Origin of the sequence: Flavobacterium sp. CLA17, from assembly GCF_013112255.2 — a bacterium.
Taxonomy (GTDB): domain Bacteria; phylum Bacteroidota; class Bacteroidia; order Flavobacteriales; family Flavobacteriaceae; genus Flavobacterium; species Flavobacterium circumlabens.
Genome location: NZ_CP068294.1, coordinates 4,605,970 through 4,663,640 on the forward strand (window position 1 = coordinate 4,605,970; position 57,671 = coordinate 4,663,640).

45 protein-coding genes (1 of these 45 running past the window's edge) are annotated in these 57,671 nt (G+C 35.5%); 12 read left to right on the forward strand and 33 right to left on the reverse strand.

Annotated elements, in window-relative coordinates; genetic code table 11:
• The 5 genes from hpf to HAV12_RS18915 all read right to left on the reverse strand — a co-directional run.
• Positions 1 to 23, reverse strand: partial view of a ribosome hibernation-promoting factor, HPF/YfiA family gene (gene hpf / locus HAV12_RS18895; RefSeq protein WP_132038187.1) — the 5' portion only. It extends 280 nt beyond the left edge of the window; 23 of the gene's 303 nt are visible here — the first part of the coding sequence; it begins with the start codon at positions 21 to 23; its stop codon lies off the left edge, out of view.
• A 33-nt stretch (positions 24 to 56) separates the two neighbouring features.
• A complete protein-coding gene (locus HAV12_RS18900; protein WP_171571000.1) occupies positions 57 to 950 on the reverse strand; it encodes a tyrosine-type recombinase/integrase in 894 nt (297 codons plus the stop codon).
• A gap of 166 nt (positions 951 to 1,116) precedes the next feature.
• The gene (gene rpsU / locus HAV12_RS18905; RefSeq protein ID WP_132038185.1) at positions 1,117 to 1,311 is read right to left on the reverse strand and encodes a 30S ribosomal protein S21; all 195 of its coding nucleotides are present in this window, start codon (positions 1,309 to 1,311) and stop codon (positions 1,117 to 1,119) included.
• A 136-nt stretch (positions 1,312 to 1,447) separates the two neighbouring features.
• Positions 1,448 to 2,590 carry an acyl-CoA dehydrogenase family protein gene (locus HAV12_RS18910; RefSeq protein WP_171571001.1) on the reverse strand — a complete coding sequence of 381 codons (1,143 nt, stop codon included), beginning with the start codon at positions 2,588 to 2,590 and terminating at the stop codon, positions 1,448 to 1,450.
• Positions 2,591 to 2,606: 16 nt separating this feature from the next.
• Entirely contained in the window at positions 2,607 to 3,512 is a 906-nt protein-coding gene (locus tag HAV12_RS18915; RefSeq protein ID WP_171571002.1) for a helix-hairpin-helix domain-containing protein, read from the reverse strand.
• 270 nt (positions 3,513 to 3,782) lie between these two features.
• On the opposite strand from HAV12_RS18915, the gene HAV12_RS18920 reads away from it, so the two are divergent.
• Entirely contained in the window at positions 3,783 to 5,249 is a 1,467-nt protein-coding gene (locus HAV12_RS18920) for an APC family permease (RefSeq protein WP_171571003.1), read from the forward strand.
• Positions 5,250 to 5,300: 51 nt separating this feature from the next.
• Here HAV12_RS18920 and HAV12_RS18925 read toward each other — a convergent pair whose 3' ends face one another.
• The 7 genes from HAV12_RS18925 to HAV12_RS18955 all read right to left on the reverse strand — a co-directional run bounded on the left by HAV12_RS18925 (position 5,301) and on the right by HAV12_RS18955 (position 15,753).
• Positions 5,301 to 5,528 (reverse strand): PspC domain-containing protein, encoded by a 228-nt coding sequence (locus tag HAV12_RS18925; RefSeq protein ID WP_171571004.1) that lies wholly within the window; start codon positions 5,526 to 5,528, stop codon positions 5,301 to 5,303.
• A gap of 72 nt (positions 5,529 to 5,600) precedes the next feature.
• Positions 5,601 to 6,872: a DUF2851 family protein gene (locus tag HAV12_RS18930; protein ID WP_171571005.1), complete on the reverse strand. Its 1,272-nt coding sequence runs from the start codon at positions 6,870 to 6,872 to the stop codon at positions 5,601 to 5,603.
• 78 nt (positions 6,873 to 6,950) lie between these two features.
• Positions 6,951 to 7,433 (reverse strand): 3'-5' exonuclease, encoded by a 483-nt coding sequence (locus HAV12_RS18935; protein WP_171571006.1) that lies wholly within the window; start codon positions 7,431 to 7,433, stop codon positions 6,951 to 6,953.
• A gap of 85 nt (positions 7,434 to 7,518) precedes the next feature.
• Positions 7,519 to 8,880, reverse strand: a complete 1,362-nt coding sequence (locus tag HAV12_RS18940; RefSeq protein ID WP_171571007.1) for a pyridoxal-phosphate dependent enzyme — start codon at positions 8,878 to 8,880, stop codon at positions 7,519 to 7,521.
• Positions 8,881 to 8,928: 48 nt separating this feature from the next.
• Positions 8,929 to 10,899 carry a putative porin gene (locus tag HAV12_RS18945; RefSeq protein WP_171571008.1) on the reverse strand — a complete coding sequence of 657 codons (1,971 nt, stop codon included), beginning with the start codon at positions 10,897 to 10,899 and terminating at the stop codon, positions 8,929 to 8,931.
• A 272-nt stretch (positions 10,900 to 11,171) separates the two neighbouring features.
• Positions 11,172 to 12,602, reverse strand: a complete 1,431-nt coding sequence (locus HAV12_RS18950; RefSeq protein ID WP_171571009.1) for a RagB/SusD family nutrient uptake outer membrane protein — start codon at positions 12,600 to 12,602, stop codon at positions 11,172 to 11,174.
• 10 nt (positions 12,603 to 12,612) lie between these two features.
• Positions 12,613 to 15,753, reverse strand: coding sequence for a TonB-dependent receptor (locus HAV12_RS18955; RefSeq protein ID WP_171571010.1), 3,141 nt, complete (start codon positions 15,751 to 15,753; stop codon positions 12,613 to 12,615).
• Between the two features lie 359 nt (positions 15,754 to 16,112).
• On the opposite strand from HAV12_RS18955, the gene HAV12_RS18960 reads away from it, so the two are divergent.
• A complete protein-coding gene (locus HAV12_RS18960; protein ID WP_132038174.1) occupies positions 16,113 to 16,772 on the forward strand; it encodes a ribonuclease HII in 660 nt (219 codons plus the stop codon).
• Between the two features lie 88 nt (positions 16,773 to 16,860).
• On the opposite strand, the gene HAV12_RS18965 is transcribed toward HAV12_RS18960, so the two are convergent.
• The 8 genes from HAV12_RS18965 to HAV12_RS19000 form a co-directional block, all read right to left on the reverse strand.
• Positions 16,861 to 17,712 (reverse strand): nuclear transport factor 2 family protein, encoded by an 852-nt coding sequence (locus tag HAV12_RS18965; protein ID WP_171571011.1) that lies wholly within the window; start codon positions 17,710 to 17,712, stop codon positions 16,861 to 16,863.
• Positions 17,713 to 17,832: 120 nt separating this feature from the next.
• Positions 17,833 to 18,432 (reverse strand): NAD(P)H-dependent oxidoreductase, encoded by a 600-nt coding sequence (locus HAV12_RS18970; protein WP_171571012.1) that lies wholly within the window; start codon positions 18,430 to 18,432, stop codon positions 17,833 to 17,835.
• Between the two features lie 167 nt (positions 18,433 to 18,599).
• Positions 18,600 to 19,439, reverse strand: a complete 840-nt coding sequence (locus HAV12_RS18975) for an SDR family NAD(P)-dependent oxidoreductase (protein ID WP_171571013.1) — start codon at positions 19,437 to 19,439, stop codon at positions 18,600 to 18,602.
• 85 nt (positions 19,440 to 19,524) lie between these two features.
• Positions 19,525 to 20,424, reverse strand: a complete 900-nt coding sequence (locus HAV12_RS18980) for an AraC family transcriptional regulator (protein WP_171571014.1) — start codon at positions 20,422 to 20,424, stop codon at positions 19,525 to 19,527.
• Between the two features lie 27 nt (positions 20,425 to 20,451).
• Positions 20,452 to 21,273, reverse strand: coding sequence for a helix-turn-helix domain-containing protein (locus HAV12_RS18985; protein ID WP_171571015.1), 822 nt, complete (start codon positions 21,271 to 21,273; stop codon positions 20,452 to 20,454).
• Positions 21,274 to 21,291: 18 nt separating this feature from the next.
• The gene (gene lipB, locus HAV12_RS18990; RefSeq protein ID WP_171571016.1) at positions 21,292 to 21,996 is read right to left on the reverse strand and encodes a lipoyl(octanoyl) transferase LipB; all 705 of its coding nucleotides are present in this window, start codon (positions 21,994 to 21,996) and stop codon (positions 21,292 to 21,294) included.
• Between the two features lie 5 nt (positions 21,997 to 22,001).
• Positions 22,002 to 22,760, reverse strand: a complete 759-nt coding sequence (locus HAV12_RS18995; RefSeq protein WP_171571017.1) for a hypothetical protein — start codon at positions 22,758 to 22,760, stop codon at positions 22,002 to 22,004.
• A gap of 54 nt (positions 22,761 to 22,814) precedes the next feature.
• On the reverse strand, positions 22,815 to 23,540 hold the full coding sequence (locus HAV12_RS19000) for a hypothetical protein (protein ID WP_171571018.1): 726 nt from the start codon (positions 23,538 to 23,540) through the stop codon (positions 22,815 to 22,817).
• Between the two features lie 311 nt (positions 23,541 to 23,851).
• On the opposite strand from HAV12_RS19000, the gene lysS reads away from it, so the two are divergent.
• On the forward strand, positions 23,852 to 25,555 hold the full coding sequence (lysS, locus tag HAV12_RS19005; protein WP_171571019.1) for a lysine--tRNA ligase: 1,704 nt from the start codon (positions 23,852 to 23,854) through the stop codon (positions 25,553 to 25,555).
• A gap of 106 nt (positions 25,556 to 25,661) precedes the next feature.
• Here the strand turns inward: lysS and HAV12_RS19010 are convergent, their stop codons facing one another.
• Positions 25,662 to 26,264, reverse strand: coding sequence for a hypothetical protein (locus HAV12_RS19010; protein ID WP_171571020.1), 603 nt, complete (start codon positions 26,262 to 26,264; stop codon positions 25,662 to 25,664).
• A gap of 71 nt (positions 26,265 to 26,335) precedes the next feature.
• The gene (locus tag HAV12_RS19015) at positions 26,336 to 27,358 is read right to left on the reverse strand and encodes a 2-hydroxyacid dehydrogenase (protein ID WP_171571021.1); all 1,023 of its coding nucleotides are present in this window, start codon (positions 27,356 to 27,358) and stop codon (positions 26,336 to 26,338) included.
• Between the two features lie 192 nt (positions 27,359 to 27,550).
• Here HAV12_RS19015 and HAV12_RS19020 point away from each other — a divergent pair, with 192 nt between their 5' ends.
• Positions 27,551 to 27,991, forward strand: coding sequence for a hypothetical protein (locus HAV12_RS19020; protein ID WP_171571022.1), 441 nt, complete (start codon positions 27,551 to 27,553; stop codon positions 27,989 to 27,991).
• A 162-nt stretch (positions 27,992 to 28,153) separates the two neighbouring features.
• Positions 28,154 to 28,888 carry a hypothetical protein gene (locus HAV12_RS22955; protein ID WP_240345192.1) on the forward strand — a complete coding sequence of 245 codons (735 nt, stop codon included), beginning with the start codon at positions 28,154 to 28,156 and terminating at the stop codon, positions 28,886 to 28,888.
• Positions 28,889 to 28,941: 53 nt separating this feature from the next.
• Here the strand turns inward: HAV12_RS22955 and HAV12_RS19030 are convergent, their stop codons facing one another.
• From HAV12_RS19030 to HAV12_RS19050, 5 genes are all read right to left on the reverse strand, one after another.
• Complete coding sequence (locus HAV12_RS19030) at positions 28,942 to 31,416, reverse strand: zinc-dependent metalloprotease (protein ID WP_171571023.1); 2,475 nt, start codon at positions 31,414 to 31,416, stop codon at positions 28,942 to 28,944.
• A gap of 179 nt (positions 31,417 to 31,595) precedes the next feature.
• Positions 31,596 to 32,882, reverse strand: coding sequence for a glutamate-1-semialdehyde 2,1-aminomutase (gene hemL / locus HAV12_RS19035; RefSeq protein ID WP_171571024.1), 1,287 nt, complete (start codon positions 32,880 to 32,882; stop codon positions 31,596 to 31,598).
• 70 nt (positions 32,883 to 32,952) lie between these two features.
• A complete protein-coding gene (locus tag HAV12_RS19040; RefSeq protein WP_171571025.1) occupies positions 32,953 to 33,840 on the reverse strand; it encodes a glucosaminidase domain-containing protein in 888 nt (295 codons plus the stop codon).
• On the reverse strand, positions 33,833 to 34,729 hold the full coding sequence (locus HAV12_RS19045) for a 1-aminocyclopropane-1-carboxylate deaminase/D-cysteine desulfhydrase (protein WP_171571026.1): 897 nt from the start codon (positions 34,727 to 34,729) through the stop codon (positions 33,833 to 33,835). Before HAV12_RS19045 ends, HAV12_RS19040 begins: the two co-directional genes overlap by 8 nt.
• A 3-nt stretch (positions 34,730 to 34,732) precedes the next feature.
• Positions 34,733 to 35,074 (reverse strand): hypothetical protein, encoded by a 342-nt coding sequence (locus HAV12_RS19050; protein ID WP_171571027.1) that lies wholly within the window; start codon positions 35,072 to 35,074, stop codon positions 34,733 to 34,735.
• 114 nt (positions 35,075 to 35,188) lie between these two features.
• On the opposite strand from HAV12_RS19050, the gene HAV12_RS19055 reads away from it, so the two are divergent.
• The 4 genes from HAV12_RS19055 (at position 35,189) to ilvA (ending at position 39,915) form a co-directional block, all read left to right on the forward strand.
• A complete protein-coding gene (locus tag HAV12_RS19055) occupies positions 35,189 to 35,374 on the forward strand; it encodes a DUF5522 domain-containing protein (RefSeq protein WP_171571028.1) in 186 nt (61 codons plus the stop codon).
• Positions 35,375 to 35,682: 308 nt separating this feature from the next.
• On the forward strand, positions 35,683 to 37,659 hold the full coding sequence (locus tag HAV12_RS19060; protein WP_171571029.1) for a urocanate hydratase: 1,977 nt from the start codon (positions 35,683 to 35,685) through the stop codon (positions 37,657 to 37,659).
• A gap of 121 nt (positions 37,660 to 37,780) precedes the next feature.
• The gene (locus HAV12_RS19065; RefSeq protein WP_171571030.1) at positions 37,781 to 38,320 is read left to right on the forward strand and encodes a DUF4136 domain-containing protein; all 540 of its coding nucleotides are present in this window, start codon (positions 37,781 to 37,783) and stop codon (positions 38,318 to 38,320) included.
• A gap of 350 nt (positions 38,321 to 38,670) precedes the next feature.
• The gene (gene ilvA / locus HAV12_RS19070) at positions 38,671 to 39,915 is read left to right on the forward strand and encodes a threonine ammonia-lyase IlvA (RefSeq protein ID WP_171571031.1); all 1,245 of its coding nucleotides are present in this window, start codon (positions 38,671 to 38,673) and stop codon (positions 39,913 to 39,915) included.
• 83 nt (positions 39,916 to 39,998) lie between these two features.
• Here the strand turns inward: ilvA and HAV12_RS19075 are convergent, their stop codons facing one another.
• Positions 39,999 to 42,155, reverse strand: a complete 2,157-nt coding sequence (locus tag HAV12_RS19075) for an RICIN domain-containing protein (RefSeq protein WP_171571032.1) — start codon at positions 42,153 to 42,155, stop codon at positions 39,999 to 40,001.
• 372 nt (positions 42,156 to 42,527) lie between these two features.
• On the opposite strand from HAV12_RS19075, the gene HAV12_RS19080 reads away from it, so the two are divergent.
• Together HAV12_RS19080 and HAV12_RS19085 are read left to right on the forward strand one after the other, a co-directional pair.
• Positions 42,528 to 42,911, forward strand: coding sequence for a group III truncated hemoglobin (locus tag HAV12_RS19080; protein WP_171571033.1), 384 nt, complete (start codon positions 42,528 to 42,530; stop codon positions 42,909 to 42,911).
• Positions 42,912 to 43,067: 156 nt separating this feature from the next.
• Positions 43,068 to 44,825 carry an aromatic amino acid hydroxylase gene (locus HAV12_RS19085; protein ID WP_171571034.1) on the forward strand — a complete coding sequence of 586 codons (1,758 nt, stop codon included), beginning with the start codon at positions 43,068 to 43,070 and terminating at the stop codon, positions 44,823 to 44,825.
• Positions 44,826 to 45,147: 322 nt separating this feature from the next.
• Here the strand turns inward: HAV12_RS19085 and HAV12_RS19090 are convergent, their stop codons facing one another.
• The 5 genes from HAV12_RS19090 to HAV12_RS19110 all read right to left on the reverse strand — a co-directional run bounded on the left by HAV12_RS19090 (position 45,148) and on the right by HAV12_RS19110 (position 54,903).
• Positions 45,148 to 45,777 (reverse strand): DUF4230 domain-containing protein, encoded by a 630-nt coding sequence (locus HAV12_RS19090; protein WP_171571035.1) that lies wholly within the window; start codon positions 45,775 to 45,777, stop codon positions 45,148 to 45,150.
• A 186-nt stretch (positions 45,778 to 45,963) separates the two neighbouring features.
• Positions 45,964 to 48,279, reverse strand: coding sequence for a BamA/TamA family outer membrane protein (locus tag HAV12_RS19095; protein ID WP_171571036.1), 2,316 nt, complete (start codon positions 48,277 to 48,279; stop codon positions 45,964 to 45,966).
• A complete protein-coding gene (locus tag HAV12_RS19100; protein ID WP_171571037.1) occupies positions 48,263 to 53,365 on the reverse strand; it encodes a translocation/assembly module TamB in 5,103 nt (1,700 codons plus the stop codon). Before HAV12_RS19100 ends, HAV12_RS19095 begins: the two co-directional genes overlap by 17 nt.
• A 217-nt stretch (positions 53,366 to 53,582) precedes the next feature.
• Entirely contained in the window at positions 53,583 to 54,542 is a 960-nt protein-coding gene (locus tag HAV12_RS19105) for a GSCFA domain-containing protein (RefSeq protein ID WP_171571038.1), read from the reverse strand.
• A gap of 22 nt (positions 54,543 to 54,564) precedes the next feature.
• The gene (locus HAV12_RS19110; protein ID WP_370528466.1) at positions 54,565 to 54,903 is read right to left on the reverse strand and encodes a GxxExxY protein; all 339 of its coding nucleotides are present in this window, start codon (positions 54,901 to 54,903) and stop codon (positions 54,565 to 54,567) included.
• 921 nt (positions 54,904 to 55,824) lie between these two features.
• Between HAV12_RS19110 and HAV12_RS19115 the strand changes: the two genes are divergently transcribed.
• Positions 55,825 to 57,570 (forward strand): ABC transporter ATP-binding protein, encoded by a 1,746-nt coding sequence (locus HAV12_RS19115; RefSeq protein ID WP_171571039.1) that lies wholly within the window; start codon positions 55,825 to 55,827, stop codon positions 57,568 to 57,570.
• Positions 57,571 to 57,671 lie beyond the last annotated feature (101 nt).

Sequence of the window (57,671 nt, forward strand, 5' to 3'; positions counted from 1 at the left end):
ACTGCATGAACATCTACCTTCATAATATAAATTTTAGGGTTAAACATTAAGAATTACTATTTATTCCTTGGATGCGCCTTACCGTATACTTTTTTAAGCTCTGCCAGACTATTATGAGTATAAACCTGTGTTGACGCCAAGCTGGAATGCCCTAATAATTCTTTAACTGAATTTAAATCTGCTCCGTTATTCAATAAATGAGTCGCAAAAGTATGCCTGAGGACATGAGGACTTTTTTTTACCTTTTCAGAGACTTTACTAAAGTATGAATTTATTAATCGATACACAAAAGATTCACTTAATTTTAATCCTTTTTTAGAAATAAAAAAATAATCCTCATCAACGATTTTTTCAACAGAAACCCTTTCACTTAAATACAATTTAAACTGCTCCGCAATAACCGGAAGAATCGGAATTATACGCTCCTTATTCCTCTTTCCCAAAACCTTAATTACATTCGACGATAAATCAACATTAGAAACCATTAAATGTATCAGCTCCGCTCTTCGTATTCCTGTTGTATAAAACAAATCAACAATTAATTTATTGCGTATTTCCTCAAAACCAACCGGATTGTCAACCGCTTCCATCAAATCAGTAAGTTCTTTTTCAGAAAACGGAATCTGAATAATTTTAGGCGTTTTTAATGCCTTATGCTTTAACATGGGATTTATTTCTATCTGCTTGATTTTTAAAAGAAATCTGTAATATGCCTTTAATGAAGCTATTTTTCTATTTACAGAAACATTAGCAATATCCTGATCAACCAAAGAAACAATCCAACTCCTGACCTGACTGTAATGCGCCTGCTCTATACCTTCCTGTTCAAAATGAGTTTTATTGAACATTTCAAAAAATAAAATATCATTTAAATAAGCATGAACCGTATGAGGCGAATATTTCTTCTCTAATTGAAGATAATCCCGAAATGCTTCTTTATTTGTCTTCATAAGAATCCTGTACTTATATATATTATAAACAAAAACACAACCTTGCTCAACACCGTTTTAAAAACATTAACACCAGAAAAACACTGCCAATTAAGCATAAAAAAACCGTTAGCATCAAAGTTATAACTTTTTGATGACTAACGGTAATTATTTTGAAAGGCTAATACTAACTTTCTAAACCATCTCTCATGTTTTGAATGTAAGCAGCTTTTTGAATTTGAGCTCTTTTGACAACAGAAGGCTTAATAAAAGCAGTACGTGCTCTTAGTTGACGAACAGTTCCTGTTTTATCAAATTTTCTTTTATAGCGCTTTAATGCTCTATCGATATTTTCTCCGTCTTTAATTGGTATAATTAACATAATATAGACACCTCCCTTCGTTAAGGGTGCAAAAGTATATATTAATTTTGAATTATGAGTTATGAATTATGATTTTTTTTAAAGAAAAAAGAACATGGAATACAGAGTATAGATCTTATCGTAAATTCTTTACTCTTTACTCTTTCAGTAAATTTCTGGATATAACTAATTTCTGAATTTCTGTTGTTCCCTCTCCTATGGTACATAATTTAGAATCACGATAAAATTTCTCAACAGGAAAGTCTTTTGTATATCCGTAACCACCATGAATCTGAACCGCTTCATTCGCCACTTTTACACAAACTTCCGAAGCATACATTTTAGCCATTGCCCCCAATGTAGTAACGGGTCTATGTTCTTGTTTCAGGAAAGCAGCTTTATGCAATAACAATTCCGAAGCCTCAATTTCAGTTGCCATATCGGCTAATTTAAATGATATCCCCTGAAAACTACTAATTGGCTGTCCAAACTGATATCTTTCTTTCGAATATTTTAATGCGGCCTCATAAGCTCCTTTTGCAATTCCTAACGATAAAGCTCCAATCGAAATTCGGCCTCCATCCAATACTTTCATTGCCTGAATAAAACCCTGACCCACTTCTCCTAATCTGTTGGCATCCGGCACACGGCAGTTGTCAAAAACCAATTCGGCTGTTTCACTGGCCCGCATTCCCAATTTATTTTCTTTTTTACCAGATGTAAATCCGCTCATTCCTTTTTCAAAAACAAAAGCAGTCATTCCTTTCGAGTCTCCTTTTTCTCCTGTACGAACAATCACCACGGCAACATCACCCGAAATAGCGTGTGTGATAAAATTCTTAGCACCATTTACAACCCAGGAATCACCATCCTTAACGGCGGTAGTATTCATGCCGCCGGCATCAGAACCCGTATTGTGTTCTGTTAAACCCCAGGCACCAATAAATTCTGCAGTTGCTAACTTCGGCAGCCATTTTTTCTTTTGTTCTTCATTTCCAAAAGTCAAAATATGATTTGTACAAAGTGAGTTATGCGCCGCAACGGATAAACCAATAGAAGGATCTACTTTCGAAATTTCTTCAACAACTGTAATGTATTCGTGATATCCTAAACCACTTCCACCATATTCTTCCGGCACTAATACGCCCATAAATCCCATTTCTCCTAATTTTTTAAACAAGGGAACCGGAAAGATCTGAGCTTCGTCCCATTCCATTATATTAGGTCTGATATTTTTTTCTGCAAATTCCTTTATCGATTGTGCAATCATCGACTGTGTTTCGTTATAATCAAAATTCATTGTAGTCAGTTTTTTTTTAGAACTCCAAATATAAACTAATTATTTTTGCTTTATCAACAGGAAAACCTTTAATTTTTGCTAAATCCTCAATATTTTTAAAATCTCCATTCATACTTCTGTACGTAATGATTTGTTTTGCCAATCCGTATTTGAAATAATGGAACTGCGATAATTCTTTTAAAGACGCGTCATTTATTGGTATCTTTTTAAAATTGGGAAGGGAATAAATCCTGAAATTGGTATTTAATTCATATAGAACTTCAGGAGAAAGTCCCCAAACTTCACTAAGCTGTTCCATTGAAACAAAACCTCCCAAAATTTCTTTCTGCTTTAATATTCGTAGTGACAGGGCTTCACCCACTCCAAATATTTTGACCAAATCTTCCTGTGTAGCCTGATTTATATCTTGTAATGCTTTTTTTTCTTTTTTGACGAAAGTCTGACTTTTGTGCTTTTCATATCCTGTATACTCCTTTTTATTACTTACTAAGGTTTTTTTATTCGTCACCCATTCCGGGAATTTAAAAAGGGGCGAAATGACATTTAATAAGGAATCTGAAATTTTTGTGACCTGCTGAAACTCTTCTGCCGAATTTACATATTTGTTTTCTTTGCGAAAAGCCATCAATCTGTCAATCTCATCTACAGACATTCCGAGTTTGTAGCCTTTATAATCTGAAATAAAATTCGGATTGAATAAATAAACTTGTGGTTTGTTTTTATATTTTTCTTTTTTCAGAGCATCGATCTCGCTCTGTACTGCCAGCCATTTCTCTTTTTCAGGAAAATATTTTTCTGCCGAAGTGAAATTAACACAAAAATAAATCGCCTGTAAACCGATAATTATTATAAAAAGTGTAAAAATTCCAATTCGTTGTTGTTTTGTAAACTTAAAATAGATTCCTAAAGATTTAAAACTCATGTATAGATAATTTTCTAACTGTTGTGAGGTCTAAATTAAATCAAAAAAAAGCTGATTTTATTAAGAAAAGTAGTAAAAAATTATTTTTAACACTTTTTTCAGTTAGCAAATAGGAATAAAAGTGATGAATGATTTCGAGCAATAGCTGTTAGTTTTTCCTTATTAAATATAAATCTTAAACATTTTATAACTTAAAATTATATAATTGTTTTTATTTTTTATAAAAAACAATACATTTGGAACTTAATAACAATAAACCACTATTATAGTATGTCAATTATGCGAGTTAAACCAATATCTGCTTTTGAAGCGGATATGAAAAAAAGTGATTTAAAAAGGGTTCTGGGAAAATGGAGCCTAACTGCCATTGGAGTTGGTGCCATTATTGGTGGAGGAATTTTTGTACTTACTGGTACCGGAGCTTATTATCATGCTGGTCCTGCGTTAGCGCTTTCTTTCATTATTGCAGGTATTGCCTGTGTTTTTGCAGCTCTTTGTTATTCTGAGTTTGCCTCTATTCTACCTGTTGAAGGCTCTGCATATGCATATGCTTATGGTACAATTGGAGAAATTTTTGCATGGATTATTGGTTGGGGACTTATTCTTGAGTACGCAATGGGATCCATGACGGTAGCGGTATCCTGGTCAGGGTACTTTAACAAACTACTCAAAATGTTTCATATTCACCTTCCTGAATGGCTTACAACTGACCCTGCCAGTTACTCCGGAGAAGGTTTTTCTATGAATTTACCTGCTTTTTGTATCGTTATTTTAGTGATTTCACTACTTGTAAAAGGAACAAAAAGTGCTGCCAAAGCAAACAACATGATTGTTATTCTTAAAGTTTCTGCAGTAATATTTGTAATTGTTGCCGGTCTGTTCTTTATAGATACTGCGAACTGGCATCCATTTATTCCGGCTGCAACTCAGATTATTGAAAAAGAAACTACACACAATGCTTACGGAATAGGCGGAGTTGTATCGGGAGCTGCTGCAATTTTCTTTGCTTATGTAGGTTTTGATGCTGTTTCTACTCAAGCTGGGGAGGCTATTAATCCTAAAAAAGATGTTCCTTTCGCTATTATCGCCTCTTTACTAATTTGTACTACTTTATATATTCTTGTGTCTTTAGTATTAACAGGAATGATGAATTATAAAGATTTTAATCCACTAGGAAAATATCCTGAAGCTATAAAAGCACCTGTTGCATACGCATTTGATATTGCAGGACAAGGCTGGGCAGGTTTTATTATCACAATTGCTGCAACTATTGGTTTGGTTTCAGTATTAATGGTAATGATTATGGGACAGTCAAGAATTTTCCTTGGAATGTCTAAAGACGGATTAATTCCTGCTGTATTCTCAAAAGTGAATCCGCTTTCAGGAACTCCAAAAACCAACTTAATGATTTTGGGTGGTATTATTGCTGTAGTTGCTTCTTTTACTCCTATTAATAAGCTGGCGGATATGACTAGTTTTGGTACTTTATTTGCCTTTACAATGGTTTGTATTGCGGTTTGGATCTTAAGAGTAAAACAACCTCAGTTAACCCGAACGTTTAAAGTTCCTGCTTTACCAATAATTGCTGTTTGTGGTATTTCAATCAACACCTATTTAATGATTAATTTGAGCTTAGATGCACAATTACTTTCACTTGGATGGTTGGCTATTGGTATCCTTGTTTATTTTGGATACAGCAAAAAAAGATCAAAACTTAACAATCAAGAGACCGAATAGTTCTCTTTAGTACTTCATAAAAAAACTCCAAATTTTCATTTGGAGTTTTTTTTATAAATCAAAAACAGAAGTTCGTTTTGCCCTGATTAAATCTTTTAACCGAATCCAAAAGGCTAAGGTTAAATAAACTCCAAAGCCTAACCCAACGGTTACAAATGAAATGTAGATAAAAAACAATCGTACACTTGTTACACGCATACCCAGTTTATCTGCTAACCTGGAGGATACGTGAAAACCATATTTTTCCAAAAAGAATTTCAACTTTACAACTGCAGACATACTTAATTTAGATATTAGATGTTGGACTTTAAGCAAAAGTACAAATATCTAATTAACTAATTTTCTAATTAACTAATTGTTCTTTAATAATTCCATTCCAATGGCGCATTTTAGACAGGCTTTCTGATTACAATATTCATTTTTGAGCTGTAGTAAAACTTGTGTATCAAAAGCGCTTTTTGATATCAATCTGAAAGATTCAAACTTATCGATAATCGAGTTTTTTTCCGGAGCCACTTCCTTCATAAAATCAATCAAATCTTCGAAAACAAGTTCTCCTCTCTTTTGCGCATAAGCAAATTGAAGCGGAATTACGGTATTGAGAATTATTAGATCTATAAATGCTCTTGATAATACTTTTGGTTTTTTATGGCTTTGTTTATCAAACTGATAATGATTCTGCCAATATAAACCGGCTGAAACGGTAAGCAATTCATAGACTTTTTTAATCGATTTTAATTCCACTATTTTAGAAAATAAATTTTGGTGTTTGTTATATAAAGCGGCCAATTGAGACAGTCTGATCGTTGGAAAATTATCGGGCCGATGTTTAAAAAACTCAAGCGGATCTGCATAGGTTTTCACCAACTGGTATTTATTTAAAAGATAAAAATACCTGATTTTTAAATCTGTAAAGTAAACATCTTCTTTTTCCGCATCTAATAAGCCGGAGCCTCCAAAAAGTAAAGCTTCCAGATTTTCTGTTTCAAAACTTTCTTTTCTGATAATTGAAAACGGGATAGATTGGGCGATTTGAAAAAAAGTATTTCCATTTGTATTTAAACCAAAATTCTTCGCCAGTAAACAAAATAAAACAGCTTCCCAATCCTGATTTGTTTCTTCCAATAAATTAAAAATGAATTTTGATTTGCGTTCTAAGCGTTCAAAAAACAAACGTTCCTGCCAGTTTTTAAAAACAAATGGATTGATTTGAGCAATTTCTTTTTCACAAGATATCCATGATTTTGGCGTCATTAACAAATTATAATTATTAAGTATGTCAGGAGAAATAAAGTCCTTCAAAACCAAAACAGGAATCTCCGTATTGTTTTGCCTGAAAATCTCCGTATCGTGTTCCCAGACTACATGTAAAATTACATTTTCATAAGCCACATCTCTTTCATGACCGTGGATGTACCAATCGGATGATTTTAAATGCATTTCGACATTTCCCGCCCATTTCTGATTTCCAATTATAATCTGAGCATTAAAAAAATCAGGTCCTGAAGACTCTAAATAGTTCCCTGTTTTGATAATTGTGAGGGATTCGTTTTGAGTCGTCTGCAGATTCAGCGTCTCAAACTTCTTAAACTTCCATAAATAATGGAGAAAGTCTTCTTTCATTTTTAAAGTTTTATATTAATTCATAAAAGTTTAAAAATAAATAAAATAATACTAATCTTACAAATATATTTGTCTAAATTATTTCAACAGGTACAATTTAGCACAGGCACGCGCATCAGAAAGCGCTTCGTGGTGGTTCAGTTTAATATTCATTTCGCGGCAGCAATCACTTAGCTTGGTTGGTTTTAATCCCTTTGCTTTGTAAATTTTTACTGTACATTCCCATTTTTCAGCAATATTCAAATCTTCATACTGCAAGCCATGAAGTGCCATTGATTTGATTAAGACATTACGATCAAAGCTTTCGTTGTGGGCGACAACTACTTTATTTCTTAATCTTTTTTCGATCTCCGGATACACCTGCAAAAATGACTTTGCATTTACAGTATCACGCGGGTAAATTCCATGTACGCGAATCGTGAAGGGGTTGTATTCGTTATTTGGTGGTTTTATTAAAGTAACAAACTCATCTGTAATTATTCCGTTTTCTACCGTAACGATTCCAACAGAACAGGGATGGTAGGCGGTTGCCGTTTCAAAATCTATGGCTGTAAAATTCATACTCTTCTCCTTTTTAATCTAAAAAATCCATAAATCTAATTTTCAAAGATTAGATTTATGGATTGCAATTTTATTATCTGTGTTATTATTTTATAGATCCAATAATATCATATTTAGTTATAATATGGTGATTACCGTTTTCTAATTCAATCAGTACAGCGTCATTTTCTTTGGTAAATAATTTGGAAACTTCCTCAATTGGTGTTCCCATTTTAACAATAGGAAAAGGTTTTCCCATTACTTCTTTGATCGGTTTTTCGGCTACATTTTTATCTGCAACATAACTTCTAAACAAATCTGTTTCATCAACAGAACCTACAAATCCATTGATATCTACAACCGGAATTTGTGAAATTTTATACTTACGCATACGCTCAATAGCATGTGAAACCAATTCTTCGGTACGAACAACAATCAGTTCCTTATCGATATGATCTTTGATGACATCTTCTGCTTTTGTTACATTTTCTTCCAAAAAGCCACGCTCACGCATCCAGTCATCATTGAACATTTTACCTACGTAGCGGCTTCCTGAATCGTGAAAAAGAACTACAACTACATCTTCAGGCTTAAAGTGTTCTTTAAGCTGTAATAATCCTTTTATACAGGCTCCGGCAGAATTCCCCACAAAAATAGCTTCTTCAAGTGCAATTTTTCTCGTGTAAACCGCTGCATCTTTATCGGTTACTTTTGTAAAGCCATCTATTAAAGAAAAGTCAACATTTTTAGGCAGGATATCTTCCCCTATTCCTTCGGTGATATACGAGTAAATTTCATTTTCATCAAAAATTCCGGTTTCATGGTATTTTTTAAAGACAGAACCATACGTGTCAATTCCCCAAATTTTAATGTTTGGGTTTTTCTCTTTTAAGTATTTACCTACTCCCGAAATTGTTCCTCCTGTTCCCACTCCTACTACAAAATGAGTAATTTTTCCATCCGTCTGCCTCCAGATTTCAGGTCCCGTCTGCTCATAATGTGCCAAGGAATTGGACATATTATCATATTGATTTACATACCACGAATTAGGTGTTTCTGATGCTAAACGCTTTGAAACGGAGTAATAAGAACGTGGATCGGTAGGCTCAACATCCGTAGGGCAAACTACTACTTTTGCGCCAACAGCACGCAGGATATCCATTTTTTCTTTTGACTGCTTATCTGATATTACACAAATTAGTTTATATCCTTTGATAATGGCTACAAGTGCTAATCCCATTCCTGTATTTCCGGAAGTACCTTCAATAATAGTTCCTCCTGGCTGCAAACGTCCATCAGCCTCAGCATCTTCAATCATCTTTACGGCCATTCTGTCTTTTACAGAATTTCCGGGATTAAAAGTTTCGACTTTTGCTAATACCAACGCATCAATTTCAGCAACAATTTTGTTGAGTTTTACTAATGGCGTATTACCAATTGTTTCTAAAATATTTTTTGAAAAGTCCATTTTATTTGAATTTAATATTTGGTTTAAAATTGAAACAGATGCTGATTTTTATTGGAAGAAATTCCAAACTAAACCAAATCGGATTGTAAAATCACGATAGGGATTATCAGGAGCTGAGTAATAATTATTTTGCGCAAAAGCAGCATTAAAGTGTTCGGCTTTTAAATAGAATCTGGTCTGGCGAATTCGGCCATTTACAAAGAAATCAAAGTTGGCATAATTTCCAATTTTTTTATCGTTCTGGACAAAAAATTCTCCAACAACCGGATTATATGAATTCCCATAATATTCTGTAAAATAATTAAAGGTAATTCCGGTCTGAATGTATAAGGCTTTCTTAAAAAAGTAACTTGAGTAATAGAATGTATTTCTGGTGACAAAATCTGGAACATTTAAAATTAAATCAGACTGATCTACTTTCTGGTATAAAAGTGTATTGTCTAATGCAAATGGTCCAAATTTAAACTCACGGCTGGCTTTTAAAGACAAATAATTGATCGCATTACCATATTGGGCAGGATTTACAATTTGTGTCTGAGCGGCAATTTCTGCAGGATTAGAAACATCTTCAAAATATAAATGATCTTTTAAAACTGAATATTGTACCTCAGCATTTAACCAGGGGGTAAAAACATTAGCACTAATTGAATTTATTTTTTCGTTTTTAAAGTTATTCGACCAATTGTATTTTATAAAACTACTTTGATATAAGTTATAATTATTATTAGGCAGTTTATTAATGTTCTGATATCTAAAATCAAATTTGATTTTATCATTTAAAGTATATCTTAATTTCGCATCTAAATCAGACAGTGACTGATTGGTGATGGATCTTGAATATAAAAATCGACCATTCCATTTGTTTTTCTGATATTCATACTGCCCTCCAACATTATTGATCTGTCTGTAAAGATTATTGGGAATGGCAACAACTCCGTTTGTATCAAGTATCACTCTGTTATATTCATAGTTCGATCTGTAATCGTCTATAAAGAAATTGAATTTTCCTAAAAGTGAATTCTCATAAGCCAGACCCGCTTTGTTGTATAATTTTTCGAAATGCGTCTGATCGTTTATTCCACTTGTCAGATACGAATTTCCAAACCGGTTTACAGACCGGTTATCTACAGTAGAAGTAACAGTGGCCTGATTGTATTCGTAAAATTTATTTTCATAATTAAACTGATGTGTCACATACAAATTATTGTTTCCTTCTTTTGGATTAATTCTGAAGGCATGATCAAAAAATAAACGTCTTCCTTTTAAAAAGGATTTGGCATCTGTTAAATAAACCTGTAATCGCTGACGATTGTTAAAATCCTTATCACCGCTTTCGAAATCTTCGGGTGTTGTGATTCCTCCATTTTCTTCATTTAAAATATCCTGATAGGTGTAATGTGCCTTTAAAACATATCTTCTATCTGTTGTAAAATAACTTGTAGTAAACCTGAAATTTCCTGTACTTGCCAACTGATTGATATAATCTCCCTCTGAACGCAACCCTCTGTAGGCCATAGAAAAATTAAGATTCTTTGAGGTATTTAACGTAATAAACGAATCTACGTTCTGCCCTTTATTGATTGTTGTATTAAAAAACAGTTCTGTAAAAGGAGTTGCTGCAGAATAATACTGAATCTGGTTCGCCTCGAGAAAATTAAAATGTTTACCCTTAAAACCCAGTTCAGGATAAGGTGAGAAATCGGTTAAACTGTATTGTAAGGTATTATAGGTTTGTCCAATATTAGAAAAGGGCAAAAGTCCGAAATTATCTTTTCTGAGATAATTTTGCTTATAAGCACTTTTTAACGTTAATGAGGTATCGGCATAAGTGGTATCATGCTCCAGCGTAATAATCTGATATTGATCTATGGTCGCAATTTTAGCTTTTTTCTTTTTTAGCGTATCCGTAATACTTGAATATTTTGTATTCATATCCAAACTGCTTTTAGGAGTGTTTTTTTCCTGAGAAAACAATACTGCAGGCACTACTAATAGATATAAAAAAAAGAATATTCTCATGTGATCACTTTATAGATAATTATTTCGGCAAAAATTTACTGAGCAAAGGTAAAAGATAAAAACGTATAAAAAAACATATTATAAGTTTGCAACGTAAAGATAGCAGAGAAAAATAAACACTCCTAAAGCAAACGACAGAGAGTGGTGAAATATTTTGAACATATTCCTAAAAATAATTGTTTTACAAGAAATCTAAATCAGATATAGTCTAAAAAAAACTGAGCTTGAAGTAAATCAAGCTCAGCCTTTAAAAATTTTTATGCAATTATTTATTACCTGTTTGCATTTACAGCATCCTCAATAAATGGGTTAGCATCAATTTCAGCCTGTGGAATTTTTAAGAAAAATTTCTTGTCGTCTGCAGTTAAACTACCGGCAGCTCCAATTCTGTGGTTACCAGTTCTGGTAATACCTCTTCTCAAACGTTTCGCATCAAACCACTCTACACCACATTCAGCATAAAGTTCTTTTCTTCTTTCTACCAAAATTTCTTCTATCAAAGCAGCTCCGGTATTAGTCGATTCGATTGCATTTACATCTCTGTTTAACTGTAAGGTATAAAGCAAAGTTTTTGCTCCTCCGTTATCTCCTAATCTTGCTTTTGCCTCAGCTTCAATCAAAATCATTTCAGGAGATCTGATAATTACATTATCTCCTTCAAAAGAGAAAGTAAACTTATTCGTTATCCAATATCTATGATCATTCATATCTGTTATTGAAGCACTCTTTCTTGCGAAATAAGCTCTGACATCCGTAGCAGAAAACAAAGCTACAAAATCTCTATTAACATAAGTTGCATCATAAGGTCCTTTATGATCAATAAAAACGGCTGGTGCATTCCAATAATAATTAGATTGGTCAGGTGTTTGTGCACTACCCCAAATCCATTCAACATTATCAATATCATCAAATCCGGAACGGTAGCTTTCTGCATCTAATACTGCTTCAGGATCACCTCCGTAACAAGCAATTGCAGCATTTTTAGCACCTTCCCAGTTACCCATTACCTGATATACTTGCGCAAGGATTCCATTTGCAACATTTTTATTGATATATGATTTTCCTAATCTGTCTTCGGTTAATCCATCAACAGCAATTGTTAAATCATCTACAATTAACTTATATACTTCACCAACAGTAGACATTGGATTTCCAGTTGAAGAGGTCTCTGTATAAATAGGCGGTGCCGGAAAATTTATATCCGCAGAATAGGTTGGAGCAAATTCCATTACCAATTGATGATAGAAAAACCCTCTTAAGGCATGACCGTATGCAGCTAATTCTTTTTTATCCCCTTCAGATAATGCAGTACTTGCGTTAACACCGTTAATTAAAGTATTTGCCTGATTAATCATGTAGAAACAATAGTTCCAGGTAAACGTCGTTCTCCTGTAGGTTGGTTCACGATTATCATTCGCATAATCAAAACCAAACCAGTTGTCTGTTTCTATTAAGTCATTTCCTTTTACACTTCTTGCAAAGAACATAGAATTCAGACCCGCTGCATCCGTAGAGGTATACTGTCCTCTGAAACGTCTCATTATTCCGGAAATCAAAGCCTCTGTACCTTCTCGAGAGCCAAAAGCAATATCTGCAGAAACGGTATTAGTTGGTTTCGGTTCGTCTAGAAATTCATCACTACAACCCACTAGTATAAACAATGCCGTTATGGCAATGAAAAATTTTGAAATTAAAGTTTTCATATATATATTTTTAAAATTCAATATTAAGACCAAAAGAAATCACCCTAAGATTGTAAGATCTACTATTGGTAGTACCTCCAATATTTTGTTCAGGATCAATTCCTTTATGAGATTGGAACGTCAATAAATTATCTCCCTGGAAATACAATCTCAATTTAGAAAGCTTAGTCTTGTCAAGAACACTTTGTGGAAAATTATATCCAAAATTTAATGCTTTAAGTCTAACGTAATCATTTTTATATAAAAAACGAGTTGACTGACTATTAAAATCATTATTGGAAGCTAAGAACAAAGGAACATTTGTAACATCCCCGGGCTTCTGCCAACGACCTTCAAGATCCTGACTACCCGCTCTACCAGGAGATTTGAAACCTTCCATTAAACCAGCATAACTACTATCATAAATATATGATCCAACACTAAAGTTGAACAAAATGTTCATATCAAGATTTTTATATCTGAAATAGTTGGTAAAACCTCCTGTCACGTCTGGTAAAGATGATTTACCAACATAATATCTTGTAGCCTGAGCATAAGTTTTGGTAGTTACTCTTTCCCCTGTTGGTTTTCCATCAGTTCCTAGTACATCTCTGTACCACATTCCATAACCGGTTGCCGGATCTACACCTGCCCAATCCTGTATGTAAAACTCATACAATGAACGACCAACTTCATATCTTTTTGTACCAACAATAATACTTGCCTGAGGCTGTTCTGTAATTTCATTTTTCTCAGTAGAAAAATTCAATCCAGTATTCCATACAAAGTTAGGTGTTTGAACATTTTTACTATTTAATGAAAATTCCCATCCTGAATTTTTAAGTGATCCTAAGTTCGTAATAATATTAGTATTTCCTGTTGAACCTGGTGTAGGCTTGTTGTTAATTAAATCAATACTCTTTTTAGAATAATAATCTACTGTACCTGTTATTCTATTATTAAATAAACCAAAATCTACTCCAAAATCTATCGTAGCTGTTGTTTCCCACGTAAGTAGTTTATCAACCGCACCTCCTAGTACAATCCCTGTATTAGTTAATTCATTCCAACCTGTTTCATAAGCTTGTTGTCCCGGAAAATAATTAGCATTACCAGTAGCAGTATATAGAGTTTTCTGATTTCCTAATTCTCCATAAGATGCTCTTAATTTTAATTCACTAAGAATTGTATTGTCTTTCAAAAAGCTTTCTTCTGATACTAACCAAGATCCTCCAACAGAATAAAAATCACCCCATCTAACATCCCTGTTAAATCTTGTAGAGCCATCTTTTCTATAAGAACCTTCAACGAAATATTTCTCTTTATAGTTATAAGCTAAACGTGCCAAATAACTAGATATTCTTTCTTCAGAAATAGATCCGGACACATTTGTTGGTGTTGTACTACCATCTAAAACTTGTACACCAGGTAAATATCCTTCTCCCTGAGCTCCCAAAGCATCTATTTTAAACTGATATGCTTCCTGGATTAAATCTGCTGACAAATTATGATCTCCAAACGATTTTTTATAGTTCAGACCATTAAAGAAATTGACAGAAGTGGTAATATCTCTATTCTGAGTAACTCTTCCTCCTACACTTGCAGCATTACCAAATTCGTTACTGGAATATTCAAAATTGTCATATAAATATTTATCATAAGCTAAATTCGTTTTAAAAGTCAAATCTTTGGCTAATGTAAATTCTAAATATGCATTTGCAGTATAATTATCACGCTTATATCCTATTTTGTAATTATATAGCGCCCCAAGAGCATTTTCAGTACTTAATTGAGGTCTGGTAGCATTTAATAATTGACCTGTTGCTCCTGATCCATAATCATATATAGTATTACCCTTGTCATCAGTTACTAAATCACCAGCACCATCTCTTCTGAAAGCCGGGTATATAGATGGAATTGTATAAATCCACTGTACTGCGCTTTGAAAACTTGAACCGCTTTGTGTTGGGAAATTCTGATCCGATGTTGAATAAAACATTGTTACACCAGCTTTAAGCCACTCATTAACCTTCGTATCAATACTTAAACGAGTGGTCATACGTTCAAATTTTGAAGTCTTAACATTTCCTTCCTGAGACAAATAATTGGATGTAAAGAAATATCTTGTGTTATCACTACCTCCTGAAAGAGATAACGTATGCTCTTTTCTTACAGCAGCATCGTTCAATAATAAATCCTCCCAATTAGTATCCCATTTTTTATTGGTAGTAACTAAATTTCCATTGGCATCCACAGGTTGAGCAACTGTGTACGGATTATAACCTAATCTGGAAACTAAAGAGTTTGATGCATTTGTACCCGCAAGTGCCGGAGCTTGAAGATTAACATATTGGTTAGTATTTCTGATACCTTCCCATGTATATTTCATATAATCATCAGAGCCTAACAGCTCATGTAACTTAACTGCATTGTCAGCAAATCCAACTTGTGTGGTAAAACTAACTCTAGGTGCAGAATTCAATTTTCCTCTTTTAGTTGTAATAAGAATTACTCCATTTGATCCTCTTGAACCATATAAAGCTGTTGAAGACGCATCTTTTAAAACACTGATTGTTTCAATTTGATCCGCACTTATTGCGTTTAAATTTCCACCAAAAGGAGCCCCATCCAAAACAACTAAAGGAGAAGTCGAAGCATTGATAGAACCAGTACCTCTAATACGAATTACAGGATTCTCACCCGGCTGTCCACCTGCAGCAATTACGCTTACCCCCGCAACACTACCCTGCAAAGCTGACAAAACACTTGTTGCTTGTTGAGTCTGAAGTACGTCTGAACCTATTGTAGCAATCGAACCAACAATTGCTTTTGCTTTTTGTTTACCATAAGCAACAACTACCACTTCATCTAACGTTTTTTGCGATTCATTTAATGTAACGCTTAATGTAGATGCCGTTCCAACTGTAGCAGTTAAATCTAACATACCTACATAAGAGAACACAAGAACGTCCCCTGTTTTTGCTTTAATAGAATAACTTCCGTCAAAATCTGTTTGAGCACTGGTTTTTGCTCCTTTTACAACAACGTTTACTCCTGGAATAACTCCTGCATCACCAGAAACAACTCCGGTAATAACTCGTTCTTGTGCAAAAGAAAACTGCACAGACAACACTACTAAGAGTGTATAGATCCATTGTAATTTTAATTTCATTTGAATTTATTTTGAATTAGTATCTAGCAAACTTCTTAATTATTTCTTAAAATAACAAACATTTTCGACCCTTAAAGTTATTTTTTTTTAATGTAAGCTTAACACTTGATTAATAATTACTGCCTTTCCCTCCCTAAACATGTGTTATTCATAAAAAAATACCCAAAAAAATATATTCTTCACACTAAAGAATTTAACACATTTTAACACTTAAGTCACTTAATTATTTATGACAAAAAAAAAGAAACTACATTTTGTAAAAAACTCAAAATACAGGCGCCATTTTAAAATATTGACAAAAACAACACTGTTTTGAAAAGTATTCTGATATTTGCCCTCGTAATCACTCCATCAAAGTTATGCTTGAAAGAAATTTCTCAGGATTTGTTTTTGAAACTGGTACAGATGAAGCCGGAAGAGGCTGTTTGGCAGGCCCCGTAACCGCCGCGGCCGTCATTTTACCTCCTGATTTCAGCAATGAATTTTTAAATGACAGTAAACAATTGTCCGAAAAGGTCAGAGAAAAATTAAAACCAATTATAGAACATCATGCCGTTTGTTTTGCCGTTACGCATTTGCATCCGAATGAAATTGATGAAATCAATATCCTAAACGCGTCCATGAAGGGAATGCACGAATGTATCCTGAAATTAAATCAGATTCCTGAATTTATTATTGTTGATGGCAATCGTGCTATAAATGCCAAACTGGGCCTGAAAAATACTTTTGGAAAACAATTTTCTGCAATAGAGATAGAATTATTAAAGTCTATTCCGAGTCAGAGTATCATAAAAGGGGATTCTAAATTCCTGAGTATTGCCGCGGCTTCTGTTTTAGCAAAAACCTATCGCGACGAATACATGGATCAAATTCACGAAGAATTCCCGATGTACAATTGGAAAAAGAACAAAGGTTATCCGACCAAAGAACATCGTGAAGCCATTAAAAAATATGGCCCTACCAAATACCATCGAATGAGTTTCAGGCTGCTTCCCGAGCAACTGAGCTTAGACCTTTAAAAAACAAAAAGACTTATCGAAGGCATAAGTCTTTTTGTTTGGTAACAATGGGAAAGTACATCCAGCTGTGAATGCTTTAACTGCTTTATTATCTTTTACTTTTCAGGAATTCAGCAAATTGTTTTGTATCGAAATAAAAGGATCTGATTCCCGTAATTTTTCCGTTTTTCAAATCAAAATGTTCCGAAATCGGCATTGAAAGTGTTTTTCCTGATTTTTTTGATTTGCACTTCAGGGTACAATAAATAATTATTTCATTTTTGGAAGCATCGCTAAAATAAACAGGCTCCTTCTCTATTTGCATCTCAAAAAATTCAGCCGATTTGGCATACATTTTAGTCCATTCCTCAAAACCTGTATACGTTCCTCCATAAGGAAGTCCTTCCGCCTGGTTATAAATAGCACCTTGTTCAATTAAGGTTGCCATTGCTGTAAAATCCCTGGTTTTAAAGAGACATTCGTAATATTTTTCGACAACTTTCAAATTATCAGTCTCAAGATTTTTTAAAATATCCGATTCCGATAAAGTGGCTTCCGGATTCCAAAAACCAATTATTTTACTCACCTGACCTTTACCATTTAAACGAGCAAAATCACGACCGGACATTATAAGTTTATTTTTTGAATCCAGAATTTTCCAGTCCCAGCTTACATAATTGTCTTTTACAACTTTTACACCTGATGTTACTACAGCATCCGGGAATTTTTTATAAAATTCATTTATCACATTATTCAATGCAACTGCCCCTTTTATAGAAGCCGAAGGATCCTCAAAAGTACTGTCGTCCAGCCAGACTGTTTTGATTAATTTTAACCTCGCATCGCTATTGCGCTCTTGCCACGCTTTTTCATAAACCACAATCGGATTTAATTTATCTTTCTTTTGAGCAAAAAGACTATTAAGCATAAAAAGAAAATAAAGGAAGTAGATTTTTCTCATAAGTCATCAGTTTATTTAGTTAAGCTTGAATTAAAGTACCAACCCAAATTTAACATAAAAAAACTACTCAGAGCCCTGCCTCCAAACAATTCATCTTATATTTTTTTTCAAAATATTATTTCATCCAAAAACAGAGACCTGATCATTGAATTTAAAAGCCACTTCAATCTGATCTTTCCAATCTTCAATAGACTCAGCAGAAGCTCTGTCTGCTTTATCGAAATAAAAATGCTGTTGAATTTCTAAGCCGCAATACTTAAAAATACCGGTATCTGAAGTCAAAGCCAAAGCTTTATCCATTCCGGTCGCTTCATATTCTGCATTAGATTTTCCGTGGGAGTTTACAATGATTGCTTTTTTTCCTGTCAGTAAACCCTTTTGAATTCCTTGATCGTATCGGTATGCAAATCCGTAACTAAAAACGCGGTCGATATAACCTTTCATAATAGCCGGCATTCCGGTCCACCAAATCGGATAAACAAAAATAATCCGGTCTGCCCAGGCAATAAAATCCTGTTCTGTTTTTACTTCATCAGCCACTTTCCCTATTCGTTGTCCACTCATGTCATTTAAAGAAAGAACCGGATTAAAATTGATCTGATATAAATCACGAACCTCAATTTCCTGATTCGATTCCTGAAGACTTTCCACAATAGTTTGTTTAAAAAAATGATTTAAACTAGCTGAATTCGGGTGCGCATAAATGATTAAATTTTTCATGTTTTTATGTTTTTATGTTTTTATGTTTTTATGTTTTAAAGATTAACAGGACAAATGTAAAACACAGGTTTGAGGCACAATTGTAAGAAAACGAAATACCGAAATCAGCCCCAAACAAAAAAATCCCTGTCGAAATGATCAGGGATTTTTTTTGAAATTCTAATTTATTAAAAATTTGTTGCAATTGTCATCGCTTTCCACGCTTCCAGTTCAGCTTCAACTTCTTCAATTTTAGCATTTGCCATATTGTAGGCATCTTCACCTAAGAACAAATGCAGTGGCGGATTTTTTTCTTTGCTGATCTGAATTAAAGCCGCAACCGCTTTCTCAGGATCTCCCGGCTGATTTCCATTAATTTCATTTTGATGCGTTAATACAGACTGACGTGCTTCTTCATAATCCGCAATCGGATTTTTAGGCAATCCCATAGAATCCGAAGACAGGAAACTGGTTCTGAAATAACCCGGATAAACCAACGTTACCTTTACTCCGAAAGCTTTTGCCTCTGCTTTTAAACCTTCCGTCAGACCGGAAACGGCAAATTTAGTAGAACAGTAAATTCCCCAACCCGGAAAACCTCCGTGATATCCTCCAATAGAAGAGATATTGAAGAAATGACCTGATCTGTTGGCTCTGAAATGAGGCATTGTGTTGCGGATAACATTTAGCAAACCGAAAACATTAACATCAAAATTTTGTCTTGCTTCTTCATCAGAAAGTTCTTCCAATGTACCGATCTGTCCATAACCTGCGTTGTTTACCACAACGTCTATTGTTTTAAAATGACTAATTGTTCTGGCAACCGCCGCGTGAACACTGCTTTCTGTAACCAGATCCATTTCTAAAGGCAAAAACTGTTCTGATGCTGCGCTAACTTCTTTAATTAATGAATTGATATCTCTTGAAGTTGCAGCGACTCTAAAACCTTCTCTTAATAATTTCTGAACCAAGATTAAACCCAAACCTTTTGAGGCTCCTGTTACAAACCATACTTTTTTAGTTTCCATAATTTATATTGTTTTAATTACAAGGCAAAATTAGGCCGGAAGTACAGGTCAGGGATAACGAAATTCAAACCATTACTTACAAAATTCAAACAGTACGGAATTGTCGGGGTGTAAGCTGAATATTCTTTTTGAAAAAATTATTAAAATGCGTAGGCTCTTCAAATCCTAAGCTATAGGCAATTTCAGCAATATTCCAATCGGTGTGTTTCAAAAGAATTTTGGCTTCCTGTAAAAGACGTTCCGCAATAACTTCTGAAGTGGTTTTTTGAGTGGTTTCTTTTAAAGCCCGATTTAAATGATTCACATGAATCGTTAACTGATTGGCAAAATCTGCTGCAGAACGCAATGTAAAACGCTGTCTTGAATTTTCGATCGGAAACTGTCTTTCCAATAATTCCAGAAACAAAGATGAAATCCTGCTTGAAGCGTTAGAATGCTGATTTACCGAAAGATTGGCAGGCTGCATTTTCATCGCACTGTGAATCAATTCAAAAACCAGGTTGCGAAGCAAATCATATTTATACGCATAATCAGAATTAATTTCTTCCATCATCTGCCTGTAAATCAATTTGATTTTCTCTGTTTGTTCAGTGTCGATCGAATAAATAAAACTCCCGTTTGGTTTAAAAACCGGATATTCTTTCAAATTCCCGAACTGATGGAAAAAAGCTTCCGTAAACACACAGAAAAAACCGGTCTGGTGTTCTTCTAACTGTTCCCAATTATACGGAATCTGCGGGTTGGCAAAGAACAAGGCCTGTTCGTCGATCTCAACAATCTTATCGGCATAATGAACTCTGTTTTTACCAATAATCAAACTGATTTTAAAATAATCCTTACGGCTGTACGGAATTGGTTTTGCACTGCAGCCCATAAAATCATCCAACACAAATACATTAAAATGTCCGATTTCTTTTTTAAGGTTATCAGGCATAAAATTGAGTTTGCTGCGATAAAAATCTTCTATAGTTTCTGTCTTCTCCATTTCGCAAAGTTACGAAATTCAAACAAACTAAAAATCATTAGCGCTACAGATATCTTGTTGAAATTTCAGGAATTTTGTCGGAGACAAATTCATGTAGTGTTTAAAATCATGTATCAGCTGGCTCTGGTCGTAATACCCACAATCGGCTACAATAGCCAGCCAGTCTGTTTTTGCATCGGTCTGCGTATTTTTCTGGATTTGCTCAACCGCTTTTAAAAAGCGCTCATAACGACTGATTTCTTTAACGGTATAACCGAAAAATTTCTTCTGGTTCAGCTGAATATTCCTTTCTGTCTGGTTGGTTCTGGAAGCAATCGCTTTGATGGGATTTAAACTTTCATCCTTAAAATCAGCCAGAAGTGCCGTTATGGTATTTTGTTCTCGCAGATAAGGTTTACAAAAATCCAGGATATAATTTACGCGATCCCGGGTGTCCGGAATTAATTTTAATTCTTCCCATAAGGCACTGAAACAATTTTCAGCAATTAAAGCATCCGGATGAATCGGCAAAGAATGTGTTAAAAGGGCGTTTCCAAAAAATCTGTAAAAAGCATCTTCCTTAAAATTAGCCACCAGAATTTCAGAACCTGGCTCTAAAGTATAATCAAAAGCCTGTTTTATTGGGCCTAAAACAAGGCATTTTTCAGCTTCAAGTGTAGTATTGTGTTGTGATTTTAAAGATACGTTTACTCCAAAACTAAAAACCAGTATTGTCTGGAAATTGGGCAGCAGCGTTTTTATCACGGGGAAATCCGTTTTATTTTCAGCAAAATAGAAATGAGAAAAAACAGATTCAAATTCTGAAGGAACAGCAATTCTGTAATTGTTATTTTCTTCAGAATCTTTCATTCTTTTTCTTTTAAATAATTATTCCTGAATAAATTCAGCTTCAAATAAACGGGTAAGGTGTTTCATAATTTTGGCTTTCACTTCTTCTTCATCCACTTTTTCCACACCTAATTCTACTTGCAAAGAGGTAACCGCTTTTCCACGAATTCCACAGGGTATGATATTATCAAAATAACCTAAATCTACGTTGACATTTAAGGCAAATCCATGCATGGTTACCCAGCGTGAAGCACGCACACCAAGTGCACAAATTTTTCTCGCAAATGGAGTTCCAACCCCTAGCCACACTCCGGTTTCTCCTTCGCTTCGGCCACATTCCAAACCATATTCCTTCAATGTCAGAATAATAGCTTCTTCCAGAAAACGCAAATATTTATGAATATCGGTAAAGAAGTTTTCCAAATCTAAAATCGGATACCCTACAATTTGCCCGGGGCCGTGATACGTAATGTCACCACCGCGATTGATTTTATAAAAAGTAGCCCCTTTGGCTTCGAGTTGTTTTTCGTTTAAAAGCAGGTTTTCCAAATCACCGCTTTTACCTAAAGTGTAAACATGAGGATGCTCTACAAACAGCAAATAATTGGGTGTTGGCAAATCGAGCTCTTCTCTTCTGTTTTTTATTTTTAAGTCGACAATATCCTTAAAAAGTTCCTCCTGATATTCCCAGGTCGATTTATAATCTTTATTTCCTAAATCCTGAAGTTGAATTTTTTTATTCATTTTTATTATTTTTCAAACTCTACTTCAAAGTTGAGTTTGTCGGGATTCTCCATATAATCCGTAAAAGGGTATTGAATTGTAATTGTTTTTCGGTCTTCACTAAACAAAGCGTCCGGATTAGATACCTTTTTAATCTTTTTCGGGAAATGATATTTTAGAATATAATTAGACGAGGAAAAAATCATTTTAGACATATCCGCTGTCGTATCTTTTGCTTTTTCAGCCCCTTTTTGCTGGTCAATTACTGCTGTACGGGTAAATTTCTTTCCGTTGTAGGTATAACTTAGCTTGCTGTTATTATTGCCGAAATTACTTCCAAAAGGACTTGCAGCAGCACTTGCGCCCTGCTCTAATTTCTGAAAAGTACTTAGTGTCTGCAAGATATCCTGCAATTCATTTACGTTTTTAAAATCTGTAGAAAGTGTCATTAAAAACTCTTTCTTTTCACTGCTCATTTTAGTGTGAACTACAAAGTTTTCTATTTTTTTAAGTTCCTTTTGGGCTTCCGGGGAAAGCTTTGCGATACTGTCTTTTTTTGCTGCAAATAGTTGTTTGAAGGTAAACGTAGAATCAATATCCTTTTTTGCTTCAGCTCCCATTTGACTTCCAATTTGGTCACCGGCCATTGCCATTAGAGAAGAACCGTCCATATCTACAGAGAATTTCCCGGCTCCGTTATCGTTTACATAAATATTTTCTGTGAAAGTACAGCTTGTAAGTGCAGCTAGTAAAAAAGAAAAAGCAAGTAATTTATATAATTTCATCGTGGTTTATTTTTGCTCAAATATACGAAGAGTAATTTTAATTGTTCAGCTACTTTATTCCAAAACTACTTCCAGACTTGTACTTTCCGGATTTTGCAGACAGTCTGAAAGCACGAACTCTATTGTAACTGATTTTTTATCTGAACTTATTACTCCTTTTGGATTTGAAACTGATTTTATTTTTCCGGAAAAATGATACTTTAACGTATAAAGCTGCGTGAGTTTTAACGAAGCATATTTGGGATCAATCTTTTTAAATTCCTCTTTTGCTTTTTGTAATTCAGTTTCATTTGTAATAGAGACCAGACGTTTAAAAACTTTTCCGTCAAAAGCATAAGCAACTTTATAATAATGATTTTCTGCTGTTAAAGCATAGTTGTATTTGATATCATCAGCATAATTCTCGGTTTTATACAAATCAGGAACTTCTGAAATTTTACTAAAGTTCAGCGAAAACACGTCCCGAAATTCTTTTTCGAATGAACTCTTCTTAAGATGCACTTTCACATTGGAATATTGCTGAAATAACTTCTGTTCTTCGGGCGTATATTTTAAAAATGTTTCGTTGTATTTTTTGATATACGCACTAAAAACATAAGTGGTATCCTGAAATTCTTCTTCTCTGGAATAATTTTCACCTGCCAGCTGCATATAACTGTTTTCGTCCCGAAAAGTAACGACTTCAATAGTTCCGCTTCCGTCTGCATTTAAGTGAATGGTTTCTGTAATCCGGCAACTCGTTAGCAGAATTACTAGTATTAATATTGAAATGTATTTCATTTTTTTTCTAAAAGCTTCTGAGGTTTTGAATGGCTAAGATAATGAGGTTTTGCTTAATTCCTTACAGCTAATTTTCAAATACAGTGTTGATAACCGTCCCAGCCAAAACGTCTTTTAAAAAACTAAAATTTCTACCCTAGCCCCGATAGAAGCGGTATCCTTTTTTGCTTTTTCTGCAAAAAAAGATTTAGTGGATAGCGGGACAAAAGGCGATTGAAATACGATAAAATACTGCTGCAAAAAATCTGAAATCTGCATTCTGAAATCTACATTCTTTTGTTTATCTTTGCACACTTAAAAAACAGTATATAATGGCCTTATCTGAACAAGAAATCATTCGAAGAGAGAAACTTCAAAACTTACGCAACTTAGGAATCAATCCTTATCCGGCTAATCTTTTTCCTGTAAATCATACTTCTAAGCAAATTAAGGAGTCTTTCGAAGAAGGTAAGAAGGTGATCGTTGCCGGACGTTTGATGAGTGTGAGAGATCAGGGAAAAGCCTGTTTTGCTGAATTACAGGATAGCGAAGGCCGTATTCAATTGTACGTGAATCGTGATGTTTTGTGTGAAGGTGACGACAAAACTTTATACAATCAGGTTTTTAAAAAATTAACCGATTTAGGCGACTTTATTGGTATTGAAGGTGAATTGTTTACTACGAAAGTTGGTGCACAATGTATTCGCGTGGACGGATTTACTTTTTTAAGCAAAACGTTACGCCCGCTTCCTTTACCAAAAGTAGATGAGGACGGAAATATACACGATGCCTTTAACGATCCTGAGTTACGCTACAGAATGCGCTATGTAGATTTAACGGTTAATCCACAAGTAAAGGAAAACTTCATCAAACGTACGAAGTTGTACACCGCTATGCGTGGCTATTTTAATGATGCCGGATACCTTGAAGTGGAAACTCCGGTTTTACAGTCAATTCCCGGTGGAGCTGCGGCGAGACCTTTTATCACGCATCATAATTCGCTTGATATTCCGCTTTACATGCGTATTGCGAACGAATTGTATTTAAAAAGATTAATTGTTGGTGGTTTTGAAGGTGTTTATGAGTTCTCTAAAAACTTTAGAAATGAAGGAATGGACAGAACGCATAATCCTGAATTTACCGCCATGGAAATATACGTAGCCTACAAAGACTACAACTGGATGATGGAATTTGCAGAAGGTTTGCTTGAACATTGTGCTATTGCCGTAAACGGAACCAGCGAAGCTACTTTTGGTGAGCATCAAATCAACTTTAAAGCACCTTATGCCCGCGTAACAATGACGGATTCTATTAAACATTTTACCGGATTTGATATTTCGGGTAAAACAGAAGAGGAATTGTTTGACGCAGCAAGAGGAATGGGAATTGACGTTGATAAAACAATGGGGAAAGGAAAATTGATTGATGAAATTTTTGGTGCGAAATGCGAAGGAAATTATATTCAGCCTACTTTCATTACCGATTACCCTAAAGAAATGTCACCGTTATGTAAAGAACACCGCGATAATCCGGAGCTTACAGAGCGTTTTGAATTAATGGTTTGTGGAAAAGAAATCGCAAATGCGTATTCTGAACTGAACGACCCGATTGATCAGCGTGAGCGTTTTGAAGACCAGATGCGTCTGGCTGAAAAAGGTGATGATGAAGCAAATGGTATAATCGACGAAGATTTCCTGAGAGCACTTGAATATGGGATGCCGCCAACTTCCGGAATGGGAATTGGAATGGACCGTCTGATTATGTATTTAACCAATAACGCTTCTATTCAGGAAGTTTTATTGTTCCCGCAAATGCGTCCGGAGAAAAAACAAGCTCAGATTGAATTGTCTGATGAAGAAAAATTTATTGTAGATTTATTGAAAGGAAATGAAAATAAAATGGATCTTCAGCAATTAAAAATTACTGCTAATTTAAGCGGTAAAAAATGGGATGCATCAATGAAAAATTTATCTAAACATGGTTTAACAAAAGTGGCTGTTGAAGGTGAGTTTAAATTTGTGGAACTTACAGAGTAATTTTAAAATTCCAATTTTAGAAATACCAAATTCAAAAATTGGGATTTAACAATATCAAACCCGACAGGTTTTATCCCGAAGCTTCGGGACTGTCGGGTTTATTATTTTAAAACGAATACTTCTCCAATTTCTTTCCCTGAATATCCAAAACCTTTGTACTCTCTTTTGGTACATCACCTTTTACTTTTTCCTGAACGGATGGATTTGATGGATATTTACCATTCTTCATTTTTAATTGATGAAATTTTCCTCCAGTCTCAAATATAAGATCGTAGAATTTTTCCGTTGATGAAGTTGTTACAACAATTGGAAAATCGGTTACGGTAAAGGAATTGATTACACTTCCGTCATTGTTTAGAATATAACCGGAACAGCCTCCGCTTCCGCAGAAATAGGGATTTGAAAAACCAACGAAATATTCATTTTTCTTATCGTTGTTTAAATCGAAAGCATCGTAATAAAAAAAGCGATTGTCTTTTGTCATTGCCGGAAGCTCTTTCTTCAACAGGATATTTAGTTGTTTGCGAATCAGTTCGACTGCTTTATCATTTTTTGGAGAAGCCTTACTGACATCAGCAGTTCCGGCAACTGTTTTAGACAAGGTGTCTTCGGCAATTGTTTTAATGATACTTTTTGATTCGGTTTTGTCTTTGTTCTGACAGGAATATAGTGCCAGAATTGCAAATGCTATTACAATTTTACTTTTCATAATTATTATCTTTTATATGTTTAAAACCTAAATAATATTCGACTGATAAACCTGACAGGTTTGCCATTAAATTAAACCAGCAAAGCTGCTTTATTTTCAATATCATGTTCTGTCAGCAATGCTTTTATGTTATTGAAGGTGACCAAAGCAATCTGCGTTAAAGCTTCATTGGTAAAGAAAGCCTGATGTGCCGTAACCAAAACATTCGGAAAACTCATCAGACGCTGAATGGCATCATCCTGAATAATGTCTGCTGAAAGATCTCTGAAGAACAGTTTTTCTTCCTGCTCGTACACATCAATTCCGAGATAACCAATTTTGCCTTCTTTTAATCCTTCAATTACAGCAGCCGTTTCGATCAGTCCTCCTCTGCTGGTATTGATAATCATAACGTGGTCTTTCATCAAAGCAATTGATTCTTCCTTAATTACATGCTTCGTTTGTTCGTTTAACGGACAATGCAGTGAGATGATATCGCTTTCTTTGAAAACATTATTTAAGGTAGTAAAAACAACACCGTCTTTTTCCATTTCAAGATTGGTTACAATGTCATACGCCAATACTTTGCATCCAAAACCTAAAGCTATTTTAGCAAAAGCTTTTCCGATATTGCCTGTTCCGATGATTCCGATTGTTTTTCCGTATAAATCAAAGCCCAATAATCCGTTTAACGAAAAGTTCTGTTCCCGGACTCTGTTATAGGCTTTATGCGTTTTTCTGTTTAAGGTCAAAATCATGGCCATAGCATGTTCTGCAACTGCCTGAGGCGAATAGGCGGGAACACGGCAAACTTTAAGATTGTATTTTTTAGCAGCTTCTAAATCAACATTATTAAAACCGGCACAACGCAAAGCTATAATCTTTACGTTTTTTTCGGCCAATTGTTTGATTACAGCTTCGTTGACAATATCGTTTACAAAAACGCATACAATACTAGACTCCTGAATTAAAGTGACAGTCTGCGGATTGAGCTGTGTTTCGAAAAAGTCCAATTCGAAACCAAACTCATTGTATTGGTTAAAAAAAGTTTTATCGTAAGGCTGTGTTGAAAAAAAAGCAATTTTATTTTCATTTAATGATGCTGCTGAATTCATATATTGTCAGTTTTTATTTGCATTTATAATTTCTTAAATTTAAGAATTAATTCTGAATCTTATCCTAACAAAAATCAGTTAATCTCTTAATTAATGATTTTCAGTGCGTTAAAAATTTCACAAATACGACTAATCGATTAAACCTAAGGGATTTTACAAAGTCTAACTGACATAAACTTAAAAAACAAAATCATGAAAAAATTATTTATCGCAGCTATGCTATTCGTTGGACTAGCAAGTTTTGCACAAGACATGGATCAAAAACCTGCCCGCGATCAAAAAGAGAGAATGACTCCGGAGCAGCGTAATGAAAAGCATTTAAAGAAAATGACCTCTGAATTAAATCTGGATGCCAATCAGCAAACTCAGATCAAACAATTGTTAGCCGAAAGGAGTGCAAAGGTGGAAAGTCTTAAAGAAGCCCGTAAAGCAAAAAAAGAGAGTAATGTAAAACCTACTGCTGAAGAAAAAGCGGCTTTCAAAAAACAAATGGACGAAGAAGTTCCTTCAAATGATGCCAAAATGAAAGCCATCCTGAACGCTGACCAATATAAAAAATGGACCTCTCTTCAGGAAGAAAAAAGAGATAAGGTCAGAGAAAAAATGAGAGAACGCAAAGATAAAAACAACTAATTATAGTGTACAAAAAGAGGCTTCAATCGTCTCTTTTTTATTTTCGAACTGCATTATGCTTTCCTTAATACTTTCTGTTAATTAAAAGATAAATCTCACAATCTGATTAAACTTAGCAAACTTCTTGAAGTCTAATCAATATAAATCTTTAAAAAACGAATTATGAAAAAATTATTTATCGCAGCTTTATTATTCGTTGGAATAGTAAGTTTTGCACAGGACATCAATCAGAAACCGGCACGTGATCAAAAAGAAAGATTAACTCCGGAACAGCGTAATGAAAAACATTTACAAAAATTAACTGCTGAATTGAATTTAGATAAAAAACAACAGGATCAGGTAAAACAACTACTGGCAGAAAGAAGTGCTAAAGCAGAAAAATTCAGAGATGCTAAAAAAGACAGTAAAGTAAAACCTACTGCTGAAGAAAAGGAAGCGTTTAAAAAACAAATGGAAACTGAAAAAGCCGCAAACGATGCTAAAATGAAAGCGATTTTAAATACCGATCAGTACACCAAATGGACGGCTCTAAAAAAAGAACACAAAGGCGGTCATAAAGGCAAAAGAGATATGAAATCTCCACAGGAACGCGATCAGGCACATTTGCAAAAATTAACAACGGAGCTAAACCTGAATGCCGATCAGCAAAAACAAGTAGGCGAACTTCTATCTGACAGAAGTACCAAAATGGCCATGCTGAAAAAGAGCCGAAAAGATGCCGGTGCAGAACCAACTGCTGCGGAAAAAGAAGCTATGAAAAAACAAATGAAAGAAGATCGCAAAGCAACAGATGTCAAAATGAAAGCTATTCTGAATGCTGAGCAATATAAAGAATGGGCGGTTATTCAAAAAGCACATCAGGACAAAATGAAAGATCACCGAAAAGATAAAATGTAATTGAGATCAAAAAAAAGAGGCTTTAAAAGCCTCTTTTTTGTTTTTTATATTTCCTATTTTGGATTAAGTATTAAATCAATTCTTTTCATACAATCTTCATAATGGTATTTTGTTTCAGTGTTTACAGGTCTTGCTTTTGCTGCTGCAAGCGTACTTCTTAATGCGCCTAATTCCCCACGAACCAAAGCCCTTACATCAGACTGTGCTACATTGTAATAGATCACTGATCGGTCTGTTGGCTTAATTTCTTCAGTCATCAAAGCGCCCATTCTGTCGATATAACCGCGTTGCAAATTTCTTCTGTATATGGTTACATTCGTTGGCGTTACGGCTTCTTTCCAGATTCCTCTTCGGGTGTCTTTTAATAAATCCAGGGCTTTGTAAGTATCTGCACCCAGAATTTCATTATCCATTAATCGGCCAATGCGACCAATACTTAGTAAACTATTCAAATGTCGCACCTGCAAGCTTCTAAACCTTTCTGAATAACCCGCAAAATCGGTATTTTTTAAGGTATTAACATTTACAATCCACGTTGGCGAAGCAAAAGCATTTGTTTGAAGCCAGTTCATCGCTTCTGTTTGTTTTGCTTTCGGCACTACTTCGTAAACACTTCCCGCCTGATTTGGTTTTTTGGTATTTTCATAAACACCGCCCACATTGGTGACAACGTGACCTACATACCTGCTCCATACTTCCAGCATTTCCTTGTACAGCTCATCGAGATCTTCATAATTATTGGTTACAGTACTCGTCCATTCATTCAAATGTCCGGCTACATATTCCAGGTTTTTCATTCCGTAAGCGCTTGCTTTCATAGAATTATTTCCAATATCCTCTGTTTGGGAAGTCGGGTCAAAAGCACTGCTTTGTTTTCCGAATTTATATAATGGATTTCCGGCTTTCTCCAGAATCCATTTATCTAAAGTTGCTGCTTCATCCTGAGGAGATTTGGCATTCGGGATCACTCTGTATCCCCAATTTACTGCATACTGATCATAAGCACCCATTTTACGAATAAAACGAATGTTTTTGTCACCGGGTTGTGCGATATAATTAAAACGGGCATAATCCATGATACTTGCCGAGATTCCGTTTTGTTGTGTAAAATCTCCATTTCTGTAACTCTCCACATCATAAGCACAGCTCGCGCCCATATTATGCGGGAATCCCAAAGCATGTCCTACTTCATGAGCGATTACCATTTGCATCATTTCTCCCATTTCCTGATCACTGGTTTGTAATGTTCTCGCGGACGGATTTGCAGCTCCGGTTTCTAACAAATAGCGGTTTCTGTAAGAACGCAAATGGTTATGATACCAGATTACGTCGCTTTCAATAATTTCTCCGGTTCTGGGATCTGAAACACTTGGTCCAACTGCATTTCGGGTGGTACTTGCTACATAGCGAATCACAGAATAACGAACATCTTCAGGACTAAAGTCCGGATCTTCTTCTTTGGTTGGCGCATCTTTGGCAATAATGGCATTTTTAAATCCGGCAGCTTCAAATGGTTTTTGCCATTCTTCGATTCCCTGCCTGATGTATTTTCTCAACTTCTCAGGCGTTGCAGGATCTAAATAATAAACAATTGGCTTAATCGGTTCAACCAATTCTCCTCGGTTGTACGCTTCAGGATCTTTTGGTTCTAATCTCCAGCGGCGAATGTACGTTTTAAGGTCAGATTTCAATTCATTACTTCCGTAGTCGTATTGACTTACGGTGAACCAGCCTACTCTGGGATCTGCTAATCTCGGTTTCATCGGGACTTCCGGTAACAAAACCATGGACTGATTCATCTGAATACTGATTGATTCTGTATCTTCCAGCACGGATGGTTTTGAAGCATTGTAAGTCATATCCTGAATGACTTCGATATTCATCGGAAAACTTTTAATCGTATTGATAAAACTTCTCGAATCATCCAGTCCTTTTACTTTATACGTTTCACGCATTTCGGCTGATATTCCGCTGATTGCTTTTACGTCAGTACTGTAAAACTTCGTTACGTCAATAACCGTATTTGCGGAATCTTTGCTAAAAGCGACAATATCAAAAGCAAATAAGGTTGGTTCGTAATTGTTAGATTTTACCGAAATGCTAATCGGCAAAGTATCATTGGCAACCGCATTATATGATTTTGATTTGATTAGGATTTTATCCTGAAAACGCTGCCAGACTATTAATTGCTCATTGGTTTCTGAACCTGCGTTTACATATCCGCCTCCCAGATTAGAAGGCAATTTAGAAAGTCTGCTCACTAAAAGCATATCCTTGTTTAAATAATTATTGGGAATCTCGAAATAATACTTTTTCTCGACTTTATGAACCGTGAAAAGCCCCGGATCAGAAACAGCATCTTTCGTAATTACTTTACTGTATTCCTTAATTGTAGCTTCTGATTTTTTCTCCGGTGGCGCAACGACAGCTTCGTCTTTTTTAGATTTCTTTTTGTTGGATTGGGCAAATTGGTTAGTAGAAAACAGCATAAAAACTGCCATTGTAGTAAAAATGAAAAATTTCTTCATTTATTCTCGGTTTAGTGGTTATTTGATAAACAAAAATAATTTTTATTCTAAATACATAGCAAAAAACCTATTTATTAACTTTTCATTAACTAATACCATTCGAAATTTATATTGCATAAAAAAAGGTTCTGCTTTATTAAAAAAGCGGAACCTTAAATTGAAAAAATATATTTTAATTTTTAGAATCTCTTTGAAACCTTATCAATGGCATTAATCGTAAAATCTAAATCTTCATAGGTTAATACATCTGTAATAAACCAGGTCTCATAAGCAGATGGCGCAATATAAATACCTTCCTGCAATAAACCGTGGAAGAACTTCTTAAATGTTTCGTTATCTCCTTTTGCAGCGGTTTGAAAATCCGTAACCGGATTGGCATCAAAATGTACGGAAATCATCGAACCTACTCTGTTAATAGTGAAGACAACATTATTTGCTTTCAAAACCTTATCAATTCCTGCTTCTAAATAGGCTGTTTTTTCTTCTAAACGGGTAAAAATAGCACGATCATTATCTAACGATTGTAGCATCGCTAATCCTGCCGCCATTGCCAAAGGATTCCCTGATAACGTTCCGGCCTGATACACCGGACCAAGTGGTGCCAGATGATTCATAATTTCTTCGCGTGCTGCAAAAGCGCCAACCGGCAATCCTCCGCCAATTACTTTTCCGAAAGTTACGATATCAGCAGTGATATTATACAATTCCTGAACACCGCCGCGAGCCAGACGGAAACCCGTCATCACCTCATCAAAAATTAATAAAATTCCGTTTGCAGTACACAAATCTCTCAATCCCTGCAAGAATCCTTTTTGAGGGGGAATACATCCCATATTTCCGGCAACAGGTTCAATGATAATAGCTGCAATTTCGTTTTTGTTGGCTTCAATTAAAGTCTTTACATTCTCTAAATCATTGTATTTCGCCAGCAATGTATCTTTTGCGGTTCCTTCTGTAACCCCTGGACTATTTGGAGATCCGAAAGTTACGGCACCACTTCCTGCCTGAATCAAAAAGGAATCCGAATGTCCGTGGTAGCAACCTGCAAATTTGATTATTTTATCTCTTTTTGTAAATCCGCGAGCCAGACGAATCGCACTCATACAAGCTTCTGTACCTGAATTTACAAACCGTATTTTATCGATATTCGGAACCATCGAAACCGCCAAAGCTGCGATTTGAGTTTCCAGTTCTGTCGGCATCCCGAATGAAGTTCCTAATTTGGCTTTTTCGATTACAGCATCAACCACCGGCTGATAAGCATGACCCAAAACCATTGGCCCCCATGAATTGATATAATCAATTAATTTATTTCCGTCTTCATCATACAAATAAGCACCTTTGGCACTTTTTACAAAAATAGGAGTTCCGCCAACGGCTTTAAATGCTCGTACTGGCGAATTTACTCCTCCCGGGATTACTTTTTCTGCTTCCGCAAAAAGCTCACTACTTCTTTTATATATCATTTTTGACTTTATATTTTAGAGTTCTGATTTTAGATTATTTACGATTTCACTGAGACTGAGACTAAAAAAACTACATCACCTTCAACTTCTGTCCAACAGAAAGAGCATTGTCTGAAAGATTGTTTTTTCGTTTTAAATCATCAACCAATACATTGAATTTTTTTGAAATTGAATATAAGGTATCTCCTTTTTGAACTTCGTATAGATTGGGATCATTTGAAGCTGGCTCCGAATTTGTTTTTGTATTTGAGGTTCTTGTCGGAGCCGATTTATTAATTGCCGTATAGTTCTTTCCGGTAACCAGACAATCGTACTGATGCAGATTATAACTTTCTATGTAACTAATTAACTTATCCGGATAGTTAGGATCAGTGGCATAACCCGCAGCGCGTAACCCTTTTGCCCACGCTTTGTAATCATCCTTTTCGTAAGTAAATAATGTTGCATATCTGTTCTTGCCTACCAAAAACAAAGCATGATCGCGATAGGAATCTGAAGCTTCTGTATATTTTCGAAAACATTCCTGAGCGGAATCGTCATCATGGCGAACACTTTCGCCCAGCCAGTCCTTATGACATTTTATTCCGAAATGATTATTGGCTTCCAAAGCCAGATCTCCCCTTCCTGCACCGGATTCCAAAATTCCCTGTGCCAGGATAATGCTTGCCGGAATGCCATATTTCTGCATATTTCCCATTGCAATATCTTTAAACTGCAAAACATAATTATTGATCAAATCACTTGTAACAACAGTTTTTGAAGTAGACTGAATGACCTCAGTCGTATTATTTGTGGTGGGATATTTGCCTATAGGTTTGGAATAGGTCCCTTTTTTAGTCGAAGCTACTCTGGGTTTCTGAATCGCCGCCTGTTTTTTAGTTGTGGCAATAGCAGGCTTACTGGAAGAACAGCCAGCCAATGCTGCGATTATGAAGAGTAGTATTATTTTTTTAAACATTCGTTTTTAGTATTGGTAATTTCTTCTGCATTAACTTTAAATTCATTCCGTCAATTCCCTGCAATCCGCCGGTATGAATGAGCAAAATTTTTGAATGCGCAGGGAAATAGTTTTTATGGATTAAATCTATAACGCCAAAAACCATCTTTCCCGTATAAATTGGGTCTAAAGGCACTTTATTTTCATCAAAAAAAGCGTTGATAAATTCAATTAATTCTAAATTTATCTTTCCGTATCCTCCAAAATGATAGTCAGAAATTAAATCCCAGTTATCTTTTTTTGCAAAAATACGAATTTCATCCTTTAGAAAATCACCTTTTAACGCCGGAAATCCTAAAATTTTCTGATCCGGACCAGCACTATTTATCAATCCCGAAATAGTTCCGCCGGTTCCGACAGCACAGCAAACGTAATTGAAAACAGCATCTTCTGCAGTCAGAATCTCTTCGCAGCCTTTTACCGCCAGCTCATTTGTCCCTCCTTCGGGTACCAGATAAAAGTCGCCGAATTGCTGCTTTAAATTTTCTAAAAAAGAAATTTCATTTTTAAGCCGATAGTCTTCCCTGGAAACAAATTCAAATTGCATTCCGTTTTCCCGAGCAAATTTCAACGTTGGATTTTCTTCAATTTTACCAAAGAGTTCTTCTCCGCGAATCACTCCGATGGTTTTAAATCCGTATTCTTTTCCGGCAAATGCCACTGCTGCAATATGGTTAGAAAAAGCACCGCCAAAAGTCAATACCGTTTCCTGATTTTCCGCTTTCGCCTGAACCAGATTGTATTTTAGTTTCCGGAATTTATTCCCCGAAATAAAGGGATGGATTAAATCTTCCCGCTTTATGGTCAAAGAAATATTGTTCTGAAAATCGATATGAATTTCCTGGTTCAAAATCTATTTTTGTTTTAAAGTTAAGTAATTCCGGAATTTAAAAAACGGGCGTATTTTCAAATAATCATAATCGGTTTCGTTGGCATAGGCTTCTCTTTCAAAACTAATATTCTGATAAGCCAACGCTGTATTTTTATATTGAATTAACCGAATCAGATATTCTAAAAAATACCAGATAAAAAAAGGAAGGATCAGCATTTCCAGTTGTTGCCGCAAATGAATTTTTTCATGATTGACAAATGTCTGATTTGTTTTATCGCTGCTGTATTTCATCAGAACAAACGGAAACACGGCCATTCCACGATATCCATTCGGAATTAAATATTTAGCAACAATTAGAAACATTGACTGTAAAATTTATAAATTTGTAGAGGCAAAATTGTTTGTTTTCATTAAAATAATAATCAAAATTTGTTGATTTGATTTCAAAAACAAATAAATAGTGCACCAATAAGGATTATGAAAGAGCAAAGTAATGAAAATAAATTAACCGAGGGCGAAGATTTTTATTATACGCCCGAAGGTTACAAATGCTTTACCGAGAAACACCATTTAAAACGCGGGTATTGCTGTAAAAGCGGCTGTCGTCACTGTCCGTATGGATTCGACAAACGAACCGGGGAAATTAAGAAGAAGACTAATTAGAAAATGAGGCAATTTGAAAATTGGATAATTTCTCTAGCTTAACAATCAAAATCTAAACTCAACACTCTAAAATTATATGGATATTCTCTTGAGAAAATTTAGGATTAAAATCCACAAATCCTATCACAGGTCGGATATTCGTTATCCCTAGTTTTAATTAGAAAATGTGTCAATTTGAAAATGAGATAATTTCTGTCAGATTGAATTATAATAAACTAACTAAACCTTAAATAAATTAGATGGCTTAATTATTCAGCTTAAAAAAATCTAAGCAGTCTAACAATCCAATCATCTTACAATCTAAAAAAATGACTTTTAAAGAACAAATACAACAGGGAATCCCTTCTATATTACCACCAAAAGCAACATACGATTTAGCGATTAACCATGCGCCAAAACGAAAAGAAATTCTTTCTGCGGAAGAAAAAAAACTGGCTTTAAAAAATGCGTTGCGTTATTTTGACTCCAAACACCATGCTGAATTAATTACTGATTTTTCAGAAGAATTAGAAAAATACGGTCGTATTTATATGTACCGCCTGCGTCCGGATTACAAGATGTATGCGAGACCCATTGACGAATATCCTGGAAAATCGATTCAGGCAAAAGCCATTATGCACATGATTCAGAACAACCTGGATTATGCCGTAGCACAACATCCGCATGAGTTAATTACCTATGGCGGCAACGGAGCTGTTTTTCAGAACTGGGCGCAATATTTACTGACCATGCAATATTTGTCTGAAATGACAGATGAGCAAACGCTGACCATGTATTCAGGACATCCGATGGGATTATTCCCTTCGCATACAGAAGCACCAAGAGTGGTAGTGACCAACGGAATGGTAATTCCCAACTACTCCAAACCGGACGACTGGGAAAAGATGAATGCCCTTGGAGTGTCACAATACGGACAAATGACTGCCGGAAGTTATATGTATATCGGCCCGCAGGGAATTGTACACGGAACAACCATCACCGTTTTGAATGGTTTCAGAAAAATAAAACAAAATCCGGAAGGAAGTTTATTCGTCACTTCAGGATTAGGCGGAATGAGCGGTGCACAGCCAAAAGCAGGAAATATTGCCGGCTGCGTTACCGTTTGTGCCGAGGTAAATCCTAAAATTACCAAAATTCGCCACGAACAAGGCTGGATTAATGAAATTGTAACTTCGACTGAAGAACTGGTGAAAAGAGTGACTTCGGCGAAAGCCAATAAAGAAGTGGTTTCGATTGCATACTTAGGGAATGTCGTTGATGTCTGGGAATGTTTCGATAAAGAAAATATCAAAATCGATTTGGGTTCCGACCAGACATCGCTTCACAATCCGTGGGCTGGCGGTTATTATCCGGTTGGCATCTCTTTTGAAGAAGCTAACGAAATGATGGCCAATAATCCTGAATTATTCAAAGAAAAAGTACAGGAAACACTACGCCGACATGCGGATGCGATTAACAAACATACCGCAAAAGGGACTTACTTTTTCGATTACGGAAATGCTTTTTTACTGGAAGCTTCCCGCGCCGGTGCAGCTGTAATGGCCGAAAACAATATCGATTTTAAATACCCAAGTTACGTTCAGGACATTATGGGACCAATGTGTTTTGATTACGGATTCGGGCCTTTCAGATGGGTTTGTACTTCCGGAAAACCAGAAGATTTGCAAAAGACAGATACCATTGCTTCCCAGGTTTTAGAAGAAATGGCAAAGACGGCTCCAAATGAAATTCAGCAGCAAATGCAGGACAATATCAAATGGATCAAAGGCGCTCAGGAAAACAAAATGGTTGTTGGGTCTCAGGCCCGAATATTATATGCAGATGCCGAAGGGCGTATTAAAATTGCAGAAGCTTTTAACCAGGCAATTGCAAGAGACGAAATTGGAACGGTTGTTTTGGGCCGTGATCATCATGACGTTTCCGGAACAGATTCGCCTTACCGCGAAACCTCCAATATCTATGATGGTTCCCGTTTTACAGCCGATATGGCGATTCAGAATGTGATTGGAGACAGTTTTAGGGGTGCCACCTGGGTTTCTATTCACAATGGCGGCGGAGTTGGCTGGGGAGAGGTTATAAACGGTGGCTTTGGTATGGTTCTTGATGGTTCTAAAGAGGCTTCAAAACGTTTAGCATCAATGCTTTTTTGGGATGTTAACAACGGAATTTCAAGACGAAGCTGGGCACGAAATGACGAAGCTATTTTTGCTATAAAAAGAGCAATGAAAGTTCAGCCTTTACTAAAAGTAACTTTACCTAATATTGTGGATGAAAGTTTATTTTAGTATACAGTGTCATCCTGAGCGAAGTTGAAGGACATCCTGAGCAAAGTCGAAGGCTAATAAAAAAAGGGCTTCGACTTCGCTCAGCGTGACAAAGGAACAAGAACATTAAATTTTTATAAATATGAAAACATTCAAATTACTACCGATTTTTCTGCTTTTAATACTGACTTCCTGCAGTACAGTTAGTGTTTATTCCGATTACGACAAAAGTGTCGACTTTACGCCTTATAAAACATATGCTTTCTTTAAGCCAGGTATTGATAAGGTAGAGATTTCTGATTTGGATAAAAGACGTATTCTGCATGCTATTGAAGCACAAATGCAGGCAAAAGGTTTTACAAAAAGTGAAAATCCTGATATGCTGATTAACATTTTTACCAAATCAAGAGAGCAGGTAGATGTCAACCAATTTAGCGCCGGATGGGGCTATGGTTGGGGATGGGGATGGAATCCTTACATGATGTATGGAGGAGGACAAACTACGGTTTCTACTTCTACACAAGGAACTTTGTTTATTGATTTTATCGATGCGAAAAAGAAAGAAATGATCTGGCAGGGCGAAGGAATCGGAACGCTGACTAAAAACGCTGATAAGAAAGATGAAAAAGTAAACGAGTTTGTAACTAAAATTTTAGCGCAATACCCGCCTGTTAAAAAGTAGTTTTCAGTCTCAGTTTTTCAGTCTCTCCGGATGATAGACTATTGGGATCCGTTTTTTGTAAAACAAGAAAGACTTCTCCGGATACTTTACAAAATAATTAATACATTTGTTTTTCAAACAACAAAAAATGTCAAACTTAAATAACATTATTATCGTGATTAACATTATTGCAATTCAGCAGTAATGGCGAGGTGTTATATAAAGAAGTAAACAAATACAATTTATCAAACCTCCCATAATCGGGAGGTTTTTTTTATTTAGAAAATTTTGTCACAGATTTCACAGATTCTCACAGATTAAAACCTTTTAAAATCAATTAATCTGTGGCAAAAAAAAAAACTTAAACTATCATGAACTTATTTAACGAAGTACTGAATGCTAAAAAGCAGCTCGAAAATGTAGTTGCCGCTACTCCACTCACACAAAACCTGAATCTTTCAGACGAATTTAAAGCTACAATTTTATTAAAAAGAGAAGATTTACAAATTGTCCGGTCGTATAAGATCAGGGGTGCTTATAATAAGATTTCTTCGTTAAACGAAAGTGAGAAAGCAACCGGAATTGTGTGTGCAAGTGCTGGAAATCACGCCCAGGGAGTTGCATATTCCTGTAATTTACTCCATATACAAGGCAAAATCTATATGCCGAAAACAACTCCAAAGCAAAAAGTAAAACAGGTACAACTGTTCGGAAAATCATTTGTTGAAATTATTCTTACCGGAGATACTTTTGATGATGCTTATGCGTCAGCGACAGCAGATGCCATCAAAAACCATAAAATTTTCATTCATCCTTTCGATGATATAAAAGTCATGGCCGGTCAGGGAACTGTTGGATTGGAAATCCTTGATAGCTTTAAAGAATCTATAGATTACGTTTTCGTTCCAATTGGCGGCGGCGGACTGGCTTCCGGTTTGTCTGAAGTTTTTAAACAACTGAGTCCGGACACCAAAATTATCGGTGTAGAACCAAAAGGCGCGCCTTCGATGAAAAATTCCATTCAGGAAAACAAAAATACAGCCCTTACAGCTATCGATAAATTTGTTGATGGAGCTGCCGTAAAACAAGTGGGTGACATGACTTTTGAAATTTGCCGCAAAAACCTGGACGATATTATTCTGGTTCCTGAAGGAAAAGTCTGCACTACAATTTTAAGATTGTACAACGAAGAAGCTATGGTTGTCGAGCCGGCAGGAGCTTTAACGATTGCCGCATTAGATTTTTATAAGGATAAAATCAAAGGCAAAAATGTAGTCTGCGTGGTGAGCGGGAGTAATAATGATATCGAAAGAACTGCTGAAATAAAAGAACGTTCTCTCCTGTACGAAGGATTGATGCATTACTTTATGATTCAGTTTCCTCAGCGTCCCGGTGCGTTAAAGGAATTTGTAAACAATATTCTAGGCCCGGATGATGATATCACTTATTTTCAGTTTGCGAAGAAAAACAGCCGCGAAGTAGGCTCTGTTGTGGTTGGTCTGGAATTGAAAAACAAAAAGGATATTCTTGCGATTAAAATGAACATGACCAAAAATGGTTTTGAATTCCAATACCTGAATGACAATCAGGATTTGTTTACGCAGTTAATAGGTTAATTGAATGAAAATAAAAAAGGCTGTCTGATACCAGACAGCCTTTCAAATCAAATAAAAATTACTAACTAATTATAGATTTGAATTTATTGTTTCAGTACTTTTTTAGAATACGTGCCTTTATTGTCATTAATCTTAACAATATAAAGTCCTTTTGGTAATTTTGAAATTTCGATTTCAGATGGATTTCCTTTCACAAAACTTAGCGGTTTGCTCAATACACTCTGTCCTGAAATAGTAAATACTTCTACTGATCCTTCACCCTCATGATTGGTGCCAATTTTTAAGTAATCGTTCGTTTCATTAATAAAAATGGTTCTTTCATTACCTTCCGTTTCTGTAGCAACATCTTTTGTTATACCGTTTTTGGCGGTGGATTCGATCTGTACAAATTGCCATTGCTGGTTTAAACCTCCTGTGTAAGACCAAACCTGAATGTTGGCTCCATTGGCTGTTGAAACATTTTCCACGTCAAGAGATTTTCCACTGTTTACATTGATTATTTTGTAATAGCCGCCTCCCAGACTGGTAACCGTCCATTTGAATTCATTTGTAGCGGCGAAACTTTTTTGCACCACTTTTACGCCATCTCCGGTACCGTTATTTTCGGTGGTCAGGTACATTTGAGTTGATTTCACAATAATATAAAAATTGCCACTTCCCGCCGACACAAATTTCCAGCGCTGATTATTTCCTCCGCCGTTTGTAATATCATATTGCTGAATTCTGCTTCCACTTGTTGTAGCATTATCGGCTACATCTAATCCCTTGTTACTATTTCTGGAAATAATATTGTAATAGCCCGGAAAACCAGTTGGCGGCAGCGTTCCGGCGCCCCAGGTAAATGTCACTGCCGAAGCCGCAGGAACCGCATAATCAAAAGCAGATGATCCTGAAACGATTCTGATTGTATTGGATGATCCGCCTGAATTATAAACCACAAGCGCAATTGATCCGTCGGGGTTTTTGAATCCTGCGGAAATAATACTTCCATTTGTACTTGAAGAGGAAACCCTTAAAGCTCCCGGTTTTACAAATTTTGAAATCTGACCGATAATATAATACGCTACATTTTTAGTGTAACTTGTACTGTTATTCACTGTAATGGCCCCTAAACAAGTGGTGCATCCGCCAGGAGTACGTGGTCCTAAACTCGTATTATTTGCCGCGTTCCATTCCAAAACCGTTTTTGCCCAGTTATTGGTACTTCCGATCACCACATTTTGCATGTGCCAGCCAAAATCTCCGCTAAAACTCCCGCCCGATCCGGTGTATTGTTCTGTAAAATAAACGTTTTTATTGGTTGCATTTCGTACTGTTGACATCGCCGAAATATTTCCTAAATACAAATGAAATGCTGCGCCATCAACATAACTGCTGTTGTTTAAAACATCAATCGGATAAGCTGTATTGTCGCAATTATGATCAAAAGCTATGATTTTTACATTTCCATAACCTGCTGCTGCCATTTGAGGGCCAAGCTGGGTATTAATGAAATTCTTTTGTTCCGTAGCATTCATTAACATACTCGGTTCGTTATGTGGATTTTCAGGTTCATTTTGAGGTGTAATTCCCCAAATCGAAATTCCCTGTGCCTGCATGGCGGCAAAATATTTTACAAAATACCGGGCATAAGCAGCATAATATTGGGTCTGCAAACTTCCGCCGATCCATGAATTATTGGTTTTCATCCAGCGCGGTGCTGACCATGGAGTTGCCAGTATTTTTATGTTTGGATTAATGAGCAGAATCTTTTTTATAATCGGAATTAAATACGTCAGATCCGGTCCGTTAAGGCTAAAATTATTCATATTGACATCGCCCGAAGTTTCATTGTAGCTGTAAGAAGAGCTGCTTAAATCAGATGCTCCGATACTAATTCTCACCACACTGGCATTTAAACCCGTTGTCGTATTGTACAAATCATTTAATAATTGATTTTGCTGAGTGGCTGCCATTCCGCTAATCACCTCACAACTTCCTTCGGTAAGGGTATAACCAAATCCGTCCATGGTCTGGTAAGTCGTTGCCGCGTTAATGGTTACCGTTGAAGGATTACTTCCGGAATTGGTGCCAAAATTTACCGTAGATTGCTGCTGCAATAATTTGGACTGATCTCCTGTTGTCATCCATGGAATAACGGTCTGAGCGTTTGTTTTACCATTAAAAAGAAGTAACATAACGAGAGGGATCATTATAATACACTTCATTCGGCTTTTAGTTTTTGGGGTAGTTTTGTTCATTTTTTTTACGTTTTTAATAATTTAATTTTTCTTTATTTTTAAGATTAATTCTATTAATTACATTCAAAATTATGTTAATTTTTATTAAAACAATAATTTACAAACTTAACAAAAACACATCAAAAAAGACATAAAACCTTACAAAAGCATATCTTTTTTAAAAACAAAACATTGATTATCAATAATTTAAATTAAAATAATAATACTTTTGGAAAGCGGATTTTGCGTCAAATTCAATTTTAAACAAAAAGAGTGAAAATCCACCATTTTAGAGAGAATATAAAATCAAAAAATGCTGTTAAATGATAAATATCAGAAAGTAAACCCTTTGTTATATTGTATTTTTGTAATTGAATTTTACTCTTATAAAAAATGGCAACTCAGGATATTTCAAGCTTAGGCGATATTAAACTTTTAGTGAATACTTTTTATGCAAAAGTGCAGGAAGATGATTTAATCGGTCCGATTTTTAATGAAAAAATGTTAGGAAGATGGCCCGAACATCTGGAAAAGATGTATCGTTTCTGGCAGACTATTTTGCTGGAAGAGCATACGTATTCAGGAAGTCCTTTTCCTCCACACAAACATTTACCGGTAAATCAAACTCATTTTGATCGCTGGATGGAGATATTTAATTCGACTGTAGATTTTTTATTTGTGGGTAAATTAGCGGAAGAAGCTAAAATCCGTGCGGCAAATATGGCCTATATGTTCAATTATAAAATTGAATATTTCAGGAGTGCCGAAAATCTCTAGCCTGATAAGCAGGACAAAAAAGCTCTTTGCGATCTGATGGAGTGAACTCACGAAAAATGCAATAAAAAATCATTTCGAACAAAAAAATTGCAATGAATAGCAAAAAATAGCGGGCTAAATTCGTAATTTTACATTCTAATCTACAACGTTTTCGAAATGAATGCCAATATTGAAACAAATCCATTATTAGAAAGATTGCCTAAACATTTAAAGCAATTTATCAAACCTCAGGATTATAGCGATTACACTCCTGTTAATCAGGCCGTTTGGCGTTATGTGATGCGTAAAAATGTAGATTATTTATCTAAAGTAGCCCATCATTCTTATCTGGATGGTTTACGAAAAACGGGAATTGAAATTGATTCTATTCCCAGTATGTATGGTATGAACCGCATTCTGACTGAAATTGGCTGGGCTGCCGTTGCTGTTGACGGATTTATTCCGCCCAATGCTTTTATGGAATTTCAGGCATACAACGTTTTGGTTATCGCTTCAGATATCAGACAATTAGAACATATCGAATACACTCCTGCACCGGACATTATTCATGAAGGTGCCGGCCACGCTCCAATTATTGCCAATCCTGAATATGCGGAATATTTGCGTCGTTTTGGAGAAATTGGCTGTAAAGCTATTTCATCTCATAAAGATTATCAAATGTACGAAGCGATTCGCCTGCTTTCTATTTTGAAAGAAGCGGAAGATACGCCACAGGAAAAAATCGATGAAGCCGAAAAAGCAGTTGCTGATTTACAGAATAATATGGGCGAATTATCTGAAATGGCCCAAATCAGGAACCTGCATTGGTGGACTGTTGAATACGGCCTGATCGGAACTGTTGAAGATCCGAAAATTTACGGTGCCGGATTGCTTTCGTCTATTGGAGAAAGTGCCTGGTGCATGACGGATAACGTGAAGAAAATCCCTTATGATATCTCAGCAGCGAATCAGAATTTTGATATTACGCAATTACAGCCACAATTGTATGTAACGCCAAATTTCTCTTATCTAAGTTTGATTTTAGAGGAATTTGCCCATAAAATGGCTCTGCGTACCGGAGGTATTTCCGGTATTAATAAATTGATTCATTCGAATGCTTTAGGGACAATTGAATTGAGTACAGGTTTACAGGTTTCCGGTGTTTTTACCAATGTAATTGAAGACGAAGGAAAACCTGTTTATATTCAGACTACCGGAAAAACAGCTTTGGCCTACCGCGAAAAAGAGTTAGTAGGTCATGGAACTTTAACACATCCTGAAGGATTCGGAAGTCCGATTGGGAAACTGAAAGGCTTTAATTTAGCGATTGAAGATATGAGTCCAAAGGATTTACAGGCGTATAATATTGTTGAAAATGAAGCTGTAAAACTGGAATTTGAAGGTAATATTATTGTTGAAGGTGAAATCATCACGGGTTCCAGAAATCTCCATGGAGAAATTATTCTGATAAGTTTCAGAAATTGCACCGTAAAACATGGAGAAAAGACACTGTTCCAGCCTGAATGGGGAAATTATGACATGGCAATTGGCAAAAAAGTCGTTTCGGCCTTTTCAGGACCAGCTGATGTCAATAGTTTTGACCTGATTAATACTGTTCCGACAACCACAACCATTAAGGCAAAACATACTGACGAACGTGATGAATTAGAAAATTTGTATCAGTCTATTCGTCTGATCAGAGAAAATAAAAATTCCGTTTCAGAAGTAAAATCTATATTCGAAAAACTTAAAAATAAACATTCTAACGATTGGCTTCTTTCTGTAGAAATTGCTGAACTTCTTAAGGATTCAGATGAAAATCAATTATTTCAGGAAGTTTTAGTTTACCTGGATCAATTGAAAGTAAAACGTCCCGAAGTAGCACATTTGATTTCCGGCGGATTGGATTTGATTTTTGACAAGAAAGCGGTTTAATTTTTTTTACGAAGACGGAAGCTTTATACTGCTGAATTTTGTCCGCTGATTTAACGGATTTAAACTGGTTTCCACAGATTTTTTTCCCGCAGATTTGGCAGATTGAGCAGATTTTAATTTTTGACTTGCAAAGTTTTTGTCATTTCTACGGAGGAGACCCGAGCGAGAGCGAACAGACGAAGTAAATCACATGCGGTATTCGACAAAGATTTTGGAATTTCTAATGTAATTTCTCCTTCTTCGTCGAAATGACAAGAGTGTGGATTTATCTGTGACAAAAAACCTTAGAACCTTTGTCACTATGAACCTTTGAACCTTTTCCCTACAATTTCAAATCCTCGTTAAAATCAGCATCAGATTCAATGGTTTTTCCTTTGTATTGTAATTTCCAGCCCATTGAATTTGTTAAGATCAGAATCTTAGACAACTCACTGATTAATCGGTTTTGAGCGTTTGATTTAAGGGAAGATTTTTCGATTTTCTTAGCCAGATTGGCTTTGACTGATTTATTGATTTTATTGTAATCGTCTCCCGTAAATGGATTCAGTTTACTTTGTTCGACGTCATAAAACTGAATATCGGGATTGATTGTTATTTCTTCTTTTGGAATATTAAGAATGGTAATTGTTTTATTTTTTTCGTCAATATCGTATTTCATTTTATGCAAATCATAGGCTACCGTTACGTTTGCGTTTACGACTACCAGGGCTTTCTTCTCAAAAGAAACCATGTCCATCAGATATTTTTGTTGATTTTTATAGGTGATCACTTCTGAAAAATGTCCTTCAGTCACCACTAATTTTCCAACATTTACGATTTGCTGCTGAATCAGATTGGTGTTATAGTCGATTGTAGAATCATCTTCCTTTTTGAATTGGCAATATTTGAAAGCCAAAATCACAAGAACTACAATTACAGCTACGGATAAAATTCTTTTAAGTAAGTTTTGCATTCTATTTATTTATTAGACCAATTTACTTCTTTTTTTCAAAAGGCTTCCTGTAAGTTTTATTTTTTTGCACGAATTACACGAATTTTCACTAATCTATGCTTTTTGTTGATTGATAAATTTCAACAGTTGAAATTCGTGTTAATTTGTGTAATTCGTGGCGAAAAAAAATTCGTAGCGAAAAAAACTTTAAAAAGGATATCCAATCGCAATATTCAGAATCAGATTGTCTTTTCTCCAGGGGCCGCTTCCGAAGTTAATATCATCAATCACCCATCGCTGTCCTTCAGGCAGGTATGGAATTCTTAACGGAAAAGCCAAATCTGTTCTTAAAACCAGGAAAGACAGATCAAAACGCAATCCCGCTCCTGCTCCAACCGCAATCTGTTTCATGAAATCTTTGGTAATTTCCGCACCTTGCCTGTTTGGATCATTATGTAAGAGCCAGATATTTCCCGCATCGATAAAGACAGCACCTCTTACAATACTAAAAAGTTTGGCGCGGTATTCGGTATTGAACTCCAGTTTTAAATCGGCAGACTGATCCGGCACGTAATCATTTGAAGTTACTTCTGCTTTATAACTTCCCGGCCCCAGTGATCTTGCCCTGAAGGCACGAATACTGTTGGTTCCTCCAACTACAAATTGTTTGGATGTCGGAAGCGAATTTGAATTTCCGTACGCATATCCAACGCCAAGAATAACCCTGCTCGCCAATTCACTTTCTTTTCCTAATTTTAAATAATGCCTTAAATCCGTTTTTACTTTCACATATTGGCTAAACGGAACATCAAATATGTTTTTGACATTGTCTTTTTTAATGTTGGCACCTGTTACCAATCCGGTAATATTACCAGCCAAATCTACTTCACCATTAAAATAGAACGTATTTTTTTTACGCTTTTGCATCGTATTGGTGTAGGTATACGAATAGGTGGGGCCGAAAATCAATTGTTTTTCAATTACTTTTCCCAATGCCTGATCATCTTCTATATCTGCCAAATATTCGTCTGTTACATGATTTGGACTTACATAGGTGATATCGATAACATTTAGCTGATGTTCTTTACGAATGTTTTCTTTCCACAGATATCCGAACGAAGTATTAAACGAATTCAAAGCATACAACTGCGTTCTGTTTTGATATTCATATCGGATTGTAGCTTTGGTTCTCGGGACAAATTCGCTGTTTCCTTCAATGTTAAAGGGCGTTACAAATCTTGGCCAGGTCAGACTTGTTTCTGCTCCGAGTTTAAATATATTTTTACCACTGTTCTTTCCTGAAAGCTGAAAATCGGCCCCGCCAAATACAGAGACCGTAAACAATTCAGCCCCGCGAAAGAAGTTTCTGTTGTTCCAGTTGACATTGATTTCTGTTCCGGTATAACTCGCCGAATTGGTTTTTCCCAAAACCTCAACACGAATAAACTTTTTAGGCAAAAGCGTTAGGTAATAATAGGAATCTAAAGTATTCGGAATACTATCTGATTCCTTGAATTCGTTTTTCACGAAATTAAAAGTTCCAAGATTTACAAAACGGTTTAGGGTCAGATTGTGGTCTTTTCTGTTATACAAATCTCCTTTTTTAAAATAGATCGTTCTGTCAAAAACTCTTGGTTTAAAAGTATCTGCGGTATCTATAATCGTAAAATCATTGTACTGTTTGATATCTCTTTTTCGGTATACAGCACTGTCATTCGACAAGGAATAATTCGGATAAACAAATATATTACCAATCTTATACGCTGTCAATGCTTTTGACGGGGCTTCGTCTTTTATGACCAGTCTGATTTTAACTTCATGATCGCCTTTGCTGCTGTCTACTTTGGCCAGAATATAATCGGGATTAAAATAGTAATACCCTTTTTCTTTTAGGCGCGCATCAATTCGCTCTCTTTCGGCTTTAATAAGATCCAGATCGTAAGGTTTGCCAACTTTGAGCAGACTTCTTCTGGAAGATCTGGCAATAATTTTGGACATTTTCAGAGAATCGTCCGGAAAAGTCACGCTTTTTATAATGTATTGTTTTTTAGGCGTAACGGTATATTCTGCTGTTACCCTTTTATTTCTGACGGTAGAATCTGCACTTACCCTGGTTTTGAAATAACCACGATTTTCAGAGAAATTTCGTAAAACGGACGCATTATAGTCCAGATCGACTTTACTGAAAAGTACAGGTGGTTCACCAACTTTAGTTCTAAGCCAATATCGGATTCCTTTTTGTTTTTTAGGTTCTCCGGCGATATTATAAATCCAAAGTTTAGGTTTTAATCCTAATATCTGTTTATTCGGTTTAGGACGAAGTAAGCCTTCCAGTTCTTTCTCCAGTGCTTTTCTTTCTTTCTTTTTAATAATGGAATCTTTTACGGTTACAGAACCTCCTGTATACAGCAAATCACCTTCCGGTAAGTATTTCGTATTACTGCATCCAAAAACAAAAAATAAGGTCAGCCCTATAAAATACCGGATACATCGTGTTTCTATATTGCTATGTTTTTTGCTCATTTCCTTCAATTTGATTTTCCGGTTGGTTTTCTTTCTTTTCCTTTTCTTCTTTCTCTTTCTGTTTTCTTTTCTCCTTACGGACTTTTTCTTCTTTTATCAGTTGTCTTTCGGCTTCAGTGCGATGAAAGAGTTCGCGGAATTTATTGTAACTCATCGTGATTATAAAAGCGACTCCGGTTTCTACCACCTGACCCTCAACTGCTACCTGATATTGATTTTTTCGATACGCCCGAACCATATAGCGACCGTCTTTTGTAAGCTGATAATCTAAAGCAACGTCTCCCGCAATATTAGTACTTTCTTCGTTGGCGCGTTCCTGGCCTTCTACTCCGAAACTGCTTCCTACGGTAACTTTTAATCTATCGTCGAGTAATTTTTTAGAAACCGCCACATTCAGATCGGTTCTGTTTTCCATGGTTCCGGTCGTATAATCCTCTGTCGATTCCAGATCAAATTCTAACTGAACTCCTGTAATCAATTCTCCCGCAAGATCATTAAGTTGCTGGGATAAAATTTTGCTCACACTTTGTCTGGCCAGTGTTGCTGCACTTGTACCGCCACTTTCGCTCTCAAACGGATTTTCACCCACAAATCGATTCAGTAATAAAAGGGCAAAAACCTGTTTATTTAATTCGTTCGGATCTTGTTCTAACTGTTTCAGTTTGGTCTGCGTCAGTTCTACCACATTGGAGGCCACATCATAACTTCCGTCCGGCAAAGTGATTCCAAATGAAATTTCCGGTTTCAGTAATTCGCCATTCATCTTTAATAAAGTCTGAAAGGGAAGTTTTTGTTTGAACGTATTTTTTACGGCCGGATCCATACCTGACAATTGGTTGCCAAGCAAATCAATTGGGGCTGTGTTCACTTTATAAATGGCTGTAATATTTAAGGTTGCCATTGTCGGTTCGCCATTCCAGACGATATAACTTCCTTTCTGGATATCAAATTTTCTTCGGATTGCGTTGAAATTCATTTCGTAAGCTCCATCCGTAAATTCATATTTACCGGTTAGGGTTGTTTTTCCAGATTTGTCAATACCGCCAACCAGCTGTGCTTCTCCTTTCAAATTTAAATAATCACCATTTCCTTTGTCAATTACCAAAGTAAGTTCTGCTTCTTTATCGATCGTAATGGCCACATTGACATCCATGCCTTTTAATTCGGCCTGATCGAGTTTATTTTTCATGTCAACCGTTTGTTTCAGATACATATTATCTTCATTCACAAACTCAACAATTCCTTCTCTGTCTGCAAGTGAAGGATCAGACTGTGGTAAAACAACACTGAATTTTGTTTCTTTATTTATTTTGATTGTTCCGTCAATAACCGGACTTTCAAGGTTTCCTTTTATATTTAATTTAGTATCTAAAAATAAATCTCCGTAAAACAAATCATTATCCGGAGCTTTTGAATGAATCGCCCTGAAATCTTCTGCCTGAACGACTAATGCAAAATTAAAATTTCTGAAATCTGCCGACTGAATGTTTCCGTCAACAAATAATTCATTGTCATTTTCATCCAAAAGAGAGAATTTATCAAATGAAATGGTTTCGTTATTGAACGTGATTTTCTCGTTATTGGTTTTAAAATAAGAATTCAGTTGTGTAATTCTGAAACCGGTTTCATTAAAGTTTAATTCACCCGCAATTTTTGGCGCTGATGTATTTCCTGCAATTTTGAAATTCCCGGACAAAAACCCGGTCCCTTCCGTAACATTCCCCATTGTAAAACCCTGAATGCTTTTGATATTCAATTTATCAATAGACACATTAAAATCTAAATCTCCATCACTGATTCTGTAATTTCCGGTAAGGTTTACATCGTTTCCTTCACCACTCAAAACTACATTGGCTGCGAGTGTATTGGCCGTTTTATTATCTACTTTTATGGCAATATCTCCAACAGGTTCGGCCTTAAAAGCAAAATCATCTATTTTTAAATCTGAAGTAAAAACTGGAGATGTCATCACGTTTTCTACTACTGCCTTTCCGTTGATTAAACCCTGCATGAGCAGTTTGTCTTTTTTGACAATATTCAGAATAGTTTCAATTTTGAAGTTTACAAAATCAACTTCAACCGGTGCATTAACCTGATTGTTTTTAGACTGTATTTTAAGTTCGTTTCCGGAATTCGACAGAAAAAATTTATGGATGTAAAGTCGTTTATCGCCAAACTCAATTGCATTTTCAGGATCGATAGCCCATTTATCATAATTCAGTACAAAATTTTCAGGATTGATTTTCAGGATATTCTTAGCATCCTGACGCAGAAATTCTCCGGCAATAACATACTGCTCTTTGTCTTTCGTGTCTTTTACCTGCAACGCATAGGTGAGAATATTGTTCTCGACTTTGCCTGACAAACTGGTAAACGGAACTTTCAATTCACCGCTTTCAATGGTTGCTACGGAAATCTGATATTCCAGCGCGTTTTCTTTGCCTTCGATATTTATTTTTCCATCGGAGATGGTATTATTCGCGTACACAATTCGCGGAATCGTTCCCTTTATTTCCAAAGAATCGGTCACGTTGTTGTATTTCCCTATAATTTTAATCGGCTCCAGGCCTGTTAGTTTCGGAACGAGCTTAAATAATATGGGATCGTTATCCACGGTCAGTGTAAAAGCCAGGCGCTGTTCGTCTGATTCGCCGTTTACTTTCGGATTTTTCAAATCCATGTATTTGGAAAGCGATTTTTTTATAGCCGCTGTTAAGGTCGTCAGCTTGTACTTTCCGTCTACTTCAGCTTTTAAAAACTGCGAGCTTATTTTGATATTGTTTCTGGTATTATCAGAAAAAGCAATGATCCGAACCGAATCCAAAACAATTGGTTCTGCATCCTGCAAGATCTGAATATTCGAAAGAAATACTTTTCCGTTTAAAAAATCCGGGTTACTGTTGGCGATATCTGCATCAACATTACCACGCAATTTCATCGGGCCGGCATGAAGATTCAGTTTTTCGAGATCGGCAATATCAAGGTTTAATTTTAATTTTACCGATGGATATTTGTCTTTCGTATCGCCACTGGCTACCAGGTCAAAATTCAGATTCGGGTCTTTCATTCCTGATTTCACAGCAAAAGATCCGTTTTCGATATTTCCTTTTAAAGCCAGGTTTCTGTACGTGTATCTGTTGAATACTGCTTTCTGAACAATTCCGTCCAATTCCGCCTGAGCCGTTTTAGGATCTAATCCTTTTCCTTTAACTTTTGCTTTCAGCGTAATTTTCCCAATGGAATCATTTTTGATTAATCGTCCTAAATTAAAATCAAGCAAATAAACCGTTGCATCGTACTTTTCTCTTTTTTTGACACGCTGATCAAATAAGGCATCTACTTTTGCATTTCCGAAACTACTATTGAGCGCCAGATTGGTTTTAAAATTCTGAATGGAACCTTTAAATTTCCCCAATACATTAAACTGCGATGGCAATTGAATATTCTTTGGAATTGTTCCTGCCGGGACAAAAGCGTACACGTCTTTAGAAGTACTGGACAGTTTTTTGATATCCAGATCATAATAGGCTTTTTGAGCATCCGGCAATCCTTTGATTTTGCCCGAAAGAGAAACTCTTGTGGTTCCGATTCCGCTCATTTCGAACTGTGGAATATTCAGATCTTTGATTTTTCCGCTTAAACGGGTATTCAGATATAAAACGGCATTAGGGTTACTTTTAAAAGGATTGGACTTTCGTAAATCCGGAGCAAAAAGCAAAATATCTTTGAAACCAATTTTGGATTGATTCAGACTGGCATCCAGAGTCAGGTTTCCGAGCTCTTTTTTAAGTGCTGCAATTGACGTATAGCCGACCTGAATTTTATTTTGCAAAAGGGTTTGCGGCGTTCTCAGATACAAATCATTCAAATACGCTTTTTTAGGACCGTAAAAGAAATCTGTTTTTAACGACTGAATGTCTAAACCGCTTTTTTCCTTTACGGCAAGTGTTTGTATATTTCCGGAAATCGTATCATTTCCATAGTATATTTTTGCTGCTTTCAGATTGAATTTATCCAGATCCAAATGGCTGTAGTCAATTCCTTTTGCATTTGGTTTTGACTGCATATCATCAAACTGAAACGCTATATTCTGAATCGTAACCTCTTTCAGTTTTACTTTCCATCCCGACTGGCGAATTGCTGTTGAATCTAAATTCGGAGTTTTTATTTGTTTGTCTTTTGCCCCCAGACGTAAATTTCCTTTCAGATCTTTTAATTCGAAAGAATCAAAATCCAATAGCTGCTTATTTAAATCGACTTTATTAACAGCAAGTTCTAAATTTCCTAAACGTATTCCCGAATCCAGTTTAGAATCTTTATTATCATATGAAATATCAATTTTCGAAAGTTTGATTTTACCTAATTTCAATTTAAAATCTTTTCTCTTTGAAATGGTGTCCACCGTTTTTACCGAAACTTCCGTAATCTGCTCTACCACATCCTGATTTAACACTAATTTCAAACCGTTTAATTCGATGTTGGGAATATCAAAATCCATTTTGTCCAAATCGAATTTTTTGAATTTTGTGTCAAAATGGGTAAGGTTTACGCGAATGTCATTTTTAGAAAAATCATCTTTAAAATTAAATTTCACATGATCGAGATTGACATCTACCACTGCTATTTTAAAAGGTTTACTATCGGGATCTTTGGGTTTATCTTCTTTTGATTCGAATGCTTTAATGATGTAATCGAAGTTGAATACACCATCTTTATTTCGGGAGATATTGGCTTTTACATTTTCGAGCGAAACCGAATTGATTTCTAGTTCGCTGCTTATCAGTTTAAATAAATCGACATCGACTTCTAAACGTTTACCTGCCAATAAGGTGTCTTTGTTCTGATCTTCAAAATAAAAACCTTCCAGCACTACATCCTTAGGGAATTTTATGGAAATATGATCTAATGAAACTTTGGTTTTTATCTTGTTGTGAAGGTAGGTTACGGCTTTGTCCTTGACATAATTCTGCACCGACGGTACCTGAATTAAAATAATAAGAAGTAATAAAAGTGCAACAATAGAGCCTACGCACCAAAGCAGTATGCGTAGTGTTTTTTTAAGAAAATGAACTGATTTCTTATTCATATGTCAATAAAACACTTTTAGATTAGAATTGCGTTAGTATAAAGGCTGTTTTATACAGCCTACAAAATTGTAAATTTTAAACTTTAACAATTTACATAATTACAGGCAATTATTCTAAAATTTCACTGCCAAATAGTTAATTTCTTACTTTTATTTTTACCATGAAAGCGCTAAGAAGCAACCATTTTTTTCTTTATATGGTAATTTTATTTGATTTTTAAAATCTAATGTGTGGTAATTTTTCTCCCAGAAGATTCATTCTTTGTTGCAGTTTGGCTAAGAATTTCTGATGTTGTTCAGATTCGGGATTGAAACTTCTGTGACGCAGGCTTTTTTGTATTTCTTCTACTTCCTGCATTGTTGAAATACTGTTTTCTGAAATATAATTTTCGCCAAATCTCTTCCAGATATAATCAATTGCGACCTGGTTGGGATGCAGCATATCTTCACCATAAAAACGATAATCGCGAAGCTCATCCAGCATGATTTCATAAGAAGGGAAATAATTATGAGTGATGAATTGTGAGTTATGAGTTTTTAAAACCTGATGAAGTGCTGTAAACAGATGTGATTTACTTAGCTGGTTTTCTGCAAAACCGTCTTTGATATGTCTGACTGGCGAAATGGTAAAAATGAAATTAATATTTGGATTTAAAGTCTGAGTTAAATCAATAGTATTTTGGATGCATTTCTGAATGGTCTCAACGGATAATAATTCTTTTGAGAATTGCTTTTGAGGTACTTTGTGGCAGTTGGCTACGATTTCGCTGCTTTCTGTATTTCGATAAATCCAGGAAGTTCCGTAGGTGATTATGACATGCGTTGCGTTGCTTAGCTGCTGAACCAGTGTTTTTGTAATCTGATTTAAGTTCTCTAACAATTCTTGTTTATCGGAATTACTCCAATCGGAATGTATGTCAAAACAATGCCAGCGCTCGTTATGAAAGAACACGTCTTTTTCGGTAAATAATTCCTGCTTGAACACCCTTTTTATTATTTTCTCAATTGAAACCGGATTGAAGATAATCCCAAACGGATTGGTATGGTTTTCAAACTTAAAATAGTCCAGTTTCTCGGCCATATTTACAGCAAAACAGGAACCTAAAGATATTACTTTCGAATTATAATCTATTGGATTATTGGTTTTAGAAATGGGCACCTGTGTTCTGAATTGCATGTTTTTTTACTTTTAAACAAAGTTAAAGATTACTAACGACTCTTTTAATGCCTAATTTGATAATTGGCACATTAAAATTAATTAACAGACCTAATTTCATTTTTGTAATCTTAAGATAGGTCAAAACTTGTTTACCATGAATTTCACCAATTTTTTCAACTGATTTGATTTCTAAAAGCACTTTATTTTCTACGATCAAATCTGCCCTAAAACCAATATCTAACTTTATTGTATTCCATGTGACGGGCAACGGCTTTTGTCTTTCAATTTGTAATCCTTTCCGGGTTGGCTCGTAGTATAAAATCGCTTCATAAACAGATTCTAACAGTCCGGGCCCTAGTTTAAATGTATTCTGTAGCAAGTATCGACCACTATAGCTGCAATTTCATTTTCTGTCATTTTATTTTTTCTTACAAAATTAAAGAAAAAACTTACTAAAAACTAAATTTCATGCAAAATTAATTATTTAAAAAATTACTTAAAGTCGCAAAGACACAAAGTTTTTATAAAGCTTTATTCTTAAAGCTGCTTTCTTTCTTTGCGACTTCGCGACTTTGCGTGATTAAATTATGCCCAACAAAAACAAAAACTTCGCTCTTGGAAACGTATGGATTTCACGCGAAGTCGCAAAGATGCAAAGTTTTTACAAAGCTTTATCTCAAAACTAACTTCTGTTACTTTGCGACTTCGCGACTTTGCGTGATTAAACTATGCCCAACAAAAACAAAAACTTCGCTCTGGAAGCGTATGGAATTTCACGCGAAGGCGCAAAGACGCAAAGTTTTGGTAAAGCTCTATCTCAAACTAACTTTTTTTACTTTGTGACTTCGTGACTTTACGTGATTAAAATATGCCCCAACAAAAATAGAATCTTCGCTCTGGAAGCGTATGCAATTTTACGCGAAGGCGTAAAGACGCAAAGTTTTGGTAAAGCTCTATCTCAAACTAACTTTTTTACTTTGCGACTTCGCGACTTTGCGTGATTAAAATATGCACCAACAAAAATAAAAACTTCGCTCTTGGAAACGTATGGATCTCACTCTAAGTCGCAAAGACGCAAAGTTTTTAAAAAGATCTATCTCAAACTAACTTCTTTTAATTTTCGACTTTGCGACTTTGCATAAAATAATTAAAACAGACTCTGCGTGAAATAAAATTAAAACAGGCTTAATTAAGAATTTCAAATTTCAAAATATAAAATTTAGTTTTTAATAACTAAAAGCAACTTTACAAAGACAAACAATTCACTACTTTTGCATCTCCAATAAATTTAAATTCACTTATGAAATTACTATATTCTTATATAATCAAACACAAAATGCTGTTGCTTTTTGCTTTGATTATGGCTACTATTAATATCTGTTTCAGCTTATCAGATTCAATCATCACCGGTAAATTAATGCAGGACTGCGGGGTTGGACTGGCGAAATACAAAGGAAATGAAATGGGTTTTATCAGGTCTTTAGCCTTCTGGCTGGGACTTTCCCTTGGTGCTGCCATGATTTCAAGAATCACCAAAAATTTTCAGGATTACTTTACCAATATTGTCATTCAGAGAACCGGGGCCCAGATGTATACGGACGGGATTAAAAAATCCCTGGATTTACCGTATGCTGAATTTGAAGATCAGCGAAGTGGTGAAACACTGAGCAAATTAACCAAAGTACGTTCTGATTCTGAAAAATTAATTACACTTTCGATCTCACTAATTTTTCAGACTATTATTGGGTTTGTCTTTGTAATTCTTTACGTTTCCCGAATTGATTATCGTATCTCTGTAATCTTTTTAATTACCGCACCAATTATTGCTTTGGTGAGTTCTTATCTGGGCAAGAAGATTAAAATTGTTTCCAAAAAAATTGTGAATCAAACCAATGCTTTGGCTGGTTCTACAACAGAAAGCTTAAGAAACATTGAACTTGTAAAAAGTCTCGGGTTAACCTATCAGGAAGAAAAACGTCTGAATTTAAACACCTTTAAAATTCTTCAGCTTGAATTGCAAAAAATCCGTTTCATCAGAAGTTTAAGTTTTATTCAGGGAACAACCGTTCATTTTTTAAGAACGTGTGTTGTTTTTACGTTGTATTATTTCTTATTTGGAGGGAAAATTATCGTGGGAGATTTACTGACCATGGTATTTTTTACTTTCTTTATTTTTGGCCCCCTTCAGGAGTTAGGGAATTTTATTATAGCCCTTAACGAGACTAAAGTTTCAATGGAAAACTTCAGGGTTCTTCTAAATGCTCCGAAAGAATTTCGCCCGAAAAGTCCAAAACATGTTGGAGCAATTCAGTCTTTGCTTTTTTCTAATGTAAGTTTCAAGCATAAAACTGCGAAATTTAAAGCTGTAGAAAATATTAATTTTGAAATAAAACAAGGCCAGACTGTGGCTTTCGTTGGCCCATCCGGATCCGGAAAAACTACTTTGGTGAAATTATTGGTAGGATTGTATGTTCCGGCAGAAGGGCAGGTACTTTATAATGATATTGATTCAACTGAAATTGATTTACTGGATTTACGAAAACAATTAGGTTTTGTTACTCAGGATGCACAATTATTTTCCGGAACGATTCGGGAGAATTTATTGTTTGTAAAACCAAATGCGACTGACGAAGATTTGTATGATGCCCTGAAAAGAGCAAGTTGTGAAAAATTGCTGAAACGTGCCGAAGATGGCTTAAATACGACAATTGGCGAGGGAGGAATTAAAGTTTCCGGCGGAGAGAAACAGCGTTTGTCTATTGCCCGCGCTATTTTAAGAAACCCGAACTTATTGATTTTTGATGAAGCAACTTCTGCGCTGGATTCCATAACGGAAGAAGAAATTAATGCAACCATCCGAAACATTTCAGATAAAAACAGAATTACGGTTTTAATCGCCCACAGGTTGTCTACCGTTATGCATGCTGACAGGATTTTTGTCTTAGAGCAGGGTAAAATTATAGAACAGGGTAAACACGAAGATCTAATCGTTGAAAGAGGTTTGTATTACGCAATGTGGCGTCAGCAGATTGGGGAAAGAAAGTAAAATTTTAAGGTGCTGAGTCACTAAGGTGCTAAGTTGCTGAGCTTTTTTAGGCTTGAAATACAAAACCCGACAGATTTTTAAAATCTGTCGGGTTTTTGAAT

Bases quoted from the DNA above. Each gene is read 5' to 3' on its own strand.
- HAV12_RS18910 (WP_171571001.1), bottom strand. From the start codon at position 2,590: ATGAATTTTGATTATAACGAAACACAGTCGATGATTGCACAATCGATA.
- lysS (WP_171571019.1), top strand. From the start codon at position 23,852: ATGGCCTTATCTGAACAAGAAATCATTCGAAGAGAGAAACTTCAAAAC.
- ilvA (WP_171571031.1), top strand. From the start codon at position 38,671: ATGAACTTATTTAACGAAGTACTGAATGCTAAAAAGCAGCTCGAAAAT.
- HAV12_RS19010 (WP_171571020.1), bottom strand. From the start codon at position 26,264: ATGAAAAGTAAAATTGTAATAGCATTTGCAATTCTGGCACTATATTCC.
- HAV12_RS18945 (WP_171571008.1), bottom strand. From the start codon at position 10,899: ATGAGAATATTCTTTTTTTTATATCTATTAGTAGTGCCTGCAGTATTG.
- HAV12_RS19015 (WP_171571021.1), bottom strand. From the start codon at position 27,358: ATGAATTCAGCAGCATCATTAAATGAAAATAAAATTGCTTTTTTTTCA.
- HAV12_RS18995 (WP_171571017.1), bottom strand. From the start codon at position 22,760: ATGAAATTATATAAATTACTTGCTTTTTCTTTTTTACTAGCTGCACTT.
- HAV12_RS19085 (WP_171571034.1), top strand. From the start codon at position 43,068: ATGAATGCCAATATTGAAACAAATCCATTATTAGAAAGATTGCCTAAA.
- HAV12_RS19100 (WP_171571037.1), bottom strand. From the start codon at position 53,365: ATGAATAAGAAATCAGTTCATTTTCTTAAAAAAACACTACGCATACTG.
- HAV12_RS18980 (WP_171571014.1), bottom strand. From the start codon at position 20,424: ATGGAGAAGACAGAAACTATAGAAGATTTTTATCGCAGCAAACTCAAT.
- HAV12_RS18925 (WP_171571004.1), bottom strand. From the start codon at position 5,528: ATGTCTGCAGTTGTAAAGTTGAAATTCTTTTTGGAAAAATATGGTTTT.
- HAV12_RS18985 (WP_171571015.1), bottom strand. From the start codon at position 21,273: ATGAAAGATTCTGAAGAAAATAACAATTACAGAATTGCTGTTCCTTCA.
- HAV12_RS22955 (WP_240345192.1), top strand. From the start codon at position 28,154: ATGAAAAAATTATTTATCGCAGCTTTATTATTCGTTGGAATAGTAAGT.
- HAV12_RS18960 (WP_132038174.1), top strand. From the start codon at position 16,113: ATGCTTGAAAGAAATTTCTCAGGATTTGTTTTTGAAACTGGTACAGAT.
- HAV12_RS18975 (WP_171571013.1), bottom strand. From the start codon at position 19,439: ATGGAAACTAAAAAAGTATGGTTTGTAACAGGAGCCTCAAAAGGTTTG.
- HAV12_RS19055 (WP_171571028.1), top strand. From the start codon at position 35,189: ATGAAAGAGCAAAGTAATGAAAATAAATTAACCGAGGGCGAAGATTTT.
- HAV12_RS18935 (WP_171571006.1), bottom strand. From the start codon at position 7,433: ATGAATTTTACAGCCATAGATTTTGAAACGGCAACCGCCTACCATCCC.
- HAV12_RS18920 (WP_171571003.1), top strand. From the start codon at position 3,783: ATGTCAATTATGCGAGTTAAACCAATATCTGCTTTTGAAGCGGATATG.
- HAV12_RS19050 (WP_171571027.1), bottom strand. From the start codon at position 35,074: ATGTTTCTAATTGTTGCTAAATATTTAATTCCGAATGGATATCGTGGA.
- rpsU (WP_132038185.1), bottom strand. From the start codon at position 1,311: ATGTTAATTATACCAATTAAAGACGGAGAAAATATCGATAGAGCATTA.
- HAV12_RS18915 (WP_171571002.1), bottom strand. From the start codon at position 3,512: ATGAGTTTTAAATCTTTAGGAATCTATTTTAAGTTTACAAAACAACAA.
- HAV12_RS19020 (WP_171571022.1), top strand. From the start codon at position 27,551: ATGAAAAAATTATTTATCGCAGCTATGCTATTCGTTGGACTAGCAAGT.
- HAV12_RS19105 (WP_171571038.1), bottom strand. From the start codon at position 54,542: ATGCAATTCAGAACACAGGTGCCCATTTCTAAAACCAATAATCCAATA.
- HAV12_RS19000 (WP_171571018.1), bottom strand. From the start codon at position 23,540: ATGAAATACATTTCAATATTAATACTAGTAATTCTGCTAACGAGTTGC.
- HAV12_RS19040 (WP_171571025.1), bottom strand. From the start codon at position 33,840: ATGTTTAAAAAAATAATACTACTCTTCATAATCGCAGCATTGGCTGGC.
- HAV12_RS19115 (WP_171571039.1), top strand. From the start codon at position 55,825: ATGAAATTACTATATTCTTATATAATCAAACACAAAATGCTGTTGCTT.
- lipB (WP_171571016.1), bottom strand. From the start codon at position 21,996: ATGAATAAAAAAATTCAACTTCAGGATTTAGGAAATAAAGATTATAAA.
- HAV12_RS18955 (WP_171571010.1), bottom strand. From the start codon at position 15,753: ATGAAATTAAAATTACAATGGATCTATACACTCTTAGTAGTGTTGTCT.
- HAV12_RS18965 (WP_171571011.1), bottom strand. From the start codon at position 17,712: ATGAGAAAAATCTACTTCCTTTATTTTCTTTTTATGCTTAATAGTCTT.
- HAV12_RS19095 (WP_171571036.1), bottom strand. From the start codon at position 48,279: ATGAGCAAAAAACATAGCAATATAGAAACACGATGTATCCGGTATTTT.
- HAV12_RS19065 (WP_171571030.1), top strand. From the start codon at position 37,781: ATGAAAACATTCAAATTACTACCGATTTTTCTGCTTTTAATACTGACT.
- HAV12_RS18970 (WP_171571012.1), bottom strand. From the start codon at position 18,432: ATGAAAAATTTAATCATTTATGCGCACCCGAATTCAGCTAGTTTAAAT.
- HAV12_RS18900 (WP_171571000.1), bottom strand. From the start codon at position 950: ATGAAGACAAATAAAGAAGCATTTCGGGATTATCTTCAATTAGAGAAG.
- HAV12_RS19080 (WP_171571033.1), top strand. From the start codon at position 42,528: ATGGCAACTCAGGATATTTCAAGCTTAGGCGATATTAAACTTTTAGTG.
- HAV12_RS18950 (WP_171571009.1), bottom strand. From the start codon at position 12,602: ATGAAAACTTTAATTTCAAAATTTTTCATTGCCATAACGGCATTGTTT.
- hemL (WP_171571024.1), bottom strand. From the start codon at position 32,882: ATGATATATAAAAGAAGTAGTGAGCTTTTTGCGGAAGCAGAAAAAGTA.
- HAV12_RS18940 (WP_171571007.1), bottom strand. From the start codon at position 8,880: ATGGACTTTTCAAAAAATATTTTAGAAACAATTGGTAATACGCCATTA.
- HAV12_RS19030 (WP_171571023.1), bottom strand. From the start codon at position 31,416: ATGAAGAAATTTTTCATTTTTACTACAATGGCAGTTTTTATGCTGTTT.
- HAV12_RS19075 (WP_171571032.1), bottom strand. From the start codon at position 42,155: ATGAACAAAACTACCCCAAAAACTAAAAGCCGAATGAAGTGTATTATA.
- HAV12_RS19060 (WP_171571029.1), top strand. From the start codon at position 35,683: ATGACTTTTAAAGAACAAATACAACAGGGAATCCCTTCTATATTACCA.
- HAV12_RS19090 (WP_171571035.1), bottom strand. From the start codon at position 45,777: ATGCAAAACTTACTTAAAAGAATTTTATCCGTAGCTGTAATTGTAGTT.
- HAV12_RS18930 (WP_171571005.1), bottom strand. From the start codon at position 6,872: ATGAAAGAAGACTTTCTCCATTATTTATGGAAGTTTAAGAAGTTTGAG.